The organism is Pseudomonas folii (assembly GCF_014357575.1).
GTDB lineage: Bacteria > Pseudomonadota > Gammaproteobacteria > Pseudomonadales > Pseudomonadaceae > Aquipseudomonas > Aquipseudomonas folii.
The window spans coordinates 1-55,958 of sequence record NZ_JACONW010000018.1 but is presented as its reverse complement, the minus strand read 5'-3'; the positions used below and the strand labels follow the sequence as shown (position 1 = coordinate 55,958).

Annotated in this window: 53 protein-coding genes; 15 read left to right on the top strand and 38 right to left on the bottom strand. The window is 58.0% G+C overall.

Translation table 11 applies throughout. The features are described from left to right. From H8S59_RS06500 to H8S59_RS06475, 6 genes are all read right to left on the bottom strand, one after another. A partial coding sequence (locus H8S59_RS06500; protein ID WP_187520871.1) for an MSMEG_0570 family nitrogen starvation response protein occupies positions 1-312 on the bottom strand: 312 nt, incomplete at its 3' end. Position 313: 1 nt separating this feature from the next. Continuing rightward, a complete protein-coding gene (locus H8S59_RS06495) occupies positions 314-1,342 on the bottom strand; it encodes a sll0787 family AIR synthase-like protein (RefSeq protein WP_187520870.1) in 1,029 nt (342 codons plus the stop codon). Further along, a complete protein-coding gene (locus H8S59_RS06490) occupies positions 1,335-1,895 on the bottom strand; it encodes an MSMEG_0567/Sll0786 family nitrogen starvation N-acetyltransferase (RefSeq protein WP_095098783.1) in 561 nt (186 codons plus the stop codon). The genes H8S59_RS06495 and H8S59_RS06490 overlap by 8 nt, the downstream gene beginning before the upstream one ends. 26 nt (positions 1,896-1,921) lie before the next feature. Further along, entirely contained in the window at positions 1,922-3,004 is a 1,083-nt protein-coding gene (locus H8S59_RS06485) for an MSMEG_0568 family radical SAM protein (protein WP_187520869.1), read from the bottom strand. Then, positions 2,991-3,959 (bottom strand): Nit6803 family nitrilase, encoded by a 969-nt coding sequence (locus tag H8S59_RS06480; RefSeq protein ID WP_187520868.1) that lies wholly within the window; start codon positions 3,957-3,959, stop codon positions 2,991-2,993. Before H8S59_RS06480 ends, H8S59_RS06485 begins: the two co-directional genes overlap by 14 nt. 194 nt (positions 3,960-4,153) lie before the next feature. Further along, positions 4,154-4,636: an MSMEG_0572/Sll0783 family nitrogen starvation response protein gene (locus H8S59_RS06475; protein ID WP_087263801.1), complete on the bottom strand. Its 483-nt coding sequence runs from the start codon at positions 4,634-4,636 to the stop codon at positions 4,154-4,156. Positions 4,637-4,875: 239 nt separating this feature from the next. Between H8S59_RS06475 and H8S59_RS06470 the strand changes: the two genes are divergently transcribed. Next, positions 4,876-6,774, top strand: a complete 1,899-nt coding sequence (locus tag H8S59_RS06470; protein ID WP_187520867.1) for a sigma 54-interacting transcriptional regulator — start codon at positions 4,876-4,878, stop codon at positions 6,772-6,774. Positions 6,775-7,479: 705 nt separating this feature from the next. On the opposite strand, the gene H8S59_RS06465 is transcribed toward H8S59_RS06470, so the two are convergent. From H8S59_RS06465 to H8S59_RS06405, 13 genes are all read right to left on the bottom strand, one after another. Then, a complete protein-coding gene (locus H8S59_RS06465) occupies positions 7,480-8,205 on the bottom strand; it encodes an alpha/beta hydrolase (RefSeq protein WP_187520866.1) in 726 nt (241 codons plus the stop codon). 60 nt (positions 8,206-8,265) lie between these two features. Next, on the bottom strand, positions 8,266-10,605 hold the full coding sequence (gene gspD, locus H8S59_RS06460; protein ID WP_187520865.1) for a type II secretion system secretin GspD: 2,340 nt from the start codon (positions 10,603-10,605) through the stop codon (positions 8,266-8,268). After that, entirely contained in the window at positions 10,606-11,130 is a 525-nt protein-coding gene (locus H8S59_RS06455; protein ID WP_095098769.1) for a general secretion pathway protein GspN, read from the bottom strand. Further along, the gene (gene gspM, locus H8S59_RS06450; RefSeq protein ID WP_187520864.1) at positions 11,127-11,780 is read right to left on the bottom strand and encodes a type II secretion system protein GspM; all 654 of its coding nucleotides are present in this window, start codon (positions 11,778-11,780) and stop codon (positions 11,127-11,129) included. The genes H8S59_RS06455 and gspM overlap by 4 nt, the downstream gene beginning before the upstream one ends. Next, positions 11,755-12,828 (bottom strand): PilN domain-containing protein, encoded by a 1,074-nt coding sequence (locus H8S59_RS06445; RefSeq protein ID WP_187520863.1) that lies wholly within the window; start codon positions 12,826-12,828, stop codon positions 11,755-11,757. Before H8S59_RS06445 ends, gspM begins: the two co-directional genes overlap by 26 nt. After that, complete coding sequence (locus H8S59_RS06440) at positions 12,825-13,568, bottom strand: type II secretion system protein GspK (RefSeq protein ID WP_187520862.1); 744 nt, start codon at positions 13,566-13,568, stop codon at positions 12,825-12,827. The genes H8S59_RS06445 and H8S59_RS06440 overlap by 4 nt, the downstream gene beginning before the upstream one ends. Next, entirely contained in the window at positions 13,565-14,185 is a 621-nt protein-coding gene (locus tag H8S59_RS06435; RefSeq protein WP_187520861.1) for a prepilin-type N-terminal cleavage/methylation domain-containing protein, read from the bottom strand. The genes H8S59_RS06440 and H8S59_RS06435 overlap by 4 nt, the downstream gene beginning before the upstream one ends. Beyond that, positions 14,182-14,559 (bottom strand): type II secretion system protein, encoded by a 378-nt coding sequence (locus H8S59_RS06430; protein WP_095098758.1) that lies wholly within the window; start codon positions 14,557-14,559, stop codon positions 14,182-14,184. Before H8S59_RS06430 ends, H8S59_RS06435 begins: the two co-directional genes overlap by 4 nt. Then, the gene (locus H8S59_RS06425; protein WP_080238180.1) at positions 14,556-14,993 is read right to left on the bottom strand and encodes a GspH/FimT family pseudopilin; all 438 of its coding nucleotides are present in this window, start codon (positions 14,991-14,993) and stop codon (positions 14,556-14,558) included. Before H8S59_RS06425 ends, H8S59_RS06430 begins: the two co-directional genes overlap by 4 nt. Before the next feature lie 9 nt (positions 14,994-15,002). After that, positions 15,003-15,434: a type II secretion system major pseudopilin GspG gene (gene gspG, locus H8S59_RS06420; RefSeq protein WP_095098755.1), complete on the bottom strand. Its 432-nt coding sequence runs from the start codon at positions 15,432-15,434 to the stop codon at positions 15,003-15,005. 25 nt (positions 15,435-15,459) lie between these two features. After that, positions 15,460-16,662, bottom strand: coding sequence for a type II secretion system inner membrane protein GspF (gene gspF / locus H8S59_RS06415; RefSeq protein WP_187520860.1), 1,203 nt, complete (start codon positions 16,660-16,662; stop codon positions 15,460-15,462). Continuing rightward, entirely contained in the window at positions 16,659-18,395 is a 1,737-nt protein-coding gene (gspE, locus tag H8S59_RS06410; RefSeq protein ID WP_176469923.1) for a type II secretion system ATPase GspE, read from the bottom strand. The genes gspF and gspE overlap by 4 nt, the downstream gene beginning before the upstream one ends. A 97-nt stretch (positions 18,396-18,492) precedes the next feature. Then, complete coding sequence (locus H8S59_RS06405; RefSeq protein WP_095098746.1) at positions 18,493-18,720, bottom strand: hypothetical protein; 228 nt, start codon at positions 18,718-18,720, stop codon at positions 18,493-18,495. Positions 18,721-19,202: 482 nt separating this feature from the next. Between H8S59_RS06405 and H8S59_RS06400 the strand changes: the two genes are divergently transcribed. Next, positions 19,203-21,968: a beta-glucosidase gene (locus H8S59_RS06400; protein WP_095098743.1), complete on the top strand. Its 2,766-nt coding sequence runs from the start codon at positions 19,203-19,205 to the stop codon at positions 21,966-21,968. A gap of 48 nt (positions 21,969-22,016) precedes the next feature. Here H8S59_RS06400 and H8S59_RS06395 read toward each other — a convergent pair whose 3' ends face one another. Then, complete coding sequence (locus H8S59_RS06395; RefSeq protein WP_095098741.1) at positions 22,017-22,670, bottom strand: TetR/AcrR family transcriptional regulator; 654 nt, start codon at positions 22,668-22,670, stop codon at positions 22,017-22,019. Between the two features lie 255 nt (positions 22,671-22,925). Here H8S59_RS06395 and H8S59_RS06390 point away from each other — a divergent pair, with 255 nt between their 5' ends. Further along, a complete protein-coding gene (locus H8S59_RS06390) occupies positions 22,926-23,165 on the top strand; it encodes a hypothetical protein (protein WP_095098738.1) in 240 nt (79 codons plus the stop codon). Positions 23,166-23,169: 4 nt separating this feature from the next. On the opposite strand, the gene H8S59_RS06385 is transcribed toward H8S59_RS06390, so the two are convergent. The 4 genes from H8S59_RS06385 to H8S59_RS06370 form a co-directional block, all read right to left on the bottom strand. Next, positions 23,170-23,964 carry an ABC transporter ATP-binding protein gene (locus H8S59_RS06385; RefSeq protein ID WP_187520859.1) on the bottom strand — a complete coding sequence of 265 codons (795 nt, stop codon included), beginning with the start codon at positions 23,962-23,964 and terminating at the stop codon, positions 23,170-23,172. Continuing rightward, the gene (locus tag H8S59_RS06380; RefSeq protein ID WP_095098732.1) at positions 23,958-24,956 is read right to left on the bottom strand and encodes an ABC transporter permease; all 999 of its coding nucleotides are present in this window, start codon (positions 24,954-24,956) and stop codon (positions 23,958-23,960) included. Before H8S59_RS06380 ends, H8S59_RS06385 begins: the two co-directional genes overlap by 7 nt. Beyond that, complete coding sequence (locus H8S59_RS06375) at positions 24,943-26,019, bottom strand: ABC transporter substrate-binding protein (RefSeq protein WP_187520858.1); 1,077 nt, start codon at positions 26,017-26,019, stop codon at positions 24,943-24,945. Before H8S59_RS06375 ends, H8S59_RS06380 begins: the two co-directional genes overlap by 14 nt. 171 nt (positions 26,020-26,190) lie before the next feature. After that, positions 26,191-26,727 (bottom strand): GNAT family N-acetyltransferase, encoded by a 537-nt coding sequence (locus H8S59_RS06370; protein WP_187520857.1) that lies wholly within the window; start codon positions 26,725-26,727, stop codon positions 26,191-26,193. 100 nt (positions 26,728-26,827) lie between these two features. Here H8S59_RS06370 and H8S59_RS06365 point away from each other — a divergent pair, with 100 nt between their 5' ends. The 3 genes from H8S59_RS06365 (at position 26,828) to H8S59_RS06355 (ending at position 30,828) form a co-directional block, all read left to right on the top strand. Then, on the top strand, positions 26,828-27,751 hold the full coding sequence (locus tag H8S59_RS06365) for a LysR family transcriptional regulator (RefSeq protein ID WP_187520856.1): 924 nt from the start codon (positions 26,828-26,830) through the stop codon (positions 27,749-27,751). A 593-nt stretch (positions 27,752-28,344) separates the two neighbouring features. Next, the gene (locus H8S59_RS06360) at positions 28,345-29,928 is read left to right on the top strand and encodes an aldehyde dehydrogenase (NADP(+)) (protein WP_187520855.1); all 1,584 of its coding nucleotides are present in this window, start codon (positions 28,345-28,347) and stop codon (positions 29,926-29,928) included. Positions 29,929-30,081: 153 nt separating this feature from the next. Further along, complete coding sequence (locus H8S59_RS06355; protein ID WP_095098720.1) at positions 30,082-30,828, top strand: FadR/GntR family transcriptional regulator; 747 nt, start codon at positions 30,082-30,084, stop codon at positions 30,826-30,828. A 60-nt stretch (positions 30,829-30,888) separates the two neighbouring features. Here the strand turns inward: H8S59_RS06355 and H8S59_RS06350 are convergent, their stop codons facing one another. Further along, entirely contained in the window at positions 30,889-32,508 is a 1,620-nt protein-coding gene (locus H8S59_RS06350; RefSeq protein WP_187520854.1) for a methyl-accepting chemotaxis protein, read from the bottom strand. A 397-nt stretch (positions 32,509-32,905) separates the two neighbouring features. Here H8S59_RS06350 and H8S59_RS06345 point away from each other — a divergent pair, with 397 nt between their 5' ends. Next, positions 32,906-33,211 (top strand): DUF6482 family protein, encoded by a 306-nt coding sequence (locus H8S59_RS06345; protein ID WP_095098714.1) that lies wholly within the window; start codon positions 32,906-32,908, stop codon positions 33,209-33,211. On the opposite strand, the gene H8S59_RS06340 is transcribed toward H8S59_RS06345, so the two are convergent. Then, positions 33,200-33,463 carry a DUF1652 domain-containing protein gene (locus H8S59_RS06340; protein ID WP_095098711.1) on the bottom strand — a complete coding sequence of 88 codons (264 nt, stop codon included), beginning with the start codon at positions 33,461-33,463 and terminating at the stop codon, positions 33,200-33,202. The genes H8S59_RS06345 and H8S59_RS06340 overlap by 12 nt on opposite strands. Before the next feature lie 149 nt (positions 33,464-33,612). Next, positions 33,613-35,106 (bottom strand): helix-turn-helix transcriptional regulator, encoded by a 1,494-nt coding sequence (locus tag H8S59_RS06335; protein WP_187520853.1) that lies wholly within the window; start codon positions 35,104-35,106, stop codon positions 33,613-33,615. A 374-nt stretch (positions 35,107-35,480) separates the two neighbouring features. Between H8S59_RS06335 and H8S59_RS06330 the strand changes: the two genes are divergently transcribed. Further along, a complete protein-coding gene (locus tag H8S59_RS06330; RefSeq protein ID WP_187520852.1) occupies positions 35,481-36,734 on the top strand; it encodes an MFS transporter in 1,254 nt (417 codons plus the stop codon). A 12-nt stretch (positions 36,735-36,746) separates the two neighbouring features. Here H8S59_RS06330 and H8S59_RS06325 read toward each other — a convergent pair whose 3' ends face one another. The 8 genes from H8S59_RS06325 to H8S59_RS06290 form a co-directional block, all read right to left on the bottom strand. After that, entirely contained in the window at positions 36,747-37,793 is a 1,047-nt protein-coding gene (locus H8S59_RS06325) for an AI-2E family transporter (protein WP_095098702.1), read from the bottom strand. Positions 37,794-37,892: 99 nt separating this feature from the next. After that, entirely contained in the window at positions 37,893-38,723 is an 831-nt protein-coding gene (locus H8S59_RS06320) for a DUF4892 domain-containing protein (protein WP_187520851.1), read from the bottom strand. 118 nt (positions 38,724-38,841) lie between these two features. Continuing rightward, positions 38,842-39,696 (bottom strand): alpha/beta hydrolase, encoded by an 855-nt coding sequence (locus H8S59_RS06315; RefSeq protein WP_187520850.1) that lies wholly within the window; start codon positions 39,694-39,696, stop codon positions 38,842-38,844. After that, positions 39,693-40,490 (bottom strand): alpha/beta fold hydrolase, encoded by a 798-nt coding sequence (locus H8S59_RS06310; protein ID WP_187520872.1) that lies wholly within the window; start codon positions 40,488-40,490, stop codon positions 39,693-39,695. The genes H8S59_RS06315 and H8S59_RS06310 overlap by 4 nt, the downstream gene beginning before the upstream one ends. Positions 40,491-40,607: 117 nt before the next feature. Beyond that, on the bottom strand, positions 40,608-41,051 hold the full coding sequence (locus H8S59_RS06305; protein ID WP_095098693.1) for a hotdog fold thioesterase: 444 nt from the start codon (positions 41,049-41,051) through the stop codon (positions 40,608-40,610). A gap of 366 nt (positions 41,052-41,417) precedes the next feature. Beyond that, positions 41,418-41,873 carry a phosphohistidine phosphatase SixA gene (gene sixA, locus H8S59_RS06300; protein WP_187520849.1) on the bottom strand — a complete coding sequence of 152 codons (456 nt, stop codon included), beginning with the start codon at positions 41,871-41,873 and terminating at the stop codon, positions 41,418-41,420. After that, entirely contained in the window at positions 41,870-42,214 is a 345-nt protein-coding gene (locus tag H8S59_RS06295) for a DUF4389 domain-containing protein (protein ID WP_027897936.1), read from the bottom strand. Before H8S59_RS06295 ends, sixA begins: the two co-directional genes overlap by 4 nt. A 23-nt stretch (positions 42,215-42,237) precedes the next feature. After that, positions 42,238-43,263, bottom strand: coding sequence for an NAD(P)H-dependent glycerol-3-phosphate dehydrogenase (locus H8S59_RS06290; protein WP_095098687.1), 1,026 nt, complete (start codon positions 43,261-43,263; stop codon positions 42,238-42,240). A 988-nt stretch (positions 43,264-44,251) separates the two neighbouring features. Here H8S59_RS06290 and H8S59_RS06285 point away from each other — a divergent pair. The 6 genes from H8S59_RS06285 (at position 44,252) to H8S59_RS06260 (ending at position 50,464) form a co-directional block, all read left to right on the top strand. Continuing rightward, positions 44,252-45,160, top strand: coding sequence for an ABC transporter substrate-binding protein (locus H8S59_RS06285; protein ID WP_187520848.1), 909 nt, complete (start codon positions 44,252-44,254; stop codon positions 45,158-45,160). Next, positions 45,157-47,085: a response regulator gene (locus H8S59_RS06280; RefSeq protein ID WP_187520847.1), complete on the top strand. Its 1,929-nt coding sequence runs from the start codon at positions 45,157-45,159 to the stop codon at positions 47,083-47,085. Before H8S59_RS06285 ends, H8S59_RS06280 begins: the two co-directional genes overlap by 4 nt. Before the next feature lie 220 nt (positions 47,086-47,305). Beyond that, on the top strand, positions 47,306-47,821 hold the full coding sequence (gene fabA, locus H8S59_RS06275; RefSeq protein WP_187520846.1) for a 3-hydroxyacyl-[acyl-carrier-protein] dehydratase FabA: 516 nt from the start codon (positions 47,306-47,308) through the stop codon (positions 47,819-47,821). A gap of 11 nt (positions 47,822-47,832) precedes the next feature. After that, positions 47,833-49,053, top strand: a complete 1,221-nt coding sequence (fabB, locus tag H8S59_RS06270; protein WP_095096940.1) for a beta-ketoacyl-ACP synthase I — start codon at positions 47,833-47,835, stop codon at positions 49,051-49,053. A 140-nt stretch (positions 49,054-49,193) separates the two neighbouring features. Continuing rightward, a complete protein-coding gene (locus tag H8S59_RS06265) occupies positions 49,194-49,595 on the top strand; it encodes an OsmC family protein (protein WP_187520845.1) in 402 nt (133 codons plus the stop codon). A 17-nt stretch (positions 49,596-49,612) separates the two neighbouring features. After that, on the top strand, positions 49,613-50,464 hold the full coding sequence (locus tag H8S59_RS06260) for a pirin family protein (RefSeq protein WP_187520844.1): 852 nt from the start codon (positions 49,613-49,615) through the stop codon (positions 50,462-50,464). A 100-nt stretch (positions 50,465-50,564) separates the two neighbouring features. Here the strand turns inward: H8S59_RS06260 and H8S59_RS06255 are convergent, their stop codons facing one another. Beyond that, positions 50,565-51,296 carry a dienelactone hydrolase family protein gene (locus H8S59_RS06255; protein WP_187520843.1) on the bottom strand — a complete coding sequence of 244 codons (732 nt, stop codon included), beginning with the start codon at positions 51,294-51,296 and terminating at the stop codon, positions 50,565-50,567. A gap of 84 nt (positions 51,297-51,380) precedes the next feature. Further along, the gene (gene htpG / locus H8S59_RS06250) at positions 51,381-53,285 is read right to left on the bottom strand and encodes a molecular chaperone HtpG (protein WP_187520842.1); all 1,905 of its coding nucleotides are present in this window, start codon (positions 53,283-53,285) and stop codon (positions 51,381-51,383) included. Positions 53,286-53,876: 591 nt separating this feature from the next. Between htpG and H8S59_RS06245 the strand changes: the two genes are divergently transcribed. Beyond that, complete coding sequence (locus H8S59_RS06245; RefSeq protein ID WP_087267897.1) at positions 53,877-54,134, top strand: hypothetical protein; 258 nt, start codon at positions 53,877-53,879, stop codon at positions 54,132-54,134. A gap of 120 nt (positions 54,135-54,254) precedes the next feature. Here the strand turns inward: H8S59_RS06245 and brnQ are convergent, their stop codons facing one another. Further along, positions 54,255-55,568 (bottom strand): branched-chain amino acid transport system II carrier protein, encoded by a 1,314-nt coding sequence (brnQ, locus tag H8S59_RS06240; RefSeq protein WP_095096952.1) that lies wholly within the window; start codon positions 55,566-55,568, stop codon positions 54,255-54,257. Positions 55,569-55,958: the final 390 nt, after the last annotated feature.

The following is a 55,958-nucleotide window of genomic DNA, read 5'->3' as shown; positions in this document are numbered from 1 at the left end:
ACTCCATCCCGAGCCAGGCACCCGCCCGCCGCCTTCAGTGCGCATACTGATCACCTGCACCGCGCCCTCTTCCTGACGCATGGCCTGGCCCTTCAGGGAGTTGAGGGTGTCCATCGCCGAGCTGCAGTAGAAGCCTTTGACCTGTTTGACCCGCTCCGAGGCGTTGTTAAGGCCGCCTTCGATACGCTGAAGAAAGTCCGCCAGCGGATAACTGGCGCCTTCCTGCAAGTGGTCGTAAATCACCGTCGAAGGTGAATAGCCGGAGGCTTCTTTGCCGTTGGGCCAGCGAATGGTGAAATTGACAGCGGGCATGTCAGTGCTCCTGTTGGGTATTCAATGAGGACAGATCAAGGTGGGCGTAACTGAAGCCGGTAAAGGCCTGCTCGGCGAGATTCCAGAATGACGCGTGTTGCAAACCCGTCTGCACAGTCAGCTCAGCGCTGGCGTTGACCTGACCGATGCGTTCGCAGCACAGCCCTTCAAACGCAAAGGCAGCCTGCACACTGGGCCAGTCCTTTTCATTCAGAGTCATGAGGAAGCCGTAGCTGGGGAAGACTTGCAGCCAGCGCTGTGGATCAGCATCCGGCGGGCATGGCAGCGCATTCAAATCCACATGCCCGCCACAACCGGTGGCCTCCAACAGCATCAGCAGGCTGCCCAATACCCCGGCGTTGCTGATGTCCTTGGCGGCATGCAGCAACTGCGCTTCGGCCAGCCGCGGTAGCACGTCAAGCTTGCTGCGCAGCCGTGAGGCCGGGACACCCTCGAAGGCCTTCCAATAGGCTGTGTCCGCGTGCCACTGGCCTTCGAGGTCAACCGCCATGGCAATCACCTGCCCCGGCGCGACATGCAGGCTGGACAGCAATTTGCTGGCGATCCCGGTAATCGCCACAGCCAACGCCGTCGGGTTGCCGTTGGCCAGGCTGGTATGCCCGCCCGCGAGCACCAAACCGTAGGCTTCACACGCGGCGCGAATCCCGGCCAACACCTGCTGCGCGGCGTCCTGATCATGGTGCCAATACGCATTGACCACTGCGGTAGCCCGACCGCCCATGGCGGTGATATCGCTGACGTTAGCCATTACTGCCGACCAGCCCGCGAACCAAGGTGCGGCGCTGACGAATCCGGGCAACATACCTTCAATCGCCAACAGCTGATAATGCTCGCCGCAGGCAATGGCTGCCGTGTCGTCACCGGGCAAGGCGTACATCTCGGCACGGCTCAATACCTTGTCCGCGTTGCCGATGACCGCTGCGGGCTGCTGAATCGCCTTTTTGGAGAGCATCGCCGGGGTGGTGCGCAACAGTTCGAGCAGCGCTGGCAGATCGTCGATCTCATGCATGGCGAGCAGCCTTCAACGTGCGCAGAGATACCTGACGCGGCATGAAGGGGTAGCGCGTCAGATCGGCCTGCATGAGGCAATGAGGTTGCCCGAGCAACTCAAGATGATTCAGGGTCTCCCAGTGCAGCGTCTGGAAATACAGCTCGTTAGCCGTTTGTACGGTGGCGTGAAAGATTTCGCAGCCCAGCTCCTTGGCCCGCGACACCGCTTCATTGACCAGGGCCTTGCCTATCATGCTGTGGCGTCGATAGGCCGGCGCAACGCACAAACGTCCGCCAAACCACACGCCAGGTTCGGGCTGGTAAATCCGTACCGCGCCGACCACCTGATCGGCCATGCCGCAACTGCCGGCCAACGCGACAATCGCAATCGCCTGAAAGTCGTGACCGTCCTTGTCTTGCGCCAACAGTTGTTGCTCATCGGAGAACACCGCACGGCGCAGTGCGTAATACGCCTGTTTCTCCCAATGTTCCGTGGCTGGTTTAACCAACAGCTCACCGGCACGAAAAGGCTCGAACGTGCTGTCGACAAGAGCAAAGGCAAGGCTGGACATGAGCGCTTCTCCCTGGGTAAACCGGCTTACTCGTAGTTCTTCAGTGCCGAGCACGCGCCGCACTTGGCGCAACCGGCGTTGATCTGTTCGGAATGCAAACCGTGACGACGCAGGCTGGCGCCGATCTGCGGGTACAAGCGGGCCATCATGGCGCTGTCGGGTTTGGGATGACGGGCCAGTGGCGTGCCGTCGATGGGTACAAAAGGCACAACGAAGGGATACACCCCCAACTCGCACAAGCGCTCGCTCATCTCGGTGATCGCCGATTCGCTGTCGCCCAGTCCGGCAAGGATGTATGTACTGACCTGACCACGACCGAACACGTCGACCGCTGCGCTGAACGCCTCGAAATAGCGGGTCAGGGGCACTTCGGCCTTGCCCGGCATGATCCGTTGACGAACCTCGTCCGTGACCGCTTCCAGGTGCATACCCAGTGACACCACACCGCTGTCGCGCAAACGGGTGAACCACGCATCGTCGTCCGGCGGCTCGCATTGCGCCTGAATCGGCAGATCAACTGCGGCCGTCACCGCGGCTGCGGACTCACACAGAATGGCAGCGCCGCGATCAGGCGTTTGTGGCGTACCGGTGGTCATCACCATGTGTTTGACGCCGTCCAGTTCAACCGCCGCTTTCGCAACCTCCGCCAGTTGTTGCGGACGTTTGCGGGCAATGGTTTTACCCGCTGCCAGGGATTGGCCGATGGCGCAGAACTGACAAGAAGTGCCGCGATCATTGAAACGAATGCAATGCTGCAGAACGGTCGTTGCGAGCACATCGCTGCTGTGCAAAGTGGCGATTTTCCAGTATGGAATGCCGTCATCGGTGCTCAACCCGTAAAACTTCGGCACGCCGGGCATTTTCACTTCGCCGACCTGCAAACCCTGTCGAAAGATCAGCGCCTGGCTGCCATCTTCACTGGGTTGCGCCTGATACGGAGAATCCTGAGAGGCCTGATTGAGGATCGGCACCATCATGGTCCGGCTGCCGAAACTCAGCGCCTTGTGGTCCGACGGCCCTGCTCCGCCCTGCCGCGACAAACCGTTCTGCGCAGCGGGCCAGCGCACCCCGTGACATTGCAGCTCGGCCAGCAATTCATTGGTCTGCATGGGCAAGCTCCTCGGTTTTCAACTGCGCTGCGCGTTCGTGCACATGAGCGGTGGGCGTGCGGTCAATCAGCAGGCTAAGCAGTTCCGGGCGGCTGTAGTGCCCCACCGAATCCATCATGCGTTTACGCTTGTCGATCAGCGCCAGATCCAGATCGGCAATCACCCAGCCTTCCTCCGAACGCAGCGGCTCGCCGAGCAATTTGCCTTCCGGCGAGACAATAGCCGTGAAGCACCCGCCGGAAATCGGCCCCGGACCGCAGCCGGTGTCCTGCATGATCTGCCCTTGCTGATCGGCGTCCAGCCAGGCTGTGGCGTTGACCACGAAGCAACCTGATTCAAGGGCGTGATGGCGAATGGTGACTTCAATCTGTTCGGCAAAAATGTCCCCGACCAACGAGCCGGGAAACATCGCCACATGAATCTGCTCGCCATCGGCCATCAACGCATAGCGGGCCAGCGGGTTGTAATGCTCCCAGCAGGCCAGCGAGCCAATGCGTCCGACGGCGCTGTCCACGGCGCGCAATCCCGACCCATCGCCCTGCCCCCAGACCATGCGCTCGTGGTACGTCGGTGTGATTTTGCGCCGGTGCTGAATCAGCGTGCCGTCGGCATCGAATAACAACTGCGCGTTGTAGAGCGTGCCGCCATCGCGCTCATTGACGCCGATAGACGCGACGATCCCTGCCTCACGACAAGCCTCACCGATCTGTCGGGTCACGTCGGAAGGCACCGTGACGGATTGCTCAAGGAGTTTCAGGTGTTCCTTGCCCATGGCGAACGGCGGCTGGACAAAGGAGAAATAGGGGTAATACGGCACCACGGTTTCCGGAAAAACCGCGAACTGCACGCCCTCGCGCCCCAGCGTCAGCAAGGTCGTGCAGAGCTTGGCGACAGTGGCTTCCCGGGAATACAGCACCGGGCTGAACTGAACGGCGGCGGCGCGGATGGTGGTCATGGTGGAGGTCCTGAAAATTTGGGAGGCTTTCATCAACAACACACAAAAATCTGATTGAAACGAGACTTCAATGTGGGAGCGAGGCTTGCCCGCGATAAACGATAACGCGGTGTGTCTTCTAGCCGCGTCTCATGTATCGCGGGCAAGCACCGCTCCCACAAAGAATGCATTCCATGCAGGCACCGCTTGTTCTGTTACGCGGTCCAGGTATCGATAATCATCGCGCCCTCGCGGCGCATCAGCAGGCGCAGGTCCATGACGTCCAGCGGATTGATGGGACGGATACCTTCGATCAGGGCTTTTTCGGTCTGGCCGTACAGAGCCTGCAAGGCGAAACGGCAGGCGTAGACTTCGCCGCCTTCCGCCATGAACGCCTTGATCTGGTTGTTCACTGCCAAATGGCCTGGGAAGGCTTCTGCGCCCAAGGTCGGGAAGCCGCGCTGCACACCCAGTTGCACGCCTGGCCCGTACAACAGGATTTTGGTCTCGAAGCCTTTGCGCAGCAGACGCTTGGCCTGGAGCATGTTGACCAACCCGATAGAACCTTCGAAAGCGATGGTGTGAAACGTGAGCAGGGCTTTTTCGCCGGGTTCGGCTTTGACGTCCTCGAAGACTTTTTCTTCGTAATTGACCAGGAAGTCGCCGTCTTGATAGTGAGCAATGTCCACGCTTGGCATATCGTCGTTCTCCAGTAAGTCATGTTTTTATCAGCGGCTTGCAACCGCCGGGGTGACACAAGGGAGAGAGCGAACGCCGTGCCAAAAATAAAATTGCTATGCGTATGTGGGCTAAGTCACTGATTAATTAGCCTATTTAAATCTGATCCGGTTTTTACGGATCTATCTGAGCCTATCGCCGGATCACGCATTCCCGTAGAAATACGAATCTTCGTAGCGCTGAATCACGAGATTTCGTAATGAGCGAGCCAGATTCACTGACCGGCTGGGCCGACCTGGCCTATTCCTCGCGGCACATGGTGTTCGAGCACTGCGCCGAGGCCATCGCCCTGCTCGACCCTGTGGCAGATCGCTTCGGCGACCTGAATGTAGCGACCTGCAAGTTGCTCGGCTATCCACGTCAGGAACTGCTGGAACTGCCGGTCAGCAAGTTGTTCGGTCATCAACTGGCCGACCTGATCGTCTTTACTCAAGCGGTGATGAATAAAGGCCGTGGCTGGACTGAAGACCTGAGCTGCAATTGCAAGACCGGCGAGCGCATCGAGCTGGAGTTGTCGGCGACCATCCTGCAGGTCAAAGGCAACCCGCAACTGATTCTGGTGATGCGTGAAGCCAGTCATGAAAAGTATCAGCGTGATCAGGCCCATACCGAGCGCACCATGCGTGGCGGCCTGCTGGAATGGCGCAATATTCTCAACCTGTTCCAAGAAACCGAGCGCGATAACCAGTTGCTGCTCAGCGCCGTTGGAGACGGCATTTACAGTATCAACACCGATGGCCTGGCCACGTTCGTCAACCCGGCAGGCGCACGCATGCTGGGCTGGGAACCGGCCGACATGATCGGCAAGAACATCCACCGCATCCACCATCACACCCACGCCGACGGCAGCCATTACCCGGTGGAAGACTGTCCGATTTATAAAGCGGTACGCGATGGTGTGGTTCATGAGGGTCGGCAGGAAGTCTTCTGGCGTCGGGATGGCAGCTCGTTCCCGGTTGAGTTCACCAGCACGCCGGTGATTGCCGATGGTCGAATTGCCGGTGCGGTGGTGGTATTCCGCGACATCACCGAGCGGCGGACCACGGAGAACCAGCTGCACAACGCGCTCGAAGAACTCAAGGTGCTCAAGCAGCGCCTTGAAGAGCAAAACGCGTATCTGCAGGAAGAAATTCACATCGAACACAACTTTCGGGAAATCGTCGGCCAGAGCGAGCCGATCCTGAAAATCATCAAACAGATCGACGTCGTGGCGCCGACCGACGCCAGCGTGTTGATCAATGGCGAGTCCGGCACCGGTAAAGAATTGATTGCCCGGGCGATCCATCAAGCCAGTCGACGCAGCGCCAACCCGTTGATCAGGGTCAACTGCGCGGCGATTCCCACCGAGTTATTTGAAAGCGAATTCTTCGGCCATATTCGCGGCGCGTTTACCGGGGCCATTCGTGACCGCGTCGGACGTTTTGAACTGGCGGATGGCGGCACGCTGTTCCTTGATGAAATCGGCGAGATTCCACTGGAGTTGCAGAGCAAGCTGTTGCGGGTTTTACAGGAAGGTCAGTTCGAACGCGTGGGTGAGGAACGCACCCGTAAGGTCGACGTACGGATCATCGCGGCCACCAATCGCGATTTGCGTCAGGAGGTGACCGCCAAGCATTTCCGCGAGGATTTGTATTTCCGTCTGAACGTTTTTCCGATCCAGTCCCCCGCCCTGCGCGAGCGGCCGATGGACATTGCGCCGCTGGCTGCGCACTTCCTCAAGCAGACCGCCAAACGCCTGAACATGCCAGGCCGACGCTTGCGCAACAGCGATATCGAACGCCTGCAGCGCTATTCATGGCCGGGTAATATTCGTGAGTTGCAGAACGTCATCGAACGCGCACTCATTACCTCCCACGGCGCGGATTTGAATATGGACTTGCCGGATGAGCCCAACAAAATCGAAGCCGCCCCTGCTCTGCTTTCCGCCAAGAGCATCATGACCGACGCTCAAGTGAGAGAACTGGAACGAAGCAACATGCAGGCGGCACTCAAGGCCTGTAATGGCAAGTTGTTCGGCAAAGGAGGTGCAGCAGAGTTGCTGGGTTTGAAACCGACGACATTGGCGTCGCGGTTGAAGCGGCTGGATATCTTCCTTTAGGAGTGCCTGTAGGGGCGAACTCGTTCGCGAAGCGACAGACCTGAATTACCGCATCGAGCCCTCTCGCCAACAAGTTGCCTCCTACCTGACACCTCGCGCCACGCGGTAGGAGCGAACTCATTCGCGAAGCGCAGACCTGAATCACCGCATCAAGCCCTCTCGCCAACAAGTTGCCTCCTACCTGACTTAGCCCTAACCGGTAGGAGCGAACTTGTTCGCGAGGCGGCAGAGCTGAATGACCGCATCAAGCCCCCTCGCCAACAAGTTGCCTCCTACCTGACTCAGCCCGAACCGGTAGGAGCGAACTTGTTCGCGAGGCGGCAGACCTGAATCACCGCATCAAGCCCCCTCGCCAACAAGTTGCCTCCTACCTGACTTAGCCCTAACCGGTAGGAGCGAACTTGTTCGCGAAGCGGCAGAGCTGAATCACCGCATTAAGCCCTCTCGCCAACAAGTTGCCTCCTACCTGACACCTCGCGCCACGCGGAGGAGCGAACTTGTTCGCGAAGCGGCAGAGCTGAATGACCGCATCAAGCCCTCTCGCCAACAGTTTGCCTCCTACCTGACACCTCGTGCCACGCGGTAGGAGCGAACTTGTTCGCGAGGCGGCAGACCTGAATCACCGCATCAAGTCCTCTCGCCAACAAGTTGCCTCCTACCTGGAGCCCAGACGCTGTGCCAGCGACATACGGTGCAATCAACCCGTTAACGAGCGTTAATAACCCTCTCCAGCCAACCCGCCAAATCCTTGACCTCAGTCTCATTCACACCATGAGGCAATCCTGTATAGGCGTGGTACTGCGGCTTTAGCCCCAACGCTTTCAGGTACGCCTCGGCGTCGCTCGCGCCTTGCACCGGGATCAGTGTGTCAGCTGTGCCGTGGCCGATGAAGACTGCGAGCTTCTGCCGCGTCGGCTCAGGCTTCAGCTCGGCCTTGAGCACCGGCAGCATATGGCCACTCAACGCTGCAAAGCCTCCCACCAGATCGGGATCACGCAGAGCCACTTCGTAGCTCATCATCGCGCCCTGGCTGAAGCCCACCAGAAAGACCTTTGACGGCTGGGTCTGGTATTTGCGCGTCGCCTGTTCGATGAACTGCTTCAGCAATTTCCCGCTGCTTTGAAGGTCCGACGTTACGCCGTCGTAATAGGCAGAATCCTGCTTCGGGGTGAACCACTGATAGCCCTCCTCCCGTGCATTCATCGGCGCGCGCACCGACAGGTAGTTGTAGTCACTCGGCATCAGCGAGGTGAAGCTGAGCAGATTGGTTTCATCGCCACCGTAGCCATGTAAAAAGATAACCAGCGGCTTGTCTTTTACTTCAGTGCTGGCCTGCTCCACATAAGCCAATGGCAGATCGCGCAACAATGGCTGCGCGGCCTGAGCCAGCCCGCACATGGCGAACAACATGAAGGCGAACACTTTCAACATTAATCAAGACCTCGGATGAGCGCTGCCTGTCTTCAGGACAGCGCTGAGTGGGGGTAAGGATCAGTCGTCGATGCCGGTGTGGCTGACCCTTTCCGGACGCAGCAACTGCATTTGCTGACGATAATCATCCGTCACCTGACGGGACTGGCTGCTGCTGGTGATCACACGGGGCGTGATCAGCACGATCAGCTCGGTGCGCGCCTTGGATTTGCTGGTTGTGCCAAACAACCAGCGCAGACCGGGAATATTGCCCAGATACGGTATCGAGCTGGTGGTCTCGGAATTGTTCTGATTGATCAGACCGCCAAGCAGCACCGTCTGGCCGCTTTGTACGGCAACCTGAGTCGAGACCGAACGGGTGGAAATGCTCGGATTGGCCTGCGTATCGGTGATAGTAGACGTGTCCGCATTACTGACCTGCTGCTGGATGTCCATGTACACCAGGCCGCCCGGATTGATCCGTGGCACCACATCCAGAATCACACCAGTCTGCACGTATTCGACGCTGCTCAGGGTGGTATCGGAGTTGGTGGTGTTGACCGTGGTCTGGCTGATCGGAATGTTATCGCCGACCTGGATCTGCGCCTGCTGGTTGTTCATCACCACCAGAGACGGCGCGGACAGCACCTGGGTGCGGCCGTTGGTTTCCAGCGCACGCAGTGCGACCTGCAGGTTGCTGCTGACGAACGAGTAGAACAGCGAGGAATCACCCACTGTCACTCCGCCGCCGCCCAATGCGCCCTGACTGCCAGCGGCATTGGCGATGTTAGTGGTGCCAGAGTTACCCGCCAGACGCCCCAGATACCACTGCACGCCAAGGTCGAGGTCGCCAGTCAGATTGACTTCGAGAATCCGCGTTTCGATCTGCACTTGCAGCGGCGCGTTATCGAGGCGCTTGATGGCCGCTTCGATCTCCTTCCACTGCGCCGGGCGGGTACGAACCAGCAACTGGTTGCTGCTCTTCTGTGCAGTGATACGGGTGCTGGCATCGATGCCCTTGGGCGTGTTGCCGGTGCCGCCGCCCTGCTCCGCGCTGGTGTCGGATTCGCTGTCGAGGTTTTCTTCGCTGCTTTCGCTGTCTTGCTCTTCGTCGCCGCTGCCCATGCCCTGGTTCTGGTTGTTGCCCATCCCCATGCCGCTGCTGGTGCCGCCCATGCCGCCCACACCACCGAAACCGCCGGTGCTGTTGTTCATGCCATTGGAGGTGCCGCCGGAGCTTAGCGACGACAGGCTACGGGTCCTGAGTCCTGGCGCAACCTTGGCCGCCGAATCGTCCTTGATCGCGCCGTTACCGTAGATCTGGCGCAGGTATTTGGCAAGGTCGGTGGCTTTCATATTGCGCACGTCGTAGACGTACATTTGCGGCTCGTTGCCGCCGCCTTCGTCGATGGTCCGAATCCAGTCGCCGACTTCACGCAGGTACTCCGGCTGCGAAGAAATCGCCACCACGGAGTTGGTCCGCTCGATAGGCAGGAAACGCACCATGCCCGCCAACGGCATACCGCTGTCGGGGCCGAACATCTTTTGCAGTTCCGGCATCAGTTCGCCGACCGAGGCGCGCTGCAAGCCAAACACGCCTACCGACATGCCCTTGAGCCAGTCAACGTCGAAGGTGTCGATGGTGTCCTGGTAATTGGCCAGTTCATCCGGCGTACCCGACATGCTCAATACGTTGCGTGCCGGATCAACCAGCAGGAACGCGTTTTCACGGGCGAACGGCTTGAGCAGTTTCTGCATCTCGGTAGCGGAGATATAGCGCAGCGGGAACAGACGTGCGGACATACCCGCCGCTGGCTGGGAGACGGTCATCTCAGGCACCAGCTTGCCCGCCACGGCCTGATTGGCAGGCAGGATCACGTAGCGATCGCCCTGCTTGATCATCGCGTTGTCAGTCCAGGAGAGCAGCGTCTCGAGGATCGACAGCGCTTGCCGCTTGTTGACTGGCTTGGAGGTCGAAAAGCTCACATCACCTTTAACGCCCTGGGCAATGCTGTAGTTCTCGTGCAGCAGGTCGCCCATGATGCTGTTGATCACGGCTTCAATGGGCTGATTGGTGAAGTTGAAGACGATATCACCGACTTCGGAATCACGACCGGCAGGTGCTGAAGATGATGAAGCGGCCGTCGGCTTGCGCACGAATTGCTGGTTGCCACGGATCAACTGCCGGGTAGGCGCTGTGGCGGGTTGAGGCTGCGACGCTTCCTGCGGAACCTGCTCACTGCGCGGATCAACCGGCGGACGTTGCGAGCCGGTGCCGTTCAGGGCCTCGCGCAACATGTCGCTGTCTTGATCGTAGTTGTTGGGCGTGGAGGCACAGCCGCCGAGGGCGACAGCTGTGGCCAGGCACAACATGGGAGTGCGCAAGCGAGGGAATTGACGAACGCCTGAAGAAGTAGCCATTTACTGGGTGGACTCGCGAGGAAGAGAAATCGGTGGTGTTTTGGACGGCGGCGGCAAACGCAGCGCACGTAGCGCCAGGCTTTGGGTGCGGCCGTCGGAAGAAAAATCGGCTTGCATAGGGGTCAGCTTTTCCAGCTTCCAGCCATTGGGCAGTGACTCGCCCTGGTGTACTTTCAGCGGTGGTCCGTCAGTACGCTTGATCAAGGCAACCCGCAGTTCGCCGTCGATCATGATACCGGTCAACGTCAGTCCCGCGAGACTGGACGCTTGAGCTTTTCCAACCGAGCGATCCGGCGTGCGGTCGGTACTGAACAGCGGGGCTTGCCAGGTTGGCGCAAGGCTTTGCAGCGTGGCACTCGGGGCGACAAGGGCTTTTCCGGCGTTGTCATTTTGCGAGCGCGGAGCTTGTGCCGGCAACCAGTCCGGTGAGTTGGCAGCACCGCTGACAATTGCGGTAATGACCAGACCGAGAACGGCCGCCAGACCGAGCAAGCCCCATTCGGTGGAGCGCAATGAACCGATCATTGGGCATCCTCCTCGGTTTCAGGCGCTTCTTGAGCTTCGGACGCCTCTTCAACTTCAACGCCTGCCGGTTGCAGATAACCACGGACCAGCAGATGCGCGACCAGCTTGCCAGCCCCGCCTTTGCTCGGCGCATCAGCGCCACGGCGCACGCTCATTTCATCGACGAACAGAAACGGTCGCTGGTATTCCAGCTCATGGAGAATTGCGGTCAAGGGCTCGATGGCGCATTCCAGCGTCAGGCTGACTTTGACCTGGCGATATGGCTCGGCGCTGTCCTGTTCCGGCGTGATCGGCATGCGCTGGGTCAAGGCACAGCCGCCACCGGTGGTTGCTTGAGTATTGATCAAGTCCGCGATGCGCTGCATCAAATCGGCAGCCACGGCGCTGGGATCATCGCCGGGCAACAGGCTGGTACTACTGGCAGGGTCGTTGCGGGCCTGTTCCAGTTGTTTTTTCAGCGTGTTGCCCTGGCTGAGCAAGCCCGCGTAGCGCTGTTGCTGTTCACGTAACTGGTCGGCCTGAGCATCGATTTCACGCAGCGGCCCGGCGAACCAACTGTCGATCAGCAGCCAATAGGCGAAGCACAGCACCAACGCCAGTACGATCAGCGCTGCACCGCGACGTTCACGGCTGGTCAGTGGTCGGCGCATTTGCGGCCTCCTGATGCAAATGGGCGCGCAGCGAGAAACGATCCTTGCCGGTTTGTGGGTCAGGCTGGATAACACCCTGGAATTGAGCGTTGTCCAGGCTGTGGCAATCTTTCACCCGAGCGATCAGGGCGCTAGCCTTGGCGCTTTGCCCGGAAAACGAAACTTCGGCGCTGTCATTGATTTCCAGTTGGTCTATCCAGGTGTCGCGCGGCAGGCAAGCCGTCAGTTCGTTGAGCAGCGAAGCAAACGTCGGCTGCGCGGCTTTGCGCTGGATCAGGTAACTGGCTGCGCCGCGGGTATTGGTCAGTTGCTGGCGGATTTTCTGGATCTGCGCGACCTGGGCTCTTTGCGCCTGGACGGTACTTTGCATTTCTTCCAGCAATTGCTGGCGACTGTCGAGCCAGAGAAACATGGCGACGATCAACAGGCCGCCGCACAGCCAGAGGAGTTTGCGTTGCAGGCCCAGACCGTTGCGCTTCTGTCGCGGTCGCAACGGAGCGGGCAGCAGGTCAACCCCAAGACGAGACGCCTGATCGCTGCCCACATCCACCGCGTGCGGCTGCAAACCGAGGGTAGCGCACTCACTGAGAATCGCATCCAGCCGCTCACGCAGAATCGCCACCAGTGTGACCTGAATAAACGCCCCGCTACGCTTGTCCTGCCGAGCGACAAAATATAGCTGCGAGGCATCGTATGGCGTAAATCGATCCAACTCGTAACCGACCACGGTGTTCAAGTCCCGGGCAGCCGCCAGAGGCAGTTGCAGGGTTTGCACGAGTACCATTGACGGCGGCAGCAACAAAATCTGTTGTACGTTTGCAGGCAGAACCGGCAAGGACTCCACCAATGGCCAGACATGCAGATGCTCCGGCGTGTCGTGAATCAACAGCCGCTGCAGTTTCTCGGGCATGCAGGCCCGCAGTTCCACCAGCCACAATTGCCAGCCACGTTGCAGCAGGCTGCCGCGCCACTGTTGGGCGATACGTTCGGCAAGGGCCAGTAAAGGCGCAGGCAAAGTCATCTGCCGCGCTGAAAATAGTCGATTCATTCTTGCCAACGCAGGACCCGATAAGGCTGTGCGCTTCCCTCCGATGGGCTCAATAAAACAGTGGTCTGTAGCTCGGCATGAAAACCGCCGGGGCGTTGCGCGTAACTTTCGATCATCAATACTTCACCCGGATCGCTACCCACCGCGCTCTGGTTTGGAAGGTTCAAGGCGCGCCGCAGCAACGGCGATGCAAAGGCCGGTTCAGGCCGGTCCAGTCCGCTCCACAAGGTCACTTCCGGCAGCATCTGGCGGTATAGCGCCTGAGTCATGCCCGGTAATTGCCTGACTTCTTCAATCACCCGCAGCGGCGGCGAACCCGAGCCGCGACGGCTTTCAATCTCCTGGGCCATGGCCGCAGCCTGATCTTTCCCGGCACCACAAGCCTGGGCCAGACGGGCAATATCACCCGCCACTGCACTGTTCAAATCCAGCTTGCCGCGCTCGCTGCGCACCCTGATACGCAGTTGCGCATCATCAAAGCGCAATGCAACTTCCCGGCCATCGGCGACCCAGCGTTTACGTTCCAGCGGGTCACTCAAACCTTTTACTGCCATGGCCAGACCGGCCTCAGCTGCCAAATGCGCCTGAGTGTGCTGCCGGGCCCACAATGCCTGGCGACTTTCCAGTTGCACCCAACTGGCCAGGCTGCCGAGCAACAGACTGAGCAGCGCCAGAGCCCATAAAACCAGCAGCAGCGCGACGCCGCGCTGATTGCGCTGGTTGTCGGATGCGGTCCTCATTGGCCGCCCGCTCCACCCGACAGATCCAGCCGCAACGCCACCACTTCAGTCAGCCATGGCACCGGACCGTTGAGTTTCGCATCGATACGCACCGCTCGCGGCAAGCGCGTTGGCCAGGGCCAGTCGGCCATCCAGCCAGTGGGCTCACCTTTGGGTGTGACCCCTCGGTAACTCAGACTCAGCGACTCAACGTTACGCGCCAGCACTTGTGGGTCGCCCCACGGTCTGGAAGTCGTGCCATCGGCGGTGCTCAGAATCTGCGCGAAGGCGACCTGCAACTCCCGATCCTTTACCTCAAGGGTGTGCAACTGAATCCCGCCGCCCAGCTCCCCCGGCAACGTGGCAACAAATTGCAACCGCTGGCTTGAGCCGACAAAAAAGCCGCTACTTTCGCTGTCGTCTTCCGAACTGTCCAGCGGTAAAGCCTGCCCAATGGAATCTCGCAGGAAATTCTGCGCCGCACGCATCTCATCCAGACTGGTGGTGTAACGCTGGGCCTTGAGCACAGCCCGGTTGGCACCGAGCATCGCGCCGCCCACCAGAACGAGCAATACACCCAGCAGGCTCAGCACCAACATGATTTCCAGCAGCGTGAAACCACGCTGGGTCGGTCTCAAGATCCGGCTCCGGTGACTGCGCCACGTAACCTGAGTGTGCTGAACTGTGCCCGGCGCTGATGTTCACGTACGTCGAGGTCCAGCCGGAACATTCGTGCCTGACCGTTGCGTCCCGGCATCTGCTGTATATCCAGCTGCCAGCTTATATCGCCCGCCAGCACACCTTGCCGGGTACCGCTTTCCAGCGGTCCGGCGGCCTCCTGATCCAGAATCGTACGCGCCGCATGTGTCAGGCGGTCGCTCTGCGACACTTGTTGCAAAGACCGCGCGCTCTGCCCGAATGCCACCAGCAACACGCTGCTGCACACCGCCATCACGGTCAGCGCTGCAAGCATTTCCAGCAAGGTGAAACCACCTTGGCTGCCGCCGCTCATGGCAACGCCTTGGATTGCACGCTGCCTGTCAGCCAGCCGATGTCGATGCGCCAGCGCCGGTCACCATTAACCAGAGTCAGGTTGCCACCGGTAGAACCGCCGTCCGGGTAGAACTCGACAGTCGAGCCCATCTCCGCAGCCGTCTGCAAAGTTACCTGCAATTCCGGCGGCCAGTGATGAATACGCTGGTCAGGGGCCTGGAAGGCTTTCGACCGGAGATCAAAAACCGTCCGCGCCGGTTGCCCGGTGACAATCGCCTTGACCCGTGTTGCGCGTAAAGCGTTGACCATTTGCCCGACGGTCTGGCGCTCTTTCGCCGCACTCAGGCCCTGCTGTAAACCGAACCCTACGAGGCCAATGGCGATACTCATCAACACGATGACCACCAGCATTTCCATCAGGGTGAAACCACGGCTTGCAGCACGACTGTTCATGATCGGTGATTATTCCCAGTTGCCCAGGTCGGCGCTGTAGCCTTCGCCGCCTGCCTGGCCGTCCTGGCCGAAAAAGATCAAGTCAAACGTGCCGTGCTGACCCGGGAAGCGATAGCCGAACGCGTGACCAAACGGGTCTTTGAGGTCCGATGGCTTGGCATATGGGCCAGCCCAGCCGGAAGCATTGCCGGATTTCTCCACCAATTGCTGAAGGGTTTTAGGCGGCGAACCAACGTCCAGCGCATAACTTTCGATCTTCATCGACAGGCTGGCCAACTGCGCCTTGCCCGCACCGTATTTGCCCTTGTCGACGTTACCGCCGACCTGACGCACAACAATGGTCGCCACGATACCCAGCAGTACGATAACTGCGAGCATTTCCAGCAAGGTGAAGCCGGTTTGTCTGCGGCCCGGTTTGAAGCGTTTACGGCTGAAACTCATCACAATCGTTTCCTCTTTCGAAAATTCAGATATTGCTGGTCAGGCTCATCAACGGCAGCATGATCGCGAGCATGATCACCGCCACCATCCCGGCCATGACCACGGTCAGAGCAGGTACCAGCGCCGCGAGCATCCGGTCGATGCCGCGCTTGGCCTCGATGTCGAACACATCCGCGACCTTGAGCAACATGGTGTCCAGTTCACCCGCCTGCTCGCCGACCTCAATCATTTGCAAGGCCAAATCCGGCAACAGCGGCTCGGCGCCAAAGGCACTGGCCAGGGTGCCGCCACCTTTCACCGACTCTGCGGCTTGCGCGACCTGCGCTTGCAGCGCGCGATTAGTACAGACCTGACGAGCAATGACCAGCGCTTGTAACAACGCAACGCCATTATTGAGAAGTGTGCCCAATGTTCGCGCCAGACGAGCGGCTTCGATCCGTTGCAGCAGAGGGCCGATGACGCGAATACCCAACAGACGACGATCGTGACGTTCACGTCGGGCCGGGTCCTTGCGACGCACCATCAGCAGCCAGATCAAGGCGATCAACCCGGCCAATACCGCCAGTCCGTAAGCACTTAAAAACTCACCCAGGCCAAGGATCACTTCAGTGATCAACGGGATCGGCACCCCCAGATCCTTGAAGATCGGCACGAATTGCGGCACCACGTAGGCCAGCAGCAAAGCCAGAGAACCCAGCACGCCCACAACCAGAAACGCCGGGTAGATCAGCGCGTTGATCACTTCGCCACGCAGCAACTGACTGCGCTCCAGATAATCACTGAGCTGGCGCAACGTGCTTTCCAGCGCACCGCCTGCCTCGCCTGCGCGGACCATGCTTATATAAAGAGAAGAAAACTGCGCGCCCTCCTCTTCCAGCGCTGCCGAGAGCGGCTTACCGGCCTTGACCTGTTCGCGAATGCGCTCGATCAACGCCCGGGTCTGCGGCTGGCCGGGCTGCTTGAGCAGAATCCCCAACGAGCGCTCCAGAGGCTGACCGGCACCCAGCAAGGTCGCCAGTTGCTGGGTAAAACTCACCAGCGCGGCCCCATTAAGCATGCCGCGGCCGAGAGCGTTACGCAGCCCGCCCATACCCGCAGGGTCAATCTGCAGGACCAGCAGGCCGCGCTTTTGCAGCACGGCAACGGCCGCGTCCTGATCCTTGGCATCCAGGGTGCCATTTTGAGCAACGCCCTGGCTGTCCAGGGCGCGAAATTTAAACAGGCTCAATTACCTTCCCCACGGGTCACCCGCAAGACTTCCTCAAGAGAGGTGACACCGGCCACTGCCTGACGCAGACCTTCTTCATGCAGGGTCCGCAAACCACCGCGACGAGCCGCTTGCTCCAGCGTCGACGCATCGGCATGACGCATCAACAGGCTGCGCAATTCTTCGTTCATCACCAGCAATTCAGTGATGGCACTACGGCCGCGATAGCCACCACCGGGCGCATCGGGGCGTGGACGGTACAGCATGATTGGACGCTCGTCAGTAAAACGATCAAGTCCATGCTCTTCTATTAATTCAGGCGGTGCTTCAAACGCTTCGCGGGTCGCAGGATCGAGACGACGCACCAGACGCTGGGCCAGGATGCCGTTCACGGTGGAAGCAATCAGATAACTCTCGACGCCCATGTCCAACAGACGGGTGATACTCGCCGCCGCGCTGTTGGTATGCAGGGTCGAGAGCACCAGGTGACCGGTGAGCGAGGACTGAATCGCGATGCGGCAGGTTTCCAGGTCACGCATCTCACCGATCATGATCACGTCCGGGTCCTGACGCACGATGGAGCGCAGTGCTCCGGCGAAGTCCAGACCGATAGCAGGCTTGACCTGAATCTGGTTGATGCCTTCGAGCTGGTACTCCACCGGGTCTTCAACAGTGATGATTTTGCGTTCGGCGGTGTTGAGCCGGGACAGCGCGGTATAGAGCGTGGTGGTTTTCCCGGAGCCGGTCGGACCGGTCACCAACAGGATGCCGTGAGGACGTTCCAGCACTTCCAGAAATTCGTCGAGGCGCTCGCCGTCGAAGCCCAGGCTTGGGAAGTCGAAATTGATGGTCTGCCGATCCAGCAGACGCATGACCACCGACTCACCAAAACTGGTGGGAACCGTGGACACCCGCAAGTCGAGCTCTTTGCCTTGAATACGCAGCATGATCCGCCCGTCCTGAGGCAGACGACGCTCGGCAATATCAAGCCGGGCCATGATCTTCACCCGGGAGATCACGGCTGCCGATGAACTGGACGGCGGCGCTTCGGCCTCGTGCAGGACACCGTCGATGCGGTAGCGGACTTTGAGCTGGCTTTCAAACGGTTCGATGTGGATGTCGGAGGCGCGATGTTCGACGGCACGTTGCAGGATCAGGTTGACCAGACGAATCACCGGCGCCTCGGACGCCATGTCTTTCAGGTGTTCGATGTCTTCCAGCGAGCCGCCCTCTTCGTCGAGGTTCTCGATCAGCGTGCCCATGGCTGAGCGACCTTGACCGTAATAACGCTCGATGAGGGTTTCGACTTCGTTGCGCGGGCCAACCGACAGCCAGACCGGCACATCGCACGCGTACGCGACGGCCTGAAACGGATACAGCAGGTGCGGATTGGCTGCCAGCACGCGCAAGCCACCATCGCTCCAACCCAGCGGCACGATCTGGTAGTGACGCATGAAGCGCTCGGTCAACGGAGGCAACGGGTCCAGCAACGGTGGCGCGGACTCGGCCAGCACCAGCGGCGCACCCAGAAGAGCAGCCCAGGCACGGGCCAATTCAAATTCGGAGACCAGACCCAATCGGGTCAGCAGGCCCAGCAGCTCGGCGGCTTCAGATTCTTGAGCCGATTCCTGAGCCAGACGCCGGGCACGTTCCAGATCAACGGTCTTAAGACCGGCATTTTCCATCAGCCAGGCGCAAACCTGCTCGGCATCGGGGATCACTAATCGGGAGGTATCGACGGGGGCGGACAACATAGGTGCGGGCATCTGTACAGATCGAAGGGGCAAGGTTACCAGCCTCTTGACCGAATCGGGATCGGATCAGGAGGCCGGCAGAAAAACGTTTAGACCATCAATTCGAGGTTTTCTGCGAATTGTTTTTGGTGGTGTCCAGAGGACGGCCACCTTTGGTGGTCTGGGCCTGCTGTTTTTTCAACACTTTGGCGTCTTGAGTCTGGGTCAGCACCGTGGAATCGGTAGCACCCGACTTCGCATCGGCATCGGTCGCTTCAGCAGCGATTGCAGCACCGCAAAGTGCAAAACCCAATACCACGCCCGCACCAATAAGAGGCAACTTCATAAACTATCTCCCACAAAATAATAATAAATAGCTACGCAATACCCACCGAAAAACAGAGGCATTAAACCGCAACTAAGGGGAACCTCGGTATCGTGCCAGCAGCGAATATGAATCGCTCACCGAAAATTCTTAAACCAATCGACCAGTAGGTTTAGCGCGAGTTCAAATTTGTAAGCAAAAAAAACAAAAATTCACCCAAAACGAGCTTTTGTTTGACATTTCGGGTCGAGAATTGTCTTAATTACGCCGCCAACGCGAATCAAAGTGCCATCTTGTAGTGGCGCATTGATGTCAGATAAAGACACGAAACACATAATTCTTACAATATAAATACACGTTTAAAACACTAACTATTGCGCTGAGATTAATACTCGGAAAGTCGCGAAGAAGGTGAAGTATTGCCCGAATAAAAGTTCGTGAGCAGTCAGACTTGAGCAGCCTTTAACAGCATAAAACTTGAAAATTGGTAGTCGGAGAAATACATGAACAAACGGAAAATGATCGGTGCGAAGTCTGCACTCGCTTTGCTGGCGCTGGCAGTATCACAGGTCCACGCAGCCACCAGCGCGGCCACTAGCCCATCCCTGGATGAAGGCAAGGTAAGCCGTGCCGAGAAGGCCGCAGAAAAAACCCTGAAAAAAATGACCCTGGAAGAAAAGCTGGCCTATATCGGCGGCACCGGTGGTTGGGACGTGAAGCCATTGACCCAATATGGCATCCCGCAGATTCATGGCGCTGACGGCGGCGTCGGCGTGCGTTACACCAGCGAAGGCAACGCTCAGGGCGTGGTTTACCCGTCCGGCCCTAACCTGGCGGCTACCTGGAACCCGCGTCGCGCTATCGATCTGGGTCGCGCACTGGGTTATGACACTGCCACCGGCGGCTACCAGTTTGTAACTGGCCCTGGTGTCAACCTGTACCGCATGCCCTACAGCGGTCGTGCCTTCGAGTACCTCTCCGGTGAAGATCCGTTCCTGGGTGCAAGCCTCAGCCCTGCTGTAATCAACGGCATTCAGTCCCGTGGTGTATGGGCAAACGCCAAGCACTACGCGGCTAACGATCAGGAAAGCAACCGCTTCAACCTGGACGAAACCATCAGCGAGCGCGTATTGCGCGAGATGACCCTGCCTGCCTTCGAATCCGCTTCGAAGAACAGTAAGGTCGCCATGATGATGTGCGCCTTCCAGAAAGTGAACGGTGAGTTCGCTTGCGAAAACGAACACCTGATGCGCGACATTCTGAAGACAGAATGGGGCTATCCAGGCTTCGTACAGAGCGACTACAACGCTGTAGTCCACGGTCTGAATGCCGCTCAGGCAGGCACCGACCTGGACATGATGGGCTATCAGATGAATAGCACCATCCTCAAGCCTTACCTTGACAGCGGTGAGCTGGACGTAGCGACCATCGATGACAAGGTCCGCCGCATCCTGAAGCAGATCTACCTGTACAAGTTCGACAGCAAAGCGCCGTTGACCGCGCACAACATGAACAGCGCCACCAGCAACAAAGTTGCTCTGAACGCTGCACGTGAAGGCATCGTACTGCTGAAAAACGACAACAACCTGCTGCCGCTGAACAAGCAGACGGTCAAGAAAATTGCTGTGGTCGGCACCCTGGCCAAGTACGCGCCGCCTACCGGTTTCGGTAGCGCCAACGTCATGGCAGCTCACTACATCAGCGAGCTGAGCGGTCTGCAGCAGCTGGCACCTAACGCCAAGGTCGAGTTCATCGACGGCTTGTCGCTGGATCCGAGCACCACGACCTGGAGCCACGCAGACAGCGATGGCAAAAGCGTCAACGGCCTGAAAACCGAGTTCTTCACCAACGCCAACTGGTCTGGTGATGCTGCGGCGACCCGTACCGACAAACACGTTGATCTGGACTGGTCCACCGACACCCTGCCAGTCAGCGGTGACACGTCGAACACTTCGATTCGCTACACCGGTCAGATCACACCGACCACCAGCGGCGATCAAGTGTTCAAAGTCCGTGCCGACGGTGCAGTACGTCTGTACGTGAACGGCAAGCTGATCCTCGACAACGGTGACGGCAAGCCACTGCCGAGTAACAGCATCCCGCCGACCATTCCAGTGTTCGCCAAGGTCAACCTGGAAGCAGGCAAGGCTTACGACATCAAGCTGGAATACTCGCGTCGCAACGGCTACCTCTCCACAATGGGCGGCCTGGTTGGCGTGCAAATGAGCTGGGCTTCGCTGACTGCTCCGCAGGACCTGTCTCAGTACGATGCCGTGCTGGTTGCAGTGGGTAACAGCAACGAATACGAAGGTGAAGGTTTCGACCACAGCTTCGACTTGCCGGAATTCCAGAACGAGCTGATTCAGAACATCGCCAAGGTCAACCCGAACACCGTGGTGACCATGCACGGCGGTACAGGCCTGAAGATGAGCGACTGGATCGACCAGGTTCCAGCTGCGCTGCACGCGTTCTACCCAGGTCAGAACGGCGGTCAGGCTTTGGCTGAAATCCTGTTCGGCAAGGTCAACCCGTCGGGCAAGCTGCCGATCAGTATCGAACGCAACATCGAAGATAACCCGATCTACGCGACCTTCCCGAAATTCGACAACGAAGAAACGCTGAAAACGATGAGCTACAAGGACGATCTGCTCCTTGGCTATCGTGGCTATGAGAAGAAAGGCATCAAGCCGCTCTATCCGTTCGGTTACGGCCTGTCGTACACCACCTTCGGCTACAGCAACATCACCGTTACTCCGGGTGTCGCAGTGGGCAACACGCCAATCAAGGTGTCGTTCGACCTGACCAACACCGGCAAGGTGGGTGGTTCCGAAGTGGCCGAGCTGTATGTTGGTCAGCAGAACCCGAAAGTCGAGCGCGCTATCAAGGAGCTGAAAGGCTACAAGAAAGTGTTCTTGAAGCCGGGCGAAAGCAAGCGCGTCACCATCGAGCTCAACGATCGCTCGCTGGCTTACTACGATGTGGACAGCAAGCAATGGGTCGTGGACGCAGACAGCTTCAACCTGTCGGTGGGCGCGTCGTCTCAGGATATCCGCCTGAACGCCAAGCTGGTCAACCCGTTCCGTCAGGAACTGTCGACCACCACCAGCAACCCGCTGCCACGCTCGGCGCTGAACTCGACGCTGCGTGATTCGGCAGTTAAAACCGGCGGCTTGCTTGATCAAGGCACCGGCGACACCGATACCAGCGAAGGTGATGGCTACGACACCACCGATGACACCACCACTCAAGGCAGCGCAAGCGGTAACTAAGCGCTGATTCAGGGATAGAGCCGGACCTCTCACGAGGTCCGGACGGGTTCAGGGACGAACTCTTATCGCTGCATCGACCCGTGCGATGTAGGTATCGAAACGCTCTACCAGATCGACTTTCTCCGGAAAGCGCAGCCACTGGACCTGCAAACCATCCATCATTGCCAGGATTTCCTGGACCAGTCCCGGCAGGTCGACATCGGCCCGCACCTCTCCCGCATTGACCAGATCGGTAAACTGTCCGATCAGCTTTCCGTAAATCAACTCGTAGCGATCCTGAAACCAGCTCCAGGCCGGATGACCTTCGACCAGGCTTTCTGCATTGAGAATCGTGAAAGCACGCACGACACCGGGTGCCGTGGCATTTGACCGGTTGATCGCACGCAAACTGCTCAGCAACCCCGTCAGGCTTTTATCGGTACGGACTTCTTCGGCGATTCGGCTGTTGGCCTTGTCACGCCGATCAAGCACACCCATCAACAGTGAAATCTTGCTTGGAAAGTGGTGCAAAAGCCCGGCAACCGATATGCCGACAATCGCCGCCACCTGAGCCACCGAGGCACCGCTGTACCCTTCCAGGGAAAACACCTGCAAGGCAGCATCGAGCAACTCTTCGCGGCGCTTCTCGCCTTTCGGCGCGCGACGTTGCTTAGGTCGATCGAGTGCTGCATCCGCCACTCCGGGCGGGGTTAACTGAGTCATTTCAAGCTCCTTGCCAGACAGGCAGCTACCCTACCGGCAAAGACAACCGGTCGCAATCATCAAGGCCGCCCTTAAAACTGAACGCCCGTTCCAGGTTGGCACGTTATTTTCAAGGGAATGGTGTCAGGCCGCTATTCGTCGCACAGCCGGACCAATCGTCCCGCAAGGCGCACCAATTAAACGTCTTGTACCCGCGTTTCGTCCAATAACAGTGCGGCGCAGTCGATACTCACGCCACCAGAAAGGAACCCGCTCATGTCCTATCTACTGATGCTCAAAGAGTCGCTGCTGTCTCGCCTTGCAATCAAAGTCACTCCCACCCCTGATCGCGTCACGGCCCAACCGGAGACGGTAAAAACCATCACCGCCTCGGACGCCGAAGCGGGCCAGGCGCATCTGGATCAGTTCGCGGATGGCGTGGAATGGGAAACCCTGCTGGTTGATCTGGCCTGCTTCAATGACGGGCCGGAGTATTCAGCCCAAGCCCGATTCTAAACGGCTACCAGCTCTCCCCTAGCCCGAGCAGCCCCAGAATCTGCTTGCGCAGGTCGACCAGATACGGATCGTCACGATGGCGTGGATAAGGCCGTTCGATGGTCAGCTGCGCCTTGATGCTGGCCGGGCGGTCGCTGAAAACGATCACACGATTGGCCAGCAGCAAGGCTTCTTCCACGTCATGAGTCACTAGCAACGCGGTGTAGCCCTGACGCTGCCACAGGTCGATCAACTCCTTTTGCATGGTAATGCGCGTCAGCGAATCGAGTTTGCCTAGAGGCTCATCGAGAATCAGCAGTCGCGGTTCATTGACCAACGCACGAGCGAGCGCCACACGCTGAGCCATCCCCCCCGATAGTTGCCGCGGATAAGCGCGGGCAAAACTGCTGAGGCCTACCGTGGCCAGCGCCGCATCGACTTTACCAGCGTGAGTCTTGAGCAACCCCTGAGCCTGCAAACCCAGTGCAACGTTGTCCCAGACTCGCCGCCACGGGTACAACGTCGGGTCCTGAAAGACCACCACGCGACTTGGATCAGGGCCCGCAATCGACAATCCATCAGCGAGCAAAGCGCCACTATCAGCGGGTTCCAGCCCGGCAACCAGTCGCAACAAGGTGGACTTGCCGCAACCCGACGGTCCCAGCAAAGCGACAAACTCTCCAGGGGCGACGTCCAGCGATACATTTTCCAGAACGGGCAAACGCTGTCCGTCCAGCGCAAATCCATGACTCAGGTTTTCAATCCGTAGCGCCAGGCCAGCCGGCCTGGAAACCGTTGAAGCAGATGCAGTGGCTACCATTTCATGGCTCCTTGTTGCCAGGCCAGCAAGCGATCGCGAATCAGGAACAGCCCGGAAATCAAGCCGGAACAGGCCAGCGCCATGATCAGCAACGCCGCATACATATTGGCGTAGGCAGCCCAGCCTTGAGCCCATTGCAAGTACCAACCGATGCCTGATTTCACGCCCATCATTTCGGCAACGACCAGCGTAGAAAACGACGCGCCCAGCCCCATGAACAGACCGACGAATACGTGAGGCAGTGCAGCCGGGATTGCCACGTTGAAAATCAGAAAGCCCGGCTTCGCGCCCAGCGTCCGGGCAACGTCGTAATAGGCTTTATCGACACTCGCGACCCCCGACCAGGTCAGCACCGTGACCGGGAACCAGGTTGCCAGTGCAATGAGAAACACGCTGGCACTCCAGCTGCTGGGGAACAGGAAGAAGCACAGCGGCAGCAATGCCGTGGAAGGCACTGGGCCCAGAATGCGCAGTACCGGGTGCAACCAGTAGCCGATGCTGGTTGACCAGCCAATCGCGACACCGGCAATAAACCCTGTCACTGCACCCAATGCGACGCCCGTGCCCAGTAATAGCGCCGAGTTCAACAAGCTGTCGGCCAGACGAGGCCAGTCTTCGACATACACATCCAGCAGCGCCTGTGGCGGCGCAAAGAACGGCACCGGCAACAATGCCAGCTTGGCGGTCAGCAACTCCCAGATTCCTAACAACACTGGCAAGGCAATCAGCCAGGCACCTGCGGGATAGGCCCGGCGCTGCACAGCGGGAAACCAGCGACCCAAAATACCCACCAGGCCGATCAACGCGGCGACCGCGAGGCACAGATTGGCCAGCCCCTGAGTCATGGGCCAGTTGCGGGTGGCGTTAGGAAAATAAGCGATCAGCAGCGCGACGCCAATCCAGGCGACAACGGCCACCGCCCCCTGCCGCCAGAAACGGGCAGGTGCTCGCTCAAGCGCGGCTATCTGCGACGCGGCTTCAATTGAAGACATCGGCGGTAATCTCCTTGGAGAAGGCCACGGCGTCGGTGCTCTTGCGAATCACTTCAACCGTCTGCAAATCGGTCACATAGTTGACGATTTCCTTGGTCAAGGCTGCGCCAACCGCATGGTGGCCATGGGTGTGGTCGTGAAGAATGGCTTTCACTTCTTCAACCGACGTGTTCAGGGCGTGAGCCTGGAAGCCCTTGGCGACGACCTCCGGATTTTTCACAGAGTAGTCATGAGCTTCGAGAATGGCCTGAGTCAAAGCCGCCGCGACGCGTTTCTCATCGCGCACCAATTTGCCGGTTACACCGACAACGCAGCAGCTGAGATTGGCGTATTCCTCGACAAGGTTGTTTGACAGTTCGCGAGCCTTGCCGCCCTGAATCAGGCGGTACATGAACGGGTCACTGCCACTGACTGCCTGTACTTCACCGCGCTCCAGCGCGGTGCCGAGCAAATCCGCCGGGAACAGCCGCCACTCGACGTCACGTACCGGGTCAACGCCGTGCTTCTTGAGCAAAATGGAAAAGAAGTTACGATCCGGGCTGGCCATGTCGGTGACGCCGATGGCTTTGCCCTTGAGGTCTTCGAGTTTCTGCACCGGGCTGTCGACGGCGCTGAGCAATCGCAGGCAGCCACCGTGGGTGCCCGCGGTGAGTTTGACGTCGAACCCCTGTTCCAACGCTTTGAGCCAGCGCAACGCCATGCCAACACCCGCATCCGCCTTGCCGGTAGCAATGGCTTCAAGCAGCACTTCAGTAGAGTTACCGAAGTTGACCAGCTCGACGTCCAGATTGTGTTTGGTGAAAAAGCCCTGACCGTGGGCGATCACGACAGGTGCCAGGCAGACCGCGTTGAGATTGACTGCCAGTTTGAGTTTGCGTGTTTCGGCAAGCTTGATGAATTCTCCGGTGCCTGCTGGCTCCGCACCACCGCCGCCAGCGTCGTGCCCGGCATGCTCGTCGGCAGCCCAGGCGAAACCGGGAACAGAAGCCAGTAACGGACTGGCCAAAGCAACGCCGGTCAAACCGAGCAAACGACGCCGGGTGAGTTGATCAAAAGCTGCCATGCAGGTATTCCTTGAGAAGTGGATAAATCGGGCCGTCAGCCGAAATCCCTTTTTTATAACTTTTCTCAAGGTTTCCAGTGACTGGTTAAAACCTTATCACCGGCTAATTTATTCCGAAAATGCATTTAAATTCTAAACTAATATGCAAATAGTCTATCGACTCTGCCTGCCTTACTGATCATTCGGAAGGCTGCCGCTACCATCGCCCAATGCTCGCTGCATCAACACTGTGTCGACCCAGCGTCCGTGCTTGAAGCCCACCGACTCAAAAACCCCGACCCGACGAAACCCCAGCTTTTCATGAAGCCGCAGAGAACCATGGTTTTCACTGTTGCCGATCACCGCCACCATTTGCCGCCAGCCGCCCTGCACGCAGTGCTCGATGACTGCAGCCAACAATGCCTGACCAATCCCCTTGCCACCCATGCCCTCAGCCATATACACCGAGTCTTCCGCCGTAAAACGGTAGCCGGGCCTCGGTCGATACAGCGTGGCGTAACCATAGCCCACCACTGCTCCAGCCAATTCGGCGACCAGGTACGGCAATTTGCGCGAAAGCACCTCCGCACGACGTTCCAGCATCTGCTCCACTGATGGCGGCTGCAGTTCGAAGCTGGCAATGCCGGTCAGCACATGGTGTGCGTAGATAGCCTGTACAACAGGCATGTCATCCTCGCGAGCAGTGCGCAGGATTAGATCGTGATTCATCTTCATTCTCGGTAACGATTGCAAGTGCGGCAATCATGCCGACCCCACCGACCTTAATAAAGCTATGATTAATCATCCTCAGCATAAGTAAAACTTTGCCATGCAAGCATTGAATCTGAATCACTTGAACAGTTTTTCCGAGGTCATTCATCAGGGCAGCTTTTCAGCCGCGGCCACTACGCTGAACCTCACGCAACCAGCGGTTAGCTTGCATATTCGCCTGCTGGAGCAACGCCTTAACCTGCGCCTGATCGAGCGCGTCGGCAAACGTCTGAAACCGACGGCTGCGGGGCTTACCTTGCTGAGCCATATCGGTCGTATTGATTCGGTGATTGATGATGCACTCCAGGATCTCGCCAGCCATGCTCAAGGCGTCGCCGGACAAGTCGTGATTGGCACCGGCGCCACCGCCTGCATTCATCTGTTGCCGCCGATCCTGAAAACCTTGCGCACGGCGTTCCCAAAGCTGGATGTACGGGTTTGCACCGGCAATACAGAGACTATCCTCAAAGCCGTGGAAGAAAACCGTATTGACCTCGCCCTGGTCACCTTGCCAGCGGCCGGTCGTAGCCTGCACGCCACAACATTGCTGGAGGACGAAATGGTGGCGATCTTTGCACCTGACCAGACCGACCTGAAGCCGTCGATCGATGGCGACGCCCTGAGCAGTTTGCCGCTGGTGGTATTCGAAGCAGGCAGCAGCACGCGCTTGCTGATCAACCAGTGGTTTCAGCATGCGGGTGTCAGGCCCAGCCCGGTAATGGAATTGGGTAGCATCGAAGCCATTAAAGAAATGGTCTCTGCCGGGCTGGGTTATAGCATCGTCCCACGTATTGCGGTGGCCAATGCTCACCATCAGCGTAACCTGCAAATCCGCAGCCTGACGCCACCTTTGAGCCGCAGTCTGAGCCTGGTGCTGCGCCAGGACAAACCGGTCAATCGCGCGCTGCGTGAGGTGATTGATGCGTTGCGGGGATTAAAGGTTAAGGGGACCGTTGCCGGGGAACCGAAAGTATCGACTTGAAATTCGGTAATGGGTGAAATTCTGTGTTCGCCTGCAAGCTTGATCTCGTAGGACCGGCTTTAGCCGGGAGGACGGTATTTCAGGCGAAGAATATTTAGAGGATGTCCCGACGCCCTCCCGGCTGAAGCCGGTCCTACGGAAGAGCGCAATCTCATGTGGGAGTCGGGCTTGCCCGCGATGAACGATAACGCGTTGAACCTGCTGAATCGTGGTGTCCCTATCGCGGGCAAGCCTCGCTCCCACAGGAATCACTGATGACGTGGGCAAACATAGAATTTCCCACAGGATCTATGCAATTCCGTAGGACCGGCTTTAGCCGGGAGGACGTCGGAACGTTCGCTAAATTTTTTCGGCGGAAACACCACTTTTTCCGGCTAAAGCTGGTCCTACGGGGTTAATGGCCAGCGGGTAAAATTGCAGGCCAGCATGGAATCTCCATGGTTGCGCAGTCATACCCATAGTTGTACGATGACTGTCAACATGTTGAGCCGTGCAGTTGCTGGTAAGCTCACATTACCGTCATCGAACGGTTGGCAGATCTCTAAGACAGGCATCAGCCTGATTAAACCCGCAAATAAAAACAGGAGACAAAGATGCCTAATGTTCTCGGCCACAACTTCATCGCAGGCGCACGTAGCGCACTTGGCGAGCCGCAACACAAAAGTCTCGACGCCACTACTGGCGAAGCCCTGCCCTACAGCTTTTACCAGGCTACTGACGCGGAAATTGACGCAGCAGCACTGGCAGCCAAAGGCGCCTTTCTTGAATACCGCCAGTTGAGCCCGGCTCGCCGTGCAGAATTCCTTGATGCTATCGCCGACGAGCTGGACCAGCTCGGTGATGACTTCGTCGCTATCGTTTGTCAGGAAACCGCTCTGCCAACCGCCCGTATTCAGGGCGAGCGCGGACGTACCAGCGGCCAGATGCGTTTGTTCGCCAAAGTTCTGCGTCGCGGTGATTTCCTGGGTGCGCGTATCGATCTCGCACTGCCGGATCGCAAGCCATTGCCACGCGTTGACTTGCGCCAATACCGTATCGGCGTAGGCCCGGTTGCCGTGTTTGGTGCCAGCAACTTCCCGCTGGCTTTCTCTACTGCTGGCGGCGATACCGCTGCAGCACTGGCGGCCGGTTGCCCGGTTGTGTTCAAAGCGCACAGCGGCCACATGGCGACTGCCGATCTGGTGGGCTCGGCGATCATTCGTGCAGCAGAAAAAACCAACATGCCGAAAGGCGTGTTCAACATGATCTTCGGCAGCGGTGTTGGCGAAGGTCTGGTCAAGCATCCGGCTATCAAGGCCGTTGGCTTTACCGGCTCCCTGAGCGGTGGCGACGCACTGTGCAAAATGGCTGCCGAACGTCCTGAGCCAATCCCGGTATTCGCCGAAATGTCGAGCATCAACCCGGTAGTCTTGCTGCCTGAAGCGCTGACAGTGCGTGGCGATACCGTGGCGAAGGATCTGGCGGCTTCCGTGGTGATGGGCGCAGGTCAGTTCTGCACCAACCCTGGCGTAGTGATCGGCATCAGCTCGCCGACCTTCACCCGTTTCCTGGAGCAGCTTCAGGAACACATGGGCGGCCAGGCTCCACAAACCATGCTGAACGCTGGCGGCCTGCGCAGCTACAGCAAAGGCGTAGAGCATCTGCTGTCGCATCCGGGTGTGACCCATCTGGCAGGCAAACCGCAGGAAGGCAAACAGGCTCAGGCGCAGTTGTTCAAAGCTGACGTCAGCCTGCTGCTCAACGGCGATCCACTGCTGCAGGAAGAAGTGTTCGGTCCAACGACTCTGGTGATCGAAGTCGCTGACGACGCGCAATTGAAAAGCGCGCTGCAAGCCCTTCGCGGTCAACTGACTGCCACCCTGATCGGCGAACAGAGCGATCTGCAGAAGTACCAATGGCTGGTGCCGGTGCTTGAAGAGAAAGTCGGCCGCATCCTGGTCAACGGTTACCCGACCGGCGTCGAAGTCTGCGAAGCCATGGTCCACGGCGGCCCATACCCGGCGACTTCCGATGCTCGCGGCACCTCGGTGGGCACGCTGGCCATCGATCGCTTCCTGCGTCCGGTCTGCTATCAGAACTACCCTGACAGCCTGCTGCCAGAAGCGCTGCAAAACGCCAACCCGCTGGGCCTCAAGCGCCTGGTGAACAGCGAGTGGAGCGATCAGCCAATCGCTTGAGACTGACATCTGTGAGGTCTCTGTGAGAAGAAATGGCGCGGCCCAAAAGCCGCGCCATTTGTTTATCTGAAGAGTTTTATATAGAGAGCTGCGCAGCGCCCGGAAAGATCCTTCGGCCCCCTGCAAGGCACGTATTTCCTCAGGTGGAACACCATGAATCCCACCCCGATTTTCGAACCGGCAGAGAGCGATCCGTCCATAAGACGTCCGCGTAATCTGACACTGGCGCTGGTCAACATCCTGACCAGCATGATTGAAGACGGTCAGCTCAAGGTCGGCGACAAGCTCCCGCCCGAAAAACACATTACCCAGGAGCACGGCGTCAGTCGTACGGTAGTGCGCGAGGCTATTTCGCACCTGCAATCCCACGGACTGGTGGAAACCCGGCACGGCATCGGAACGTTTGTGGTTCGGCAGCGAGTCGATCAAATCGATCCTCAGGCAGACCGCACGCTCAGCGACGTCATGGCAGTCATCGAGTTGCGTATCGGGATCGAAGTCGACTCTGCGGGCTTCGCCGCCCTGCGCAGAACCGAGGAACAACTGGCGCGTATGCGACAGGCGCTAAGCATCATTGAGGACCCGACTGTGAGCCGGGCCGAAGCGGCAGCCGCTGATTTTGATTTTCATCAGCAAATTGCCCTGGCCACCGACAATCGCTACTTCGCTGATATCACCGAACATCTGGGCCTGACGCTCATTCCGCGTAACCGCCTCAACTCGGCAGCGCTGGCCAACACGGCCATCAAGGATTACAGCGCCAGGCTGCGTCAGGAACATCACGACATTTATGCCACCATTGCCAACCGGGACTCAGACGGTGCCAAGGCCGCAATGCGTCGCCACTTGAGTAATATCCGTGAGCGCTTGCGTGCAGCGTATGAGAAACAGGGATCATGAACACCGACCGAACGCGCTGTAGCGACTGTTGCGTCGCTACAGCTTTCCCAGCCTGAAAAATTACAGGGCGAACCGTCCCACCAGCCTGTTCATGTCAGCCGCCAGACGCGACAGCTCGGAACTCGCCGCTGCGGTCTGATGAGCGCCCGTCGCGCTCTGGATGGACAGGTCACGAATACTCATCAGGTTGCCGTCTACCGAACGAGCCACTTGGGCCTGCTGCTCCGAAGCGGTGGCGATCATCTGATTCATTTCGTTGATTTCATTGATGGCTTTGGCAATCAATGTCAGCGCCGCGCCCGCTTCATGAGCCACACCCAATGTACCTTGCGCCTGCTCACAGCTCTCACTCATGGCTTTGGTGGCCTGCTCGGTGCCTTTGAGAATGTCACCGATCATTTGCTCGATTTCCTGCGTGGACGTCTGAGTACGATGCGCCAGCGCCCTCACCTCGTCGGCGACGACAGCAAAGCCTCGACCCTGCTCCCCTGCCCGCGCCGCTTCGATGGCTGCGTTCAAGGCCAGCAGGTTTGTCTGCTCGGCAATGGTGCGGATCACGTCCAGCACCTTGCTGATGTCCTTGGACTGTACCGCCAGACGCTGCACGTCACCGCTGGTGTTCTGCACGGTCTGACTGAGTCTCTCGATGGCAGTGACGGTGCTGGTAACCCGCGAAGCGCCGGTCCGAGTCGCCTGATCAGAAGCCTTGGCGGCATCAGACGCCGAAGCCGCATTACGGGCGACCTCGTCAACAGCCGCCGTCATTTCATTGACCGCCGTTGCCGCCTGGTCGATTTCGGTGTTCTGGCGCATCAACCCTTTGCTGGATTCTTCAGTGACCGCATTCATTTCCTCGGACGCCGAGGCCAGTTGGGTGGCTGAATCGCCAATCAGCTTGATGGTATCGCGCAGGTTATTTTGCATCTGTTGGGTAGAGCGCAGGAGGTCGGCAAACTCGTCCTTGCCGGTGATCGTAATTGTAGTGCGCAGATCGCCTTTGGCGATCATGTCATTGACCCGCAACATGTCGCGCAAAGGCACAACAATACTTTTAGTAAATAACACCGCTAGCACGATAGTTGCCAGTGCGGCGGCGACAATAATAAAAATGACAAACATCAAGCCACTGTCATAAGAAGCCTCGGACGCTTTACCCGCTTCGCCCGCCTCGTCGATATTCATCTGAACAAGCCCGGCCACTGCCTCTTCCAGAGGCCGCGTAACCGGCGTCACATTACTGGCTATATACGCCAGTGCCTCGGCAGATGCGCCTCGACTGACAAGCGCTGAAACCCCATCAAAAGCGACCAGCATTTTTTCAGAATTTTCAGAAACGGCCTTGAATAGCTGGCCTTCCCTGTCACTGGCGACAAAAGGGGCGTACGTCTGGATCTGCTTTCTCAGCTCATCACGGACGGTATTGATGGTCTTGACGGTCGCGGCGATTGCCTCCGGATCGGTCAGGGAAACCAGTCGGCGGTTCTCAAGGCGCAAGCGCAGCATGGCGGCGTTAATCCGGTCGGCGACCACGATACTGGCCAGCGCGTCCTTCTCCAGATCCGCAGCCATCGCGCGGATTTCTCCCATTTTCCATACTGAGATCCCCCCCAGCGCAACCAGCAGAATAGCGATAAACATAAAGCTGAGTGTTGCGCGCACCGATACCTTGAGGTTTCTCATTAACAGGCTTCCGTTTCAGATCTATTAGCATTCAATGTGAAACTATCGGCCATTAAAAATTAAGCTTGAGGTCATCTTAAAAATTGCAGCAGCACACTGTTTACTCGCATTAGTTGGAACACCTCACCCGTATTAAATTATTCGGCACGTTGAAAGCTGGCTGAAAGAAACAATGTATTGGGACGGGAAAAATCTGTGATGGGGTGTGTGCGTAAGCCGCTAAAAAATAACAGTAATAAAAACTTTCACTGATCAAACAGTCAGCTTTTTAATTTTCCAAACCCTGCATTGCTGTCAACTGACGACCACTAATCGGCGAGGTCCGAACTTGACCCGCGCATTTGTCTCAAACCTGAGCAGGCAGGCAATCGTCCGCCAATGTTCAAGAGGTAACATCATGGAACTGGGTAAATTGGCTGATCAGGTGAAGAAAGGCGAAATTGAAGCGGTCCATCTGGTCACGATGGAGGGAGGGTCCTACGTCATGCATGCGATGAAGGATGGCAAATCCCACCCTATCATCGATGCCAAGGGCAGCACGCTGCATATCGCGTCACTGGAAGAGGCACGCAAAAACCTGAAGGGCGTGCCTGAAGTACCGCTGTTCCTCGTCCAGCCCGCGGTCTATGACGAGATGGTCGGCTTGGGTACCACTGACCAGCAACCCAATCGCGAACCGATTCCCTGGAACTCAAGCCTGTGAAGAGGGAGCAACATCAAGTGGGTTCATTCCGACACTACCCAGCTCATCGCGTAATTCGCTGATAAGCGCCAACACGTCGTGCTGGGTTTTAACCTGATCCAGCGCAATGCCGATGACCATCAGGTCAACGCGTCCTGATTCTCGATCATAAATGCGTACGCTTAGGGATGCGTCTGCACTGATGACGCATTCGCATGCCAAGGGCTCAAAGCTGCCTTCGATTTCCTGACGGACCTGCGACAGCCAGCTCATTGCCGGCCACCTTGTACTTGCGAGCTCTTAAAAGTCTGCAACTGCTGCCCCTGACAAGGTCCAGAAATGGACCGTCAGGGTAAAGAAAACAGCGCCGAGATAAACAGACGAATTTGCACTGGTAGCACTAGTGCATTCGCACCACCAATCTAGTGCAGTGGCTTGCGGCCATCACTGGTGAAGAGTGCCCTCTCCCTTGCCCAGACAATAGCTTCAGCGCGGCTGTGTACACCAAGTTTGGAATACATGGTCGCTACGTGATTGCGCACGGTGTTGGGCGCGAGCTTAAGACGTGCCGCGATTTCCTTGTCGGCCAGGCCTTCGCAGATCAAGCCCAATACGTCCTTTTCCCGAGCCGTCAGGTCTGTCAACGAACAGCCTGGCAACTGCGGGGCTTTGCCTTTCTTCACGTTGGCCAGCTTTTCAATCAACGAGCGGGCAAACCAGGAAGCGTCCTGCATGACCTCTTCGATGGCCGCGATCAATTCCAGGTCGGATCGCTTGCGCTCCGAGATGTCCATCAGCACCAGCAGATAACAGGAGATACCCTGAATCACGACAGTATCGGCAGACAGTACGCAGTCGATGACCTCATCACCACGCTTGCGCACCTTGAGCTCCATACCTTCAATGCTGCCGGTCTTCTTCAATACCTCGAATATCTGTTCGCAGCTTTTCGGGTCGTCAATGAAGCCAAGCTCCTCGACAGATCGCCCGGTCAGTTCCTGCGCGGTGAAACCGGTGGTGTTAATGAAGGCATCGTTCACCTCAACCAAAAACTGCGATTCGGCGTTACACACCAGCGTCGGCACCGGGGTCAGGCGAAAGGCTTTGGCGAAGCGCTCTTCGCTCTGGCGCAATGCAGTCTCGACCTTGCGGCGGGGCTCCATATCCATGAAAGAAAACAGCATGCAGTCGTCTTCGCTGATGTCCAGCGGCTGTCCGGCGACGATCACCAGTTTGCTGCCGCCGTCGGGCAGCCTCAGCTCGGCCTGCATTTGCGGAATGGTTCCGCCGTCGTTGAGCCGCTCGATGGCGAGGTCTTTACGCTCTGCATTCTCGAGAACGTCAAGTTCATAGACTGAGCGCCCGATGACTTGCTCGCGGGTGTAGCCGGTCATCTCCAGAAAACCCTGATTGACTTTGATGTAGCGCAAATCGCTGAGCCTGCAGATAACCGCCGGTGCCGGGTTAGCCGCGAATGTACGTTCGAAACGCTGCTCGGCGCTGGCCAGTTCGGTAGCATCGGTGATAATGAGCGCCATCAGTTCGGGCTCACCGGAGCGACCTTCCAGCACCATGCTGCGCACTCGATGCACCCAGCATTTTTCATCGTTGCCCGTCGGCCTGACTTCCACCACGACATCGCTGAAGGATTCCCCTTGGGCGATCCGGCTGATGGGGTAATTGTCCAGCGCCAGTGGATGGTTGTTGCGGTATCGCAGATGGAACCGTGATGCATATTCCCGGACGTTACGACCCAGTTCCTTGACGTGTTTGACGCCGTGCATCTCCAACGCGGACTCATTGGCCCACAGAATGCTCTGATCCAGCTCGATCAACAGCACACCGTCCGACAGGCCCCCAATAATGCTCTGCAGTTGTCGACGATCGGTTTCTCTCTCAAGGACTGCCTGACTCATGGTTCCTCCGTTCCATGCCAACGAGCACCTGGCACGTCGCTGAAGCTTGTTGTTCAGCCACGGCAGATCATTGCCCAACGTCGGTATGACAGTGGAACTTTGTCGGGAATTCCAAAGAATTCAAGGCTGTCCGGCTGGAATGCCATTCGTGTTGGAGCGAGGCTTACCCCACTGGTGGGCGCAATGCGTCGTGGGACCGGCTTTAGCCGGGAAGAGGCCGGAACGGTCACAAAATCAGCTCGTCAGCAACACCGCTTTCCCGGCTAAAGCCGATCCCACGTCGAAATATTGCGCTCTTATGAAAATTCTGAGCGCAGCAAACCTTTTTCATAACCACCGCTCAAAGCTCAATCATCGACCAATCGAGACATCCCGTGGACGCCCATACCCAACGCCGCAACAACCGCTCACTGGATGCCCTGAATTTCTTTCTCGCCGATGTCCGCGACGGGTTAGGGCCATATCTGGCTATTTATCTGCTGGCAGTCCACCACTGGGATCCGGCGAGCATTGGCATTGTCATGACCGTGGCGGCGATTGCTGGTCTGGTGACCCAGGGACCGGCAGGCGCACTGATCGACAGCACTCATTACAAACGCGCTGTGGTCGCGATCGCAGCCCTGTTGGTGACGGCCAGTTGCCTGGTGCTGCCCTTCACTTCCTCAGTCAGCCTGATCGCCATAACCCAAGCAGTCAGCGGGATCGCCGCGTCGGTATTTGTCCCGGCCATTGCGGCCATTTCCCTGGGTATCACCGGTCCCAAGGCATTCACCCGGCGGACAGGACGTAACGAAACCTTCAACCATGCCGGTAACGCCTGCGCAGCGATGCTGGCTGGCGGCTTTGCGTACCTGTTTGGCCCTATCGCAGTGTTTTATCTGATGGCGGCGATGGCTGTTGCCAGCGTCATCGCGGTCAGTTGCGTGTCAGCCAAGGCGATTGATCATGATGTCGCCCGTGAGCTGGGTCATGGAGATCCAAAGAACGGCGCTCAGCCTTCCGGCTTCAAAGCATTGGCGGGTAACAAAACCCTGCTGTTATTTGCCGCCTGCTGCGCCCTTTTCCACCTGGCAAACGCGGCGATGCTGCCGTTGGTGAGCCAGAAGCTGGCACAGGTGAATTTGCAATTGGCAACGCCGTTGACCTCGGCCTGCATTGTCGCAGCCCAATGGGTCATGGTGCCTGTCGCGCTGCTGGTAGGTGCGAAGGCTGACGTCTGGGGGCGCAAACCCTTGCTGTTGGCTGGGTTTCTGATTCTGCCGATTCGCGGCGTGCTCTATGTGCTGTCCGATAACCCTTTCTGGCTGGTCGCCGTGCAATTGCTAGACGGCATCGGTGCCGGGCTATTCGGGGCGCTGTTTCCATTGGTGGTCAAGGACCTGACTCAGGGAACTGGACGTTTCAGCGTGAGCCTCGGGATCATATCCACGATATTCGGTCTGGGCGCGGCACTGAGCAACGGCCTGGCCGGACTCATCGTCCAGAACGCGGGCTATAACGCAGCGTTTCTGACCCTTGCGGCCATTGCCACGGCAGCACTGCTGTTGCTGCTGGCAATGCCGGAAACGCTAAGGGCCACAGAGCGTCCGGGAGGAGCGACGGACTCCGCCCTCCCGCAGACTGTGTGACGCTTCTTCACATCAAGTCCTGACTGGGCGCTCACTGCGTGCCCAGTCGGTGACCAGACTATAACCCACAGCCAGCAGCGTCGGGCCAATGAACAGGCCAATAAAGCCGAAAGCCAGCAGACCACCGAACACGCCCAGCAACACGATCACCAGCGGCAGGTTACCGCCACGACTGATCAGGTAAGGCTTGAGGACGTTGTCGACGCCACTGATGATGAACGTGCCCCAGATGGCCAGAAAGACGGCCATGCCATAGTTGCCATTCCACGCCAGCCACGCAGTCGCGGGAATCCACACCAGTGGTGGGCCCATCGGGATCAGGCTGAACATGAACGTCATGATGCCCAGCACCAAAGCGCCCGGCACCCCGGCAATCAGGAAACCGATCAAGGCCAGCACCGCTTGCGCAGCAGCGGTGCCGATCACGCCGTTGACGACTCGCTGGACGGTGCCTGCGACTAGATCCAGGTAATATTGCGCCCGGTCACCGATCAAGCGTTCCAGCAAACGCAGCACGAAAGCCGCCAGGCGCGGACCGTCGCGATAGAAGAAGAATACAAACACCAGACTCAAGGTCAGTTCGAGAATCCCGCCGCCGATCTGCGCGCTGCGCGCCAACAGCCAGTTACCTACCTGACCCAGGTACGGCTTGAGGGTCGTCATCATTGCCGCGCCCTGCTCGTCGATGCTGTTCCAGAAGGCGACCAGCCGCTCGCCAACCAATGGAACGCTGCCCAGCCAGCCGGGAGGATCAGGCAAACCGTCGACCTGAATATCCTTGATCAGCGCGGTCGCGTCACGTACGTGATCAGCCAGGTTGAAGCCAAGCCAGACCAGCGGCGCGGCCACCAGAACCATCCAGCCCAGACTCAGGATCAATGCCGCAAGGGACTCGCGGCCATTGAGCCAGCGTGTCAGCAGCCGCATCAACGGCCAGCTGGCAAATGCCAGCACCGCCCCCCAGAACAGTGCCGACCAGAATGGCGCCATCACCCAGACACAGGCACCGAGCAGCGCCAGGAGCAGGATCTGCACCAACAGGCGATCGTTATTGAACATGAGCAGTTTCCAAAAGAAGGATCAGGACATCAGAAGTGAAGCATAACGGCGAACAGTGACGACGTCAGTGTTCGCCGTGGACCCGCGTATGAACTGCAGTCAGCGAATCAGTTCGATAAGCAGGCCAGGTGTATCACCACTCCCCGCTTCCAGACGTGCCGCTCGTACGCCTTTGCTGATCAGCGCCTGACGCCATGCTTCGGCTTGCGGGCCGGATACTGTGGCACGCAGGCTGCTGTCGAGATTGAGGCCGCGGGACAGTAGCGTCAGCCACGCGTCCTGAGGAGCACCCACCAGTTTCGGGAGAGTCAGTTTGCCGGTGCTTTTCAGTTGCCGAAGCAGCGTTCCGGACGTGGGCATCAGGTCGCCTAGTGGCGCAGCGGAGTCGAACTGCTCCACATGCAAATAGGCTCGGCGATTACCCCGGGTAATGCTGTAGAGAGCGACCAGTGTGTCGGCTTTGGGCTCCGCCAGACGCAACAACAGATAAGCCTGTTGCTCGTCAGCGCCATACAATTTGGAGTTGCCGAATACCTCGTTGGCCCACAGGCTGCTCTCACCACAGTCCCGGGCCTGACACCAGAACAACAACTCGGCATTTTGCGCCTGCAAGGCTTCACGTGCGGCAGTGAACGCTTCATAGGAAGTACGTTCAGCAGGCAACTGATAGGTCACGCCAGTCACATTGCCCCTGGCGCTGACCTGACCGTCAAAGCGCAACTGGCCGCTGATCTTGCGGATCGAGCCCATGGGATAGATGCGTTCAAGCTCGGAAGCCGGACGATAATCGACAATTTCAGCGTCGGTCAGCCTTGGTACGATCTGCAGATCACTGCTGCCGGGAACGTCCGCAGCCCATAGCGACGTGCTGAGTGCAGAGGCACACAATGCCACTCCGAGCGCGCGGGTAAAACCAATAGACGCGCTCATCGCGGCACATTCGGGGAAATAGCGTTAAAGGGCAGTTCAAACGGTGTAGCGATACATAGATCCATCATGATTGATTCCTGTTTCAACACGCCCAGCCTCGACAGTTGCTCTGCGCAAGTCAAGGCGCAGCGAAGAAGCGATTGAAACAGTCTGCAACAGCGCCTGCCCCGGCTTCGTCGTTCAAATGCAGATGATGGCCTCCTGACAGGCTCGTAACCTCGAAAGGCAGACCTGAAAGCAGAGACTCGTTCTGCGCCAGTAACCCTTGAGAAGCTACTACCAAATGTGTCGGACAGCGGATTGCCTCGACGAACGCCATGGCTTGCTGGCGAGTAATCCGGATCGCCGAAGGCAACGTCAGCCGCCCGTCACTGCGCCAGGTGTAGCCACCGGGCACCGGCATCAGGCCACGCTGGGCCAGTAATTCAGCCGCTTCACGGGTAACGGCGACCGCTCCTTTCATTCGTGCGCAGATTGCCTGTTCCTGATCGGGGTAAACCGGCTTGCGCTTGTTCACCAGACGCAGTTGCGCCTGCAATGACTTGCCCAGTTGCTCAGGCGCGTTATCGGCCTCGCCCATGGGTGGAATCAGACCATCGATCAAAGCGAGTCGCGAAACCCGTTCGGGCAGCGCCCCGGCGAGAAACACCGAAATGATTGCGCCGAGCGAATGGCCGAGTAACGAAAACTGCTGCCAGCCAAATTGCTCGGCGACTTGCAGCACATCGTGAACGTAGTCCGCCAGTGCATAACCCGCACCCGGCGGCCGGTGACTGGAATGACCATGCCCGGCCAGATCCAGGGCGACGATGCGCAAGCCTTCGAGTTGCGGCGCCAGACGCGCAAAGCTGTTGGCATTGTCGAGCCAGCCATGCAGCGCGATCACCGGCTGGCCGTCCTCGGGACCATACAAGTGGGCTGCCAATTCGATATGCGGCAGGCTAAGGCGAACCTCTTCCACAGAATGACTCATACGCCAGCGCCTGCGGTCCAGCGGCTGAACAGCGATTTGAGCAACTGCGCTGTCGCTTCCGGTTGCTCGAGTGGAAACATGTGCCCGCCCGGCATGGACAGGTATTCCCCCAGCGGCATGCGCCTGACTGAACGAGCATGGTGGCGCATCACGACACGGCTGTGCTCCCCACGCACCATCGCCAACGGGAGTTTGAGCTGGCGGGAGAGCCCAGGGCTGGTGTGCGGCACACTGCGGTAAATACTGATTTCCGTGGCAGGGTCGAAACGTAGCCGTAGCTGTTCACCGTCGCTCTGCAAACCATACTGCAGATAGGCGTCGAAACACTCGGGGTCGAAGCGGCGGAACAGGGTTTTACCAGCGAAGTAACGACGCGCCGCCTCAAGATCGGCAAACGCCTCGCGACGTCCCAACGTGCGTCCGGCGGGGGTGATGCGGTCAATGAAACCAAATCGTTTGGCGGCACGGATCATCCATTGATCAGCCAGAGTCAGCACCGGGGAATCAAGCATGACGACGCCGCGATACAGTTCCGGACAGCGCATCGCCGCATGCAAGTGCAATACGCCGCCCAGAGAATGACCCACGCCCCATACGGGTTCGGGCTGCTCGCGCAAATGGTGAATCAGCTCATCCACCAGATTCAGCCAGTTATCATCCACTGGAAAGCGCGGGTCGTGAGCATGCTGCTCCAGATGGCTCACGATATAGTCCGGCGCCAGCGCGGAAAACAGTTTGCCGTAAGTGCCTGACGGAAAACCGTTGGCGTGAGCGAAGAACACCTGTTGCGACATGCCGAAGCACTCATTGAGCCGATCAGTGGTGATTGTGCGCAATGAGTTGCTGAGTCGGCAATGATCGTAACGGCCATCGCACATGACGATCCGGCCAATGCCCGGCACAACAGGCATCTAGCGTGCTGGAGGTTCCTGCCCTAGCGGCACAACCGCAACGGTCAGCCGGGAGATGCAACTGGCCTTGCCTTCTTCGCTGGTCAAACGGATATCCCAGACATGGGTCGTGCGACCGATGTGCACCGGGTGCGCCACGGCCGTAACCCGACCACTGCGCACGCCTCGCAGATGATTGGCGTTGACCTCGATGCCGACGCAGAAATACTTGCTGGTATCGATGCACAGGTAACTGGCTGACGAACCCAGTGACTCGGCAAGTACCACCGATGCACCGCCGTGCAGCAGGCCGTAAGGCTGATGAGTCCGATGATCGACCACCATGCTGGCAGTCAGGGAATCTTCGGTGAAGGACTCGAAACGGATATCGAGCAGTTCAAGAATGGTGTTTTTACTGTTGGCATTGAGTTGCTCAAGGTCCGGAGTTTCGCGCCACAGGCTCATAGTCAATCCTTGTCATGAAGCGCCCGAATACTGAGCGCGGGAGTTCATCTGCCTTGCCGTTATCAAACAGATTGCAATCAGCTGATATGGAATGTTTTGTGTAGGAGATTGCTCTCTGCCCTCACACAGCGCTGTCGCGAAGCGAACACGGACCCTGTAGGAGTGAGCTCGCTCGCGATTCGATTTCATGGTTAACGAATTTATCGCATTAACTGACGCTATCGCGAGCAAGCTCACTCCTGCATAGCCCTGCGTTTGCAGAGAGACAGCGCGGTGTCAGGGACACCGGGACGGCTCTTGCAGGTCCGCTGTGTCAGGGCACAGAGCGATTTCTTGTCAAAATAGCAACTGTCAGGATAGCAACAATCAAACGTGCCGAACGCTCAACAACTCCATCGCCCCGGCCAGTGCAAACTCCCCTTTCAACTCCGCCAGACTAGCTGTGCTCATGGGTTGCGCTTGCTGAACACTGCCATGCACCGCAAGCCCGATCAATGAGCCCACCAAAGGTTGATGGCTGACCAGCAGCACATCCTCAGCGGCATAGGCGTCCAGTTGACCAAGCACCTTGCCCGGGTCACTTTCCGGAGTCAGCCAGGGCACTGTAACCACGGACTCACTGAAGCCCAATGCCTGACGCACCAGCTCTGCCGTCTGCTGCGCCCGCACGTAAGGGCTGGCGAGGATTCGCGTCAGAGGCTTATTCAACAGGTGCGCTGCGCTTTGCAGCACTTCCTCACGACCATGGCCTGTCAGCTCGCGTTGCGCGTCACTGCGCGCATGTGCCTGAGCTTCACCGTGGCGCAGCACCCATAGCTTCACAGTTTGGGTTCCTCATCACGAACCGGATGCGCCGCAGGTGGAACACTGTGTGGCGTCTCACCTTCCGGCGCACGAGGGGTCGGCCAGTCAGCAAACGGCCAGGGTTTCTGATCACTGTGGAAAGTGCCGAAGCGGCCGATCTGCGCAAGAAACTGGCTCAGGCTGTCACCAAAATTCATCAGGCTGCCACTCGGCGCACCGTAGATCAGGCGATAGCCCAATTGCACCAGTACCACGCCTGCCAGCAGCAGTTCAGCCAGTTGCCAGATCACCACGAACAGCACCATCCAGAGGATGCGCAGCAAAATGGACTCGTCTTGCTTGATTTTCGACTCGTTCAAGATCTTCTCCCGGTATGAGTGTTTCAGTTGAAACCGGTAATGGAGATAAAGTCCACATCCGTTTTCGGCTCGGCACGCATCAACTGCTCAATGACCTGATTCAGCGTACGTCCCTCGAAAAGAATTGCATGCAGGCCTGCGACCAGCGGCATGTACACCTGCAGCTCATGCGCCTTGACCTTGAGCACCTTGAGGGTATTGACGCCCTCGGCGACTTCACCGAGCCGGTTGACTGCTTCCTCAAGACTCAAGCCCTGCCCCAGGGCAAAACCCACCTGATAGTTGCGACTCTTCGGCGAAGAGCAGGTCACGATCAGGTCACCGACACCCGCCAGCCCAAGAAAGGTCATCGGATTGGCACCCTGGCTGACCGCAAAACGGGTCATTTCCGCCAGTGCGCGGGTGATCAGCATGCTCTTGGTGTTTTCGCCCATGTCCAGCGCCACGGCCATACCGGCGATAATCGCGTAGACATTTTTCAGCGCCCCACCCAACTCCACACCAAAGCGGTCAGCACTGGCGTAGACCCGGAACGTCCTGCCGTGCAGCACTTCCTGAACCTGCTGACAGAGGTCTTCGTCTTCGCTGGCGACTACCGTTGCAGTCAACGCGTGCTCGGCAATTTCCCGCGCAAGGTTGGGGCCGGATAACACGCCAATGCGGGCCTTAGGCGCGATATCCTCGATGATCTGGCTCATCAATTTGAAGCTCTGCGCTTCGATGCCTTTGGTCAGACTGACCAGCATTTTGCCGGTCAGGCGCTCTACATGCGGCGCCAATACGCTGCGCAGTGCACTCGAAGGCAGGGCGACGAAAACCAGCTCGCATTCATCCAGCGTGGCCGCCAGGTCCGTGACGGGTTCAACCAGGGGCAGAATTTTGATGCCCTTGAGGTAGCGAGGGTTCTCGCGATTGACCCGAATGGCCTCGGCCTGTTCCGGGTCGCGCATCCATTGACGGACCGGACGACCATTCTCCGCCAGCAAGTTGGCCACTGCGGTGCCGAAGCTGCCGCCACCTAGAACCGCAACAGGTTGCTGTGTGGTCATAAAGACATCCATTTAGAGCCATCTCATCTGGCGATGGCGGCATTATACGGAGCATGGCGATGGCGGCCAGTGACAACCTTCATTGCCAGGTGGTTCTTGGTTGTTGAGGCGTGCGTCTATGGTGCAGTTATCTTGTGTACATATCCGTTTCTAGGTTCACGGCTGATATTGGTTGCGCTTTTACAGCGCGTCACTTTTGAAAGGAGCCCAAAAGTAACCAAAAGGCTCATGCCCCACCACTTGGTGCCTCGCCTAGGCTCGGCATGCCCGTAATCCGACATTGCTGCGTGGGGCCGCCGCCACCGGCCATCCATGGCCTGAGGCGGCTAAACCGGCATCCCTGCCGGTTTGCCCCACGCAGCAATATCGAATTCCGGCCGGCGTGGTTTGACGGGGCGCCTAAAATCAAAAGCAGATCAAAAGCAAAGCGAATATACCGGCTTCACCCCGGACCGGTAGGAGCGAACTTGTTCGCGAGACGTCAGCAAGGCCAACGCATTCGTTGTCTGACACACCGCTTCGCAGCCTTCGGCAGCTCCTACAAAGTGTCGGTAAGGTCACACAATCAGGTCGGCTGTCAGGCCGCCGCGCTTTTGATCTTGATCTGAGGCGCCCCGTTAAACCACGCTGGCCGAACGCAGATTCTGAACCGTGGGCAACCCGGCAAGGATGCCGGGTTAGCCGCACCGGGCCATGGATGGCCCATTGCGGCGGCCCACGGTTCAGAATCTGCGGGCGGGTACACCGAGCGACAGCGAGGTGCCGAGTGGTGGGGCAAGAGCGTTTTGCTTACTTTTGTCTGGGCCGGCTTCCGGATCCATCAAAAGTTAGGCGCTGTAAAAGCGCAACCAATATCAGCCATAACCGCGGTAACGGATATGTACACAAAAACCACCCAACCACACCCCGCGTGGCAATAAGCCGTGTCTCGGTTAACATGACGGGCATGAATAGTGCGGTAACCGGACGAACAAGTAGGGACACGGCTATGGCTTTCTCGGGCAGACTTCTGCGCTGCACTGCAATCGCGGCATTCATGTGGGTGAACTGCACAATGGCGTCGGCTGCCGATATTTTGCTGACAGCCGCCAGAACCAGCCCTGGCATTCAGAGCTTTGTGACCGAGTTGAGCCAGCGCCGCCCGAACGACCAGATACGCTTTGTCGAAACCGATAAAATGCCGTCCCCCGGCAATATCAGCGAACACACGCGCCTTGTACTGCTCGACACCGCTAGCCTGGACTGGCGACTGAGCGACAGCGCAGGCCCGAGGACGTTGGTACTGCGCGTCAGTCGAATTCAGGCCCATGAGCGACTGGGTGAAAAGCGCCCGCCTACCTTGAGTCTGCTGTGGAGCGATCCGCCGGTGACTCGCCAATTGCTGCTGATCCGGCACCTACTGCCCGAAGCCAGACAGATTGGCGTGTTGTTCAATAATCGAAGCCAGTTCCTGCTCAAAGAGTTGCGCCATGCGGCACTCGCCATGGGGCTGCGAGTCATTTCCCAGCCGTGGACACCCAGCGCGGAAAACCAGTCATTGCAGCGTCTGCTGATCCGCAGCGACGTGTTACTGGGACTCGATGACCCGGACCTTTACAACGCCAGGACCGCCAAGAACCTGTTGCTCAGCAGCTATGCTCATCAACAGGCGCTGTTTGGACCCAACGCCTCCTTTGTCAAAGCGGGCAGCCTCGCCAGCACCTACAGCGATGAAATCGACTGGCTGAACACCCTTGACTCTCTGCTCGACAAGGCGCCCGAGCAATGGCCGCGCGCGCAATATCCGCGACACTTCAAAGTCATGAGCAATCCGCGCGTGGCTCAGTCACTGGGCATCATCGCCATCGACGATGCAGCAGCGACTATCAGCGTGAGTCAGGCGGAGCAGCGCCCATGAAGGTTGGCCGACACTGGGACATCAACACCCGGACACAGATGATCAGCCTTGGTCCCGCGTTGCTGCTGACGCTGTTGCTGATCTGCTTCTTTACCTTTGTACGTATTCAGGATCTGCGCCAGGAACTCAATCACACAGGCCAGTTGATCGCCAACCAGCTGGCGCCCGCGTCGGAATATGGCGTCATCGTTGGCAACGACGAAGTCCTGAAAAGCCTGATGCGCGCGACGCTATCGACGCCTCATGTGCGCTTCATCGAAGTTCAGGACAGCCTTAATAAGGTTCTGGTGTACGTCGAGCAGCCCGGTGGCGCTGGTGCGCCCCCCAAACAGGTGGAGATCTTTCAGGCGCCGATTCGCTCGCAGCAGATCAGGCTGGGCAAGGATTTCCTCGGCAACCATGAGGACACTGTCAGCGCCGCTCAGGACTATCTGGGCCGGGTGCTGGTCGGCATGTCCAACGAAGCCTTCAGCGAGCGCCAGCAGGAAATCCTGTTCAAGGCCGGGATTCTTGCGCTGTTTGCGTTGCTGTTCACGTTCATTCTCGCAAGACGCCTGGCTTCAAGCCTCTCGCAACCCATCAGTGCAATGGGCGAAGCGGTCAAAGCGATCCAGCAAGGCGATTACCGGACACCGTTGCCCGTACCTGACGACGCGGAACTGGGTGATCTGGCGCGCCATATCAACAATCTTGCGGCTAACCTGGACAAGGCCAGCCGTGAGCAACAGCGCTTCATCGATCAATTGATTCAGGCCCGCGAAGAAGCAGAACGCGCCAACGGCGCAAAGTCGGACTTTCTGGCGATGATGAGTCACGAGCTGCGTACACCCATGAACGGTGTATTGGGCATGCTGCAGTTGATGGAAACAACGCAGATGACTGAAGAGCAGGCCGAATATTCGGCGCTTGCCACCGAATCCACTGAACACCTGCTACGTGTGATCAACGACATCCTGGATTTTTCCCGGTTCGAGCGGCATTCGCTGGAAATGGAAAACATCGCATTCAATGTCGCGGATCTGGTCAGTACCTCCAGTCAGGCCTTCAGCCACGATGCACAGCAACGCAATCTGTCTCTGCAATTGCATATCCAGCCTGGGCTGGATCAGTTGCGGGTCCAGGGCGACCCGACCCGCATCCGGCAGATTCTGGTCAATCTGATTGGCAACGCGCTTAAATTTACCGAACGCGGCAGCGTTGACATTGAAGCTGAGTACGAATCGCTGGATGAGGGGCGCATTTTGTTCGTGTGCCACGTCCGTGATAGCGGAATCGGTATTCATCAGGATCGCCTGGAATCAATGTTCGACGCTTTTCAGCAAGCGGACAGCTCGATCTCCCGACGTTACGGTGGCACAGGGCTGGGTCTGCCCATCGCCCGCACATTGGCCGAACGCATGGGCGGAACGCTACGCGCACAAAGTACAGAGGGATCGGGTTCGCTGTTCAGCCTGGAAATCCCGATGGCCCTTCTGCCCGAAACCATCGATACGCCAGACCGGGCTGAATCCGCAGTCGATACCGATGGTGAGCAACGTAACGTTTTGCTGGTAGAAGATAACGAGGTCAACTGCGCGGTGATTCGCGCCATGCTGCACAATCTGGGTTATCAGGTGGCCGTAGCAAGAGACGGCGCACAGGCAGTGAGCATGGCCGGCAGTGCACCCTATGCAGCGATTTTCATGGATTGCCGACTGCCGGTCATGGACGGCTACGAAGCCACACGCCACATTCGACAATTACCCGGCCTGAGTCAGGTGCCGATTATCGCCCTGACCGCCAATGCATTGCAGGGTGACCGTGACGCCTGTTTACAGGCAGGGATGAGCGACTACCTGGCGAAACCCTTCAAACGTACTGATTTACAGCAGGTTTTGCACAAATGGATTCCCTTTCGGGCAACTGTGACTGGCGATAATTGTTAAATTGCGGCAGTCTTGTCCGCTAAATCGGCCCTGGTGGTCGGCTGGATGGCAAATTTCAGTGCACAAGTGTACTTTCATTTATCTTGTGCTGTGACTTTCACTACAACGCAATAGTCTATGAGTAGGCTGCCGGCAGACCCCTGGCGAGTCAGCCGGCCAGGACTGGCTTGCGGGGCACACGATGCCCCACCCTGCCGCACGAGATTATTGAGGAGCTCGCATGACCAAACATAACGCCTTTACCCGGGAAGACCTGCTGCGCTGCAGTCGCGGTGAGCTGTTCGGCCCAGGTAACGCGCAACTGCCCGCCCCTAACATGCTGATGGTCGATCGGATCACTCACATCAGCGAAGAGGGTGGCAAGTACGGCAAAGGTGAATTGGTCGCTGAGCTGGATATCAATCCGGACCTGTGGTTCTTCGCCTGCCATTTCGAAGGTGACCCGGTAATGCCGGGCTGCCTGGGCCTTGATGCCATGTGGCAGCTGGTTGGCTTCTTCCTCGGCTGGCAGGGTCTGCCAGGCCGTGGTCGTGCACTGGGTTCGGGCGAAGTAAAGTTCTTCGGCCAGGTCTTGCCGACCGCCAAAAAAGTCACCTATAACATTCAGATCAAACGCGTCCTCAAGGGCAAGCTGAACCTGGCCATCGCTGATGGCTCGGTCACTGTCGACGGTCGCGAGATCTACACCGCCGAAGGCCTTCGCGTCGGCGTCTTCACCTCCACTGACAACTTCTAAGGGTTATCCGCATGCGCCGCGTCGTTATCACTGGTCTGGGCATCGTTTCGTGCCTGGGCAATGACAAAGAGACCGTCTCCGCCAACCTGCGTGCAAGCCGCCCTGGCATCCGTTTCAATCCGGAATATGCCGAAATGGGTCTGCGTAGCCAGGTTTCCGGCTCCATTGACCTCAACCTCGAAGAGCTGATCGATCGCAAGATCTTTCGCTTCGTGGGTCACGCGGCAGCTTATGCCTACCTGGCCATGAAGGACGCGATTACCGACTCGGGCCTCACCGAGGAGCAAGTCTCCAATCCGCGTACCGGCCTGATCGCTGGTAGCGGTGGTGCATCGACACTGAACCAGATGGAAGCGCTGGATATCCTGCGTGAAAAAGGCGTCAAGCGCGTTGGCCCATACCGCGTTACGCGTACCATGAGCAGCACGGTTTCCGCTTGTCTGGCCACACCCTTCAAGATCAAGGGCCTGAACTACTCCATCGCTTCTGCCTGCGCCACCAGTGCCCACTGCATCGGTACCGCCATGGAACAGATCCAGATGGGTAAGCAGGACATCGTGTTTGCCGGTGGTGGTGAAGAAGAGCACTGGAGCCAGTCGTTCCTGTTCGACGCCATGGGCGCATTGTCCAGCAAGCGCAACGACACTCCAGAACAGGCTTCCCGCGCTTACGACGCTGACCGTGATGGCTTCGTCATCGCAGGCGGTGGCGGTATGGTCGTGGTTGAAGAGCTGGAACACGCTCTGGCCCGCGGTGCCAAGATCTACGCTGAAATCGTGGGCTACGGCGCTACTTCCGATGGCTACGATATGGTCGCGCCGAGCGGCGAAGGTGCAATCCGCTGCATGCAGATGGCCTTGTCCACCGTTGAAGGCCCTATCGACTACCTGAACACTCACGGCACTTCGACTCCGGTCGGCGATGCCAAAGAGATGGAAGGCGTGCGTGAAGTGTTCGCAGGCAACGCTCCAGCCATCAGCTCCACCAAGAGCCTGTCGGGGCACTCCCTGGGCGCCGCAGGCGTTCACGAAGCGATCTACTGCATGCTGATGATGGAAGGCAACTTCATCGCAGGTTCGGCCAACATTGACGAACTGGATCCGGTTGTCGCTGACATGCCGATCCTGCTCAAGACCCAGGAAGATGCAAAGATCGACCAGGTCATGAGCAACAGCTTCGGCTTCGGTGGCACCAACGCGACATTGGTCATGAAGCGCTGGCAGGGCAAGTAATTCCGTCCTCGCTGTAGATTCAGCTTCAGTCGTGTAAAAAGGCGCCTTTCGAGGCGCCTTTTTTATGAGCACCGATTTTATAGGCCGAGTAACGGCTATGCGGGTAGGATATTTTCCTTTACCTGCAAGCCGAGGCCGCCATGTCTGTCATCGTCAGCACCGTTAGCCCTGACGGGTTTCGCCACAAAATCGATATCAACCAGCAACACGAGGTGTTTACTGATCTGCCTGTCGAGCTGGGTGGCGAAAACTCTGCGCCCTCCCCTCATGATTATTTCGACGCGGCGCTGGCCTCGTGCAAGACACTGACCGTCAAGCTGTACGCGAAGCAACATGACATCCCCCTGACCGGCATCACCGTCAAGGTCACTCACGACGACAACGAAGAAAGACAAGGCAAGTACCGCCTGAACGTCGAACTCTCCCTTGAAGGGGCTCTCAGCGAACAACAGCGCACGGTACTGCACCGTATCGCGGATCGCTGCCCCGTTCACAAGCTGATGACCACCGCCGAGATCAGCATCAGCACCCTACTGGTCTGACTGCCGAGAACTGCCTGATGCTTACCATCAAACCCCGCGCCGAAAACGTGGAAGGCCAGCCAATCCTGCGCCCCTTGCCTTCGGCCAAATGCCGCAGTGTCGGCCCGTTTGTATTTTTCGATCACATGCTGGAGACGGACTACGCGCCGGGCAAAGGCATGGATATTCGCCAGCACCCGCATATTGGCCTGTCGACGCTGACGTACTTGTTCGAGGGCCGTCTTTTGCACAAGGACAGCCTCGGCAGCGACCAGCAAGTCGCCCCCGGAGAGGTCAGCTGGATGACGTCAGGCGCAGCCATCGCCCACATCGAGCGCACGCCCGCCGACCTCATGGCCAGCGGCTCGCGCATGCACGGCTTGCAGGTGTGGCTGGCTTCGCCCAAAAGCCACGAGAGAGGTGAAGGTCATTACAGTCATCACCCGGCCAGCAGTCTGCCGGTTGCTGACACTCCTGGTATTCAGATCAGGATGATTGCCGGTACTGGTTTTTGCCTGACCTCGCCGGTCCCGGTGTTGTCACCGACGCTGTATGCCGAACTGCACATGCAAACCGCGACGACCTTGCAGATACCTGACGAACATGAAGAGCGCGCGCTATACGTGATCAGCGGTGAAGCGTCAGTGGATGCCGAGCCGCTGGAAGCCAGAACGCTGGTCGTGCTTGAGCGAGGGCAGATGGTAAATCTGTGTGCGGAAAGTGAGTGCCACGCGGTACTGATCGGCGGCGCACCACTGGACGGGCCACGACGCATGAACTGGAATTTTGTCGCCAGTGATACGGCACTGATCGAACAGGCAAGAACCCGCTGGGCAGGTGGCGACTGGCCAACAGTGCCGGGGGAGATTGGCAGGATTGAGTTGCCGTAACACCACGGCAGGAGCGAACTTGTTCGCAAGGTTGGGCCTGCGTATTCAGGCACATCGCCTCGCGAACAAGTTCGCTCCTACCGTTATTCAGTCTCTCGTGTCAGCCTTTGAACACTTCATCCAGCAGGTTATGCATCGACACGAAAGCGCGCTTGGCGGTCTTTTCGTCGTACTGCATCATGCCCGGTGTTTGCGCGTGAGGGTCGGTGAACGAATGCACGGCCCCGCCGTAGCTCAGCAATTGCCAGTCCACACCTGCGGCATTCATTTCAGCTTCGAATGCTGGCAACTGCTCTTTCGGTACCAGTGGATCCGAAGCACCGTGCAGCACCAATACCGCACCCTTGATGTTTTTCGCATCAGCCGGGTTCGGCGTGTCCAGCGTGCCATGGAATGACACGGCTGCTTTCAGGTTAGCGCCAGTACGCGCCAGCTCAAGAGAACAGCAACCGCCGAAGCAGAAACCGAAGGTAGCGACTTTATCAGCGTCAACCGGCGCATCAGTCTGGGCCAGCAATTGATCCAGAGCGGCCTGCATGCGCTTGCGCAGCAGTGCACGGTCATCTTTGAGCGGCATCATCGCCGCGCCAGCCTGATCGTTGTTCTGTGGGCGCGTACCTTGACCGTAAAGGTCGGCCAGGAACACTACATAACCCTGTTCTGCGACTGCCTGAGCAATTTTCTCGGCGCCTTCAGTAACACCCATCCAGTTAGGGGCCATCAGCAGACCGGGACGTGACGACGCGTCACCCGAGTCGAATACCAAACGGCTCTCGTAAGGCTGACCGTCGATCTGGTACACCACTGAACGCACAGAAACGTTGCTGCTCATCGTTGACTCCTCAAGTAATGAAAGACAAATGGGTGGAGCACAATCAGAAAACCCGCCGAAGCGGGTTTTCTTTGACTCGGAATATTAAACCGACAACTCGACCAGTAACTTGTTCAGACGGCGCACGTAAGCCGCCGGATCCTTCAAGCTATCACCGGCTGCCAACGCAGCCTGATCGAACAGGATGTGCGACAGGTCGCCAAAGCGCTCTTCACTCTGCTCGGCATCCAGCTTGCCGATCAGCGGATGCGCCGGGTTGAATTCGAAGATCGGCTTGGAATCCGGAACCTTCTGGCCGCTGGCTTCGAGGATCTGACGCATCTGCAAGCCCAGATCAGCCTCGCCAATGGCCAGGATCGCAGGAGAGTCGGTCAGACGATGGGAAACCCGAACTTCGCTGACAGATTCGCCCAGCGCTGCTTTCAGACGTTCGACCAGACCTTCTTTGTCCTTGGCGATTTCTTCCTGGGCTTTCTTGTCCTCTTCGGAGTCAAGCTTGCCCAGATCCAGATCACCGCGTGCCACATCAACAAAACCTTTGCCGTCGAAATCGCTGAGGTAGCTCATCAGCCACTCATCGATACGGTCGGTCAGCAGCAACACTTCGATGCCTTTCTTGCGGAAGACTTCAAGGTGCGGGCTGTTCTTGACCTGTGCGTAGGTTTCACCGGTGAGGTAGTAAATCTTGTCCTGACCTTCCTTGGCACGAGCCAGGTATTCGGCCAGAGAAACGACTTGCTCGCCGCCCTCTTCGTGAGTCGAGGCGAACCGCAGCAGACCGGCGATTTTCTCTTTGTTGGCGAAGTCTTCTGCAGGGCCTTCTTTCATGACCTGACCGAAGTTCTTCCAGAAGCCTTTGTATTGCTCAGGCTCGTTTTTCGCCAGTTTTTCGAGCATGTCCAGGACACGCTTGGTCAGCGCCGACTTCATCGAATCGATGATCGGGTCTTTCTGCAGAATTTCACGGGAAACGTTCAGGGACAGGTCATTGGAATCGACCACGCCTTTGACGAAACGCATGTAGAGCGGCAGGAACGACTCAGCCTGATCCATGACGAACACGCGCTGCACATACAGCTTCAGGCCACGGGGCGCTTCACGCTGATACAGGTCGAACGGCGCGCGAGCAGGCACATACAACAGAGAGGTGTATTCCAGCTTGCCTTCGACCTTGTTGTGGCTCCAGCTCAGCGGGTTCTCGAAGTCGTGGGCGACATGCTTGTAGAACTCCTGATATTCCTCGTCCTTCACATCGGTACGGGAACGGGTCCAGAGCGCGCTGGCACGGTTGACGGTTTCCCACTCAACAGCCGGAGCCTCTTCGCCTTCGGCAGCGGCGGATTCTTTCGGCAGCTCGATCGGCAAGGCGATGTGATCGGAGTATTTCTTGATGATGTTGCGCAGACGGTAGCCGTCCGCAAACTCGTCTTCACCGCTCTTGAGATGCAGGACGATACGAGTACCGCGCTCGGCCTTCTCGACGTTGGCAACTTCAAACTCGCCTTCGCCTTTGGAAGACCAGTGCACGCCTTCGCTGGCAGGTGTGCCAGCACGACGGCTGAATACTTCAACCTGATCGGCAACGATAAAGGCCGAATAGAAGCCCACACCGAACTGACCGATCAGGTGCGAATCTTTTTTCTGATCGCCAGACAGGTTTTTCATGAAATCAGCGGTACCGGACTTGGCGATGGTACCCAGATGGGTGACCACGTCGTCACGGTTCATACCGATGCCGTTGTCTTCCAGCGTGACGGTTTTCGCTTCCTTGTCGAAGCTCACGCGAATTTTCAGCTCCGCGCCGCCTTCAAGCAGGTCCGGCTTGGACAGTGCTTCGAAGCGTAGTTTATCGACGGCGTCAGAGGCGTTAGAGATCAACTCGCGAAGGAAGATTTCCTTGTTGGAATACAGCGAGTGGATCATGAGGTGCAGCAGCTGCTTTACCTCGGTCTGGAAGCCCAGGGTTTCCTTTTGAGTTTCCACACTCATGGTCATCAAACTCCAATCAGATGGCATAAGCCGCCAGACACAAGCCGGAACCGGTGTCTGGCGGCGGGTTGTCATCAAAGTGGGGGCTGGGTCTCGGATTTCAAGGGCCTGCCTGATTCGATCTACAAGTCTTCTATTTTGAAATGCGCTCGCGCTGTGGCAATCAGCTCTACAGCGAGGGGAAGCAGCGATCGCGACATTCGCAATCCGTATCAATGGCGAGCGTGCTCAAACAGAGGACAAGTGTGCGCTTGAGGCACACATGCACAACGCCCGCATTCGGCCCTCCTATGATTTTCTTGGAATAACGCAGCGCCTGCGTGATGCCATTTGCTTCCACACTGAATCATTGCACTGCAGATGCCTGGCAGAGCCCGACGCGGAAAGAAAACCCCCGACCCGCTCAAACACAAGGCTTTCACTCGCAAAGCGTGCGACCCGTTTTATATTTTTATCTAAAGTTACCCTGGCGCCGCACAGCCCTTGATTGTGCGCCTGACATACAAATTCAATTCGCGAAAAAAGAGGTGGAACTTAACTTAACACGCAGGGCTCTTAGGCTCGTAGATATTCAATAAGGAGAAACACCCCATGCGCAATACTTTAGCTTATGCCTTGATGCTCTCTGCCACCTTGGGCCTTGCCGCTTGCGACAAGAAATCCGAGAACACTCAACAAGATGCGAACAAAGCAGCTCAAGAATCTCAGGAGTCGATGCAAAAGGCTCAGGACAAAGTGAACGACGCGGCCAAAGAAAGTCAGGAAGCCGCTCAGAAGAATGCCGAAGCGGACGCACAGCGCGCTCAGGAAGCTGGCAAGACGACTCAAGATCCAGCGACCACCAAGTAAGCCGAAAAGTTTCCCCGACTTTTCATATAATAAAGCCCGCCATGAGCGGGCTTTATTAGTTACACGTTTAATACACTCGCCTGTCGATATTTTTCCGAACGTTTATCTCATGCCATTAGATCAGGCCAGTGCCTCGTTACGCTTGCCGATAACCCGATCAAAGACAAACGCGACACACAGAACAATGACTGCAGGGATCAGCCAGGCCAGACCTTGCTCACTCAGAGGCAAATTGCTCAAGGCATGAGGCAAGTAATCTGTGAAGCCGGCGCCTTTGACCGCATCAATTAGGCCGAACACAAACGCGACCAGCATCACCGGCGCAACCATACGGCCTTGGGAGTACCAGAAGCTTTTGCAGAAACTCAGCGCGACCAGAACAATGCAGGGCGGATAAATAGCCGTCAGTACCGGAATCGAGAACAGAATCAGCTTGGTCAGGCCCAGGTTCGAAACCAGCAACGAGAATGCCGCCAGAATTATCACCAGAGTCTTGTATGACAGCGGCAATACCTTGGCGAAATACTCGGCACAGGCACATGTCAGGCCCACAGCAGTGACCAGACAGGCCAGCGAGATGAGCACCGCGAGGAAGCCACTCCCCAGCGAACCGAAGGTATGTTGCACGTAGGCATGCAACACAGCCGCGCCATTGCTCGCCCCCGCTGCAACGGCATGACTGCCGGAGCCCAGACGGAACAGACTGATATAAACCAGTGCCAGCCCAACACCCGCAATCAAACCGGCAATGATCGCGTACCGGGTAATCAACTGCGGCGATTCAACGCCTCTGGAACGAATGGCATTGACGATGACAATACCGAATACCAGCGCGCCCAGGGTATCCATGGTCAGGTAGCCATTGATAAAGCCCTGGGAAAACGGCGCAGCGACATAAGCTGGCTCAGCAACACCGATATCTCCTGCGGGCAGCGCGAAAGCTGCAATTCCCAGCACCGCCAGCGCGATGATTTTCAGCGGCGCCAGAAAGCGCCCTACTGTGTCCAGCAAACGACCTGGGTAAAAAGACACCCAGAGCACGATCAGGAAGTACACGAGACTGTAAAGAAACAACGCTGTCGCGCTGTCCCCCGTCAAGGGCGCGAGACCGACTTCGAAAGAGACAGTCGCTGTGCGTGGCGTGGCAAACAGCGGGCCGACGGCCAGATAACAGACAGCGGCGAGAACACTGCCAGCGACCTTCCCAATCGGACTACTCAGCGCATCCATTGCCCCACCGACCTTGGCCAGTGCGATGACGGTGACCACTGGCAGGCCAACCGCAGTAACCAGAAAGCCCAGCGCCGCCATCCACACGTGCGGCCCGGCCTGCAGGCCTACGATGGGCGGGAAGATGATGTTGCCAGCCCCGACGAACAGGGCAAACGTCATGAAACCCAGTGCCAGGATGTCCTGACCTTTCAACACTTTCATTGAGAAAACCACACTTCAGAATCGGAATTGGAGGGCGATTTCCCGTTGAGTGGGGGAAATTCATGCCGGTCCTTTTAGGACGAGCCGCTGTGCAACGGCTCCTTGTGAGACCCGCGATGCACAAAATGGCGGCTAGCCTAACCAATTTGCGTGTTTATTGCACTAATAGAGGGCGAAGCGGCCGATGAACGCACAGTTGGGGGTCGAAGTGTCGGCATCAATTTCTATGTCGGGATTTTTGTGTACATATCCGTTACCGCTTTCACGGCCACTATTGGTTGCGCTTTTACAGCGCCTCACTTTTGATGGATCCGGAAGCCGGCCCAGACAAAAGTAAGCAAAACGCTCTTGCCCCACCACTGGGTGCCTCGCTGTCGCTCGGCATACCCG

What these genes read in the sequence shown, in the direction of transcription:
- H8S59_RS06255 (WP_187520843.1), bottom strand. Translation starts at nt 51,296, where the DNA reads ATGAGCAGCAACGTTTCTGTGCGTTCAGTGGTGTACCAGATCGACGGT.
- htpG (WP_187520842.1), bottom strand. Translation starts at nt 53,285, where the DNA reads ATGAGTGTGGAAACTCAAAAGGAAACCCTGGGCTTCCAGACCGAGGTA.
- H8S59_RS06265 (WP_187520845.1), top strand. Translation starts at nt 49,194, where the DNA reads ATGTCTGTCATCGTCAGCACCGTTAGCCCTGACGGGTTTCGCCACAAA.
- fabA (WP_187520846.1), top strand. Translation starts at nt 47,306, where the DNA reads ATGACCAAACATAACGCCTTTACCCGGGAAGACCTGCTGCGCTGCAGT.
- H8S59_RS06290 (WP_095098687.1), bottom strand. Translation starts at nt 43,263, where the DNA reads ATGACCACACAGCAACCTGTTGCGGTTCTAGGTGGCGGCAGCTTCGGC.
- H8S59_RS06375 (WP_187520858.1), bottom strand. Translation starts at nt 26,019, where the DNA reads ATGGCAGCTTTTGATCAACTCACCCGGCGTCGTTTGCTCGGTTTGACC.
- H8S59_RS06345 (WP_095098714.1), top strand. Translation starts at nt 32,906, where the DNA reads ATGGAACTGGGTAAATTGGCTGATCAGGTGAAGAAAGGCGAAATTGAA.
- gspD (WP_187520865.1), bottom strand. Translation starts at nt 10,605, where the DNA reads ATGGCTACTTCTTCAGGCGTTCGTCAATTCCCTCGCTTGCGCACTCCC.
- gspM (WP_187520864.1), bottom strand. Translation starts at nt 11,780, where the DNA reads ATGCGCCGACCACTGACCAGCCGTGAACGTCGCGGTGCAGCGCTGATC.
- H8S59_RS06365 (WP_187520856.1), top strand. Translation starts at nt 26,828, where the DNA reads ATGCAAGCATTGAATCTGAATCACTTGAACAGTTTTTCCGAGGTCATT.
- H8S59_RS06245 (WP_087267897.1), top strand. Translation starts at nt 53,877, where the DNA reads ATGCGCAATACTTTAGCTTATGCCTTGATGCTCTCTGCCACCTTGGGC.
- H8S59_RS06465 (WP_187520866.1), bottom strand. Translation starts at nt 8,205, where the DNA reads ATGTTGAAAGTGTTCGCCTTCATGTTGTTCGCCATGTGCGGGCTGGCT.
- H8S59_RS06400 (WP_095098743.1), top strand. Translation starts at nt 19,203, where the DNA reads ATGAACAAACGGAAAATGATCGGTGCGAAGTCTGCACTCGCTTTGCTG.
- H8S59_RS06355 (WP_095098720.1), top strand. Translation starts at nt 30,082, where the DNA reads ATGAATCCCACCCCGATTTTCGAACCGGCAGAGAGCGATCCGTCCATA.
- H8S59_RS06305 (WP_095098693.1), bottom strand. Translation starts at nt 41,051, where the DNA reads ATGAGCCTGTGGCGCGAAACTCCGGACCTTGAGCAACTCAATGCCAAC.
- gspG (WP_095098755.1), bottom strand. Translation starts at nt 15,434, where the DNA reads ATGAGTTTCAGCCGTAAACGCTTCAAACCGGGCCGCAGACAAACCGGC.
- H8S59_RS06495 (WP_187520870.1), bottom strand. Translation starts at nt 1,342, where the DNA reads ATGCATGAGATCGACGATCTGCCAGCGCTGCTCGAACTGTTGCGCACC.
- H8S59_RS06285 (WP_187520848.1), top strand. Translation starts at nt 44,252, where the DNA reads ATGGCTTTCTCGGGCAGACTTCTGCGCTGCACTGCAATCGCGGCATTC.
- H8S59_RS06280 (WP_187520847.1), top strand. Translation starts at nt 45,157, where the DNA reads ATGAAGGTTGGCCGACACTGGGACATCAACACCCGGACACAGATGATC.
- gspE (WP_176469923.1), bottom strand. Translation starts at nt 18,395, where the DNA reads ATGTTGTCCGCCCCCGTCGATACCTCCCGATTAGTGATCCCCGATGCC.
- H8S59_RS06360 (WP_187520855.1), top strand. Translation starts at nt 28,345, where the DNA reads ATGCCTAATGTTCTCGGCCACAACTTCATCGCAGGCGCACGTAGCGCA.
- H8S59_RS06340 (WP_095098711.1), bottom strand. Translation starts at nt 33,463, where the DNA reads ATGAGCTGGCTGTCGCAGGTCCGTCAGGAAATCGAAGGCAGCTTTGAG.
- H8S59_RS06430 (WP_095098758.1), bottom strand. Translation starts at nt 14,559, where the DNA reads ATGAGCGGCGGCAGCCAAGGTGGTTTCACCTTGCTGGAAATGCTTGCA.
- H8S59_RS06350 (WP_187520854.1), bottom strand. Translation starts at nt 32,508, where the DNA reads ATGAGAAACCTCAAGGTATCGGTGCGCGCAACACTCAGCTTTATGTTT.
- H8S59_RS06445 (WP_187520863.1), bottom strand. Translation starts at nt 12,828, where the DNA reads ATGAATCGACTATTTTCAGCGCGGCAGATGACTTTGCCTGCGCCTTTA.
- fabB (WP_095096940.1), top strand. Translation starts at nt 47,833, where the DNA reads ATGCGCCGCGTCGTTATCACTGGTCTGGGCATCGTTTCGTGCCTGGGC.
- H8S59_RS06440 (WP_187520862.1), bottom strand. Translation starts at nt 13,568, where the DNA reads ATGAGGACCGCATCCGACAACCAGCGCAATCAGCGCGGCGTCGCGCTG.
- H8S59_RS06455 (WP_095098769.1), bottom strand. Translation starts at nt 11,130, where the DNA reads ATGATCGGTTCATTGCGCTCCACCGAATGGGGCTTGCTCGGTCTGGCG.
- H8S59_RS06390 (WP_095098738.1), top strand. Translation starts at nt 22,926, where the DNA reads ATGTCCTATCTACTGATGCTCAAAGAGTCGCTGCTGTCTCGCCTTGCA.
- H8S59_RS06320 (WP_187520851.1), bottom strand. Translation starts at nt 38,723, where the DNA reads ATGAGCGCGTCTATTGGTTTTACCCGCGCGCTCGGAGTGGCATTGTGT.
- H8S59_RS06325 (WP_095098702.1), bottom strand. Translation starts at nt 37,793, where the DNA reads ATGTTCAATAACGATCGCCTGTTGGTGCAGATCCTGCTCCTGGCGCTG.
- H8S59_RS06470 (WP_187520867.1), top strand. Translation starts at nt 4,876, where the DNA reads ATGAGCGAGCCAGATTCACTGACCGGCTGGGCCGACCTGGCCTATTCC.
- brnQ (WP_095096952.1), bottom strand. Translation starts at nt 55,568, where the DNA reads ATGAAAGTGTTGAAAGGTCAGGACATCCTGGCACTGGGTTTCATGACG.
- H8S59_RS06485 (WP_187520869.1), bottom strand. Translation starts at nt 3,004, where the DNA reads ATGCAGACCAATGAATTGCTGGCCGAGCTGCAATGTCACGGGGTGCGC.
- H8S59_RS06395 (WP_095098741.1), bottom strand. Translation starts at nt 22,670, where the DNA reads ATGACTCAGTTAACCCCGCCCGGAGTGGCGGATGCAGCACTCGATCGA.
- H8S59_RS06335 (WP_187520853.1), bottom strand. Translation starts at nt 35,106, where the DNA reads ATGAGTCAGGCAGTCCTTGAGAGAGAAACCGATCGTCGACAACTGCAG.
- H8S59_RS06380 (WP_095098732.1), bottom strand. Translation starts at nt 24,956, where the DNA reads ATGTCTTCAATTGAAGCCGCGTCGCAGATAGCCGCGCTTGAGCGAGCA.
- H8S59_RS06480 (WP_187520868.1), bottom strand. Translation starts at nt 3,959, where the DNA reads ATGACCACCATCCGCGCCGCCGCCGTTCAGTTCAGCCCGGTGCTGTAT.
- H8S59_RS06260 (WP_187520844.1), top strand. Translation starts at nt 49,613, where the DNA reads ATGCTTACCATCAAACCCCGCGCCGAAAACGTGGAAGGCCAGCCAATC.
- H8S59_RS06315 (WP_187520850.1), bottom strand. Translation starts at nt 39,696, where the DNA reads ATGAGTCATTCTGTGGAAGAGGTTCGCCTTAGCCTGCCGCATATCGAA.
- H8S59_RS06385 (WP_187520859.1), bottom strand. Translation starts at nt 23,964, where the DNA reads ATGGTAGCCACTGCATCTGCTTCAACGGTTTCCAGGCCGGCTGGCCTG.
- H8S59_RS06490 (WP_095098783.1), bottom strand. Translation starts at nt 1,895, where the DNA reads ATGTCCAGCCTTGCCTTTGCTCTTGTCGACAGCACGTTCGAGCCTTTT.
- H8S59_RS06405 (WP_095098746.1), bottom strand. Translation starts at nt 18,720, where the DNA reads ATGAAGTTGCCTCTTATTGGTGCGGGCGTGGTATTGGGTTTTGCACTT.
- H8S59_RS06425 (WP_080238180.1), bottom strand. Translation starts at nt 14,993, where the DNA reads ATGAACAGTCGTGCTGCAAGCCGTGGTTTCACCCTGATGGAAATGCTG.
- H8S59_RS06370 (WP_187520857.1), bottom strand. Translation starts at nt 26,727, where the DNA reads ATGAATCACGATCTAATCCTGCGCACTGCTCGCGAGGATGACATGCCT.
- H8S59_RS06310 (WP_187520872.1), bottom strand. Translation starts at nt 40,490, where the DNA reads ATGTCGCAACAGGTGTTCTTCGCTCACGCCAACGGTTTTCCGTCAGGC.
- H8S59_RS06475 (WP_087263801.1), bottom strand. Translation starts at nt 4,636, where the DNA reads ATGCCAAGCGTGGACATTGCTCACTATCAAGACGGCGACTTCCTGGTC.